Origin of the sequence: Geodermatophilus sp. YIM 151500, from assembly GCF_025716945.1 — a bacterium.
GTDB lineage: Bacteria > Actinomycetota > Actinomycetes > Mycobacteriales > Geodermatophilaceae > YIM-151500.
Genome location: NZ_JAOVZT010000006.1, coordinates 184,848 through 236,175 on the forward strand (window position 1 = coordinate 184,848; position 51,328 = coordinate 236,175).

The following is a 51,328-nucleotide window of genomic DNA, read 5'->3' on the forward strand; positions in this document are numbered from 1 at the left end:
CCCCTCCCGGGTCCCGCCCCGAGCGGGCGAGGGGTGGGGAGGAGGTGGCCCCCTCCCGGGTCCCGCCCCGAGCGGGCGAGGGGTGGGGAGGAGGGGGTCCTTCTACTCGGCGTCGAGGTCCTGGGCCACCATGCCGGCGATCCGGTCGAGGACCTCCGGGTCCTCGCTCTCGACGACCACCTCCGCGCCCTGCTTGGCGCCGAGTGTCATGATCATCAGGGGGCTGCCGGCGTCGACGGGCATGCCGCCCGGGGTCGCCAGGGTGACCGGCACGCCGGCCTTGCCGACGGCCTCGGCGATCAGTGCGGCCGGGCGGGCGTGCAGCCCGACCCGCGACCCGACGTTGACTGTCTGACTGGGCATGCGTTCCTCTTTCCTCGACGTCGTGGGGCTGGAAGGGCAGCCTTGCAGGGTCCCGCCGCGAGCGTGCGAGTGGCGGAGGGCAGGGCTGCCCTTTTCAGGTGGTCACCGGGCGAGCCGTGTGCACGCCGGTCGCGGCGTGCGCGTGCTCCAGGTCGACGGCGTCCTCGGGGACGTCCTCGGCCTTCGGCCGGCTGATGCTCTTCGCGACGGTGACCGCCAGGGCGCCCACCACCATGCCGATCGCGATGGCCAGCAGGAACAGCAGGAAGTTGCTGATCGCGAAGAAGACGAACACGCCGCCGTGCGGGGCCCGCAGCTCGATGCCGGACGCCGCCACGATGGCGCCGGTGGTCGCGCCGCCCAGCATCATCGACGGGATCACCCGCAGCGGGTCTGCCGCGGCGAACGGGATGGCGCCCTCGGAGATGAACGACAGGCCCAGCAGCCAGGCCGCCTTGCCGTTGTCCCGCTCGGCCGGGGTGTACAGCTTGGGCCGGATGACGGTGCTGAGCGCCATCGCCAGCGGGGGGACCATGCCGGCGGCCATGACCGTGGCCATGATCACCAGCGGGGCGCCGGACCCGGCGGCGAGCCCGGTGGTGGCGAAGACGTAGGCCGCCTTGTTCACCGGGCCGCCGAGGTCGAAGCACATCATCAGGCCGAGGATGATCCCGAGCAGGATCGCGGAGGTGCCGGTCAGGCCGTTGAGCCAGTTGCCGAGACCGGTGAGCGCAGCGGCCAGCGGGCGGCCGAGGACGACGGCCATGAGGCCGCTGGAGATGAGCGTGGCCAGCAGCGGGATGATCACGACCGGCTGCAGCCCCCGGACGCCGGTGGGCAGCTTCCAGCGGCTGATCCACAGCGCGGCGAAGCCGGCGATGATGCCGCCGACCAGGCCGCCGATGAAGCCGGCGCCCACGGTCACGGACACGGCGCCGACGACGAAGCCGGGGACGATGCCCGGCCGGTCGGCGATCGCGTAGGCGATGTAGCCGGCCAGCGCCGGCACCAGGAAGCCGAAGGCCGCCTGGCCGAGGACCGTGCAGACCGCGCCGAGGTAGCCCCAGAACCCGTCGTTGAGGCCCTCGATGCCCGGGGCGCTCGGCAGGTTGAAGAACGTGTTGTTGAGCGCCCAGCTGAGCGCGTAGCTCTGGCCCTCGACGTCGGGGTTGCTGTTGACGATCTGGTACCCGCCGAACAGGAAGCCCAGGGCGATGAGCAGGCCGCCCGCGGCCACGAACGGGATCATGTAGCTCACGCCGGTGAGCAGCCAGCGCCGGATCTCGGTGGCGGTGCCCGGCCGGCTCCCGGCCGCCGCGGCGGGGGCCTCTGCGGCGGCGGCGCCGCCGGGCACCCGGCGCGCGTTCGGGTCGTCCGCGGCGGCCAGCGCCTCGCGGACCATCGCGTCGGGCTCGTTGATGGCCCGCTTGGTGCCGGACTGCACCAGCGGCTTGCCGGCGAACCGGTCCCGGTCCTTGACGCCGACGTCGACGGCGAAGATGACCGCGTCGGCACCGCGGATGACGTCCGCGGACAACGGCGTGGAGCCGGAGGAGCCCTGGGTCTCCACGTGCACGTCGACCCCGGCGGCCTGACCGGCCGCGGTGAGCTTGTCGGCGGCCATGTAGGTGTGCGCGATCCCGGTCGGGCAGGCGCTGACCACGACCAGGCTCCGCTTTCGCCCGTCGGCGGCGGAGCCGGCAGCCGCCGGAGCCGTGGCGGTCGCGGACGACGTGCCCGCGGCAGCAGCCGACGAGGTGCCGCCGGCGGTGCTCGCGGACGAGGTGCCGGCCGCCGCGGTGGCCGGGGCCGGAGCGGGGGAGACGACCTCCTGCACCAGCGCCACCACCTCGTCCGCCGATGACGCCGCGCGCAGCGACGCGACGAAGTCCGGCCGGACCAGCGCGCGGGCCAGAGCGGTCAGCAGGGTCAGGTGGTCGGCGTCGCCGTGTTCCGGTGCGGCGATGAGGAAGACCAGGTCCGCCGGACCGTCGGGTGCGCCGAAGTCGACCTTCGGCGAGAGCCGGGCGAAGGCCAGCGAGGCCTGGGTGACCGCGCCGGACCGGCAGTGCGGGATGGCGATCCCGCCGGGCAGGCCGGTCGCCGCCTGGGCCTCGCGGGCCATGGCGTCGCCGTGCAGGGCGTCGGCCGTCGTGGCCCGGCCGGCGCCGGCGACCAGGCCGGCGAGCCGGTGCACGACCGCGTTCTTGTCGACGCCGAGGTCGGCGTCGAGGGCGACCAGCTCGGGGGTGATCAGTTCGGGCATGGACCTCTCCGGGAACGGCTGACAGTCGTCAGCGGGAGTCGCGGCCGGCGGCCGGGACGGGGACGGTGCTGGCGGTGCTGGTGCCGGCAACTCCGGCGGTGACCCGTACTGCTGCTCCGTCCACCTGGGCCGGGGTGGGGACGGCGGAACCGGGGAGCGACGCGCTGGCCGCTCCGTAGGCCACGGCGGTGCGCAGCCGCTCGGCCGGCGGGGCGCCGGCCAGGTCGGCCAGGACGTAGCCGGCGAGGCTGCAGTCGCCGGCGCCGACCGTGCTGCGGACGGCGATCTCCGGCGGGTGGGCCGACCACAGCTCGCCGTCGGAGGTCGACAGCACCGCACCGTCGGCGCCGAGGGTGAGCAGCACCTCGGCGACGCCCTGCTCGTGCAGCCGGCCGACGGCGGCCGCGAGCGCGGCCGGATCGCCGGTCAGCTCGGCCTCGGGCACGCCGGTCAGCTGGGCCAGCTCCTCGGCGTTCGGCTTGAGCAGGTCGGGCGCGGCGTCGGGACCGGCGGCGAGCAGGGCCAGCAGCGGCGCCTCGGAGGTGTCGACGGCCACCCGGACGGAGGTGTCGCGCAGCGAGCGCACCAGCGCGGCGTACCAGTCGACCGGGGCGCCCGGCGGCAGCGAGCCGGACAGCACGACCCAGCGGGCGTCGGTGGCGTGCCGGTGCAGCGCCTCGGTCAGGCTCGCGCGCACGGCGTCGTCCAGGAAGGCGCCGGGCTCGTTCAACTTCGTCGTCGTGCCGTCGGGTTCGGTGAGGGTGTAGTTGGTGCGGACGGCGGCACCGACCGGGACGGTGGCCAGCTCGAGGCCCAGCGCGTGCAGCAGCGTGACGATCGGGTCGGTGTCGGCGGCGGGCAGGACCGACACGACGTCGGCGCCGGCCGCGGCCACCGCGCGGGCCACGTTGACCCCCTTGCCGCCCGGCTCGGTGGAGCTCGGGCCGAGCCGAACCACGGTGCCGCGGGCGAGGGGGCCGGGCAGGACCAGCGTGCGGTCCAGGCTCGGGTTGGCGGTCAGGGTGACGACCCGGCCGGCTGGTGCGGTGCTCATGCGATCACTACCTCGATCTCCCGGGATTCCAGTTCGCCGAGCACACCGGGATCGGCGCCGGCGTCGGTGACCAGCACGTCGACGTCCTCGACGGCGGCGAAGCGGACGAGGTGCTCGCGGCCGAGCTTGCTGCTGTCGGCGAGCACGACGACCCGGTGGGCGGCGCGGGCCATGGCCCTCTTGGTGGCGGCCTCGGTCTCGTCCGGGGTGGAGAACCCGTGCCCGGGGCTGACGCCGTTCGCGCCGAGGAAGACGACGTCGAGGCGGAGGTCGTCGAGGGCGCGGATGGTCGAGTCGCCGACCGCGGTCTGGGTGATGCCCCGCACCCGGCCGCCGAGCACGTGCAGCGTGGCGCCGGGGTTGGCCGACACGCGGGCGGCGATCGGGACGGAGTTGGTGGCGACGTACAGCCGCCGGTCGGTCGGCAGGACGTCGGCGAGGGCGGCGGTGGTGCTGCCGCCGTCGAGCAGCACGCTGCCGTCCGTGCCGGGCAGCAGGTCGAGGGCGGCCACGGCGATCTTGCGCTTCTGCTCGGAGCGGGTCCCGTGGCGCTCGCTCAGCCCGGTCTCGACGGGGGTGAGGGCGCCCGCGGGTACCGCGCCGCCGTGCACGCGACGCACCTGCCCGCCCCGCTCCAGGACGTCGAGGTCGCGTCGGACGGTCTCGGTCGTGACGCCGAACTGCTCGGCCAGCGCGGCCACCGAAACGCGGCCGCGCTCGGCGACGAGCGTGGTGATCGCGTGCTGTCGCTCCTCCGCGTACATCGTCACCTCCGTCGTCGTGGTCCCAGCCACATCCGATGTCCGATCATGTGGCTTGGCATCTGTGTTGGTGTTGTTCTACGCCCGAACGGGTTGACAAGTCAACACCTTCTCGTGATGCTCATCACGAGACGTCCCGCACCGCCACCACCGCCACCACTTCGTCGCCGCCCGTCCCCCGCCCGGCTCCCCCAGGAAGGTCCGCCATGTCCGTCACCACCGGGTCCACCAGCACCGGCACCGCGCTCCCCACCGCCGCCTCCGCGCCGATGGTGCTGACCGGTACGCCCGTCGTCCCGGGCGTGGCGGTCGGACCGGTCGTGCGGCCCTCGGGCGCCGTCCGGCTGCCCGAGCCCGGCGCCGCTCCCGTCGCCGAGGCCGACCGCCCCGCCGAGAAGCAGCGCTTCGTCGCGGCCGCGGAACTGGTCGCCGGCCGGTTGGCCGAGCGCGCGGCCGGCGCCACCGGGGTGAGCGCCGAGGTGCTCTCCACGACGGCGGGCCTGGCGCGCGACCGCGGGCTGCTCTCGGCCGTGGAGCAGCGCATCGACGGCGGCACCCCCGCCGCCGTGGCCGCGGTCGAGGCGGCCCAGCAGTTCGTGGACATGTTCACCGCCCTGGGTGGGCTGATGGCCGAGCGGGCCACCGACGTCCGCGATGTCCGCGACCGCATCGTGGCCGAACTCACCGGCCAGGGCGAGCCGGGCGTGCCCCGCCCCGAGATTCCTTCCGTGCTGCTGGCCGAGGACCTGGCGCCGGCCGACACGGCCGGGCTCGACCCGACCCGCGTCATCGGGCTGGCCACCCGGCTGGGCGGCACGACCAGCCACACCGCGATCATCGCCCGGCAGCTCGGCCTGCCCTGCGTCGTGGCCGTCGGCGGGCTCGACGACGTCCCCGCCGGCGTGACCGTGCTGCTGGACGGCGAACAGGGCACCGTGACCGTCGAGCCGGACCCGGTCGAGGCGCGTGCCCGGGTGGAGGCCGCCCGGGTGGCTGCCGAGGCGCTGGCCGGTTACGCCGGTCCGGCGACGACCAAGGACGGCCATGCCGTCCAGGTGCTGGCCAACGTCCAGGACGGTGCCGGCGCGCGGGCAGCGGTGGCCGCGCACGCGGAGGGCGTCGGCCTGCTGCGCACGGAGCTGGCCTTCCTCGGGCACGGGACCGAGCCGTCGATCGAGGAGCAGGCGGCGGGCTACGCGGACGTCTTCGAGGCGTTCGCCGGCCGCAAGGTGGTGCTGCGCACCCTGGACGCCGGCTCGGACAAGCCGCTGGCCTTCGCCACCCTGCCCGACGAGGCCAACCCGGCGCTCGGGGTGCGCGGCCTGCGCATCGCCCGGAACAACCCCGGCCTGCTCGACCGGCAGCTCGACGCCGTCGCCGAGGCGGCGCGCCGGACCGCGTCGACCCCGTGGGTGATGGCGCCGATGGTCGCCACCGCGAGCGAGGCGGCGGACTTCGCCGCACGGGTGCGCGCGCGGGGCCTCGTGCCCGGCGTGATGATCGAGGTGCCGTCGGCCGCGCTGCACGCCGACCGGCTGCTGGAGCACGTCGACTTCCTGTCGATCGGCACCAACGACCTCTCGCAGTACACCCTGGCCGCCGACCGGCTCTCCGGCGACCTCGCCGACCTCACCGACCCGTGGCAGCCGGCCCTGCTGCTGCTCGTGCGCATGACCGCCGAAGCGGGCGAGCGGGCCGGCAAGCCGGTCGGGGTCTGCGGCGAGGCCGCGGCCGACCCGCTGCTGGCCTGCGTGCTGGTGGGGCTGGGCATCACCTCGCTGTCGTGCGCGGCCTCGGCCGTCGCGGGGGTCGGCTCCCGGCTGGGCACGGTCGACCTGGCCACCTGTCGGGAGGCGGCCGCGGCGGCCCTGGCCGCGGAGGACGCCCAGTCGGCGCGCGCGGCCGTGCGGGCGGTCCTGACCGGCCGCTGAGCGGCCGGGCGCAGCGTCCCCGGTCACCTCATGTGGTGACGAAGTGTAGGCGAAGTCTCAATTCCTCCTCGGATCCTTCGGACATAGATGCATGTGCGCCTGTGTTACTACAGGCGTCGGTCATTGCACACGCACCGGAGGAAGGACTCGAGATGAGCAACGTGACGGCCAGCTGGCGGCGGCGGCGGCAGCAGGCGCGGACCCGGCGGGCCCTCGCGGCGGCCCTGGCGCGCAGCAGCAGCCCGGCGATGCGCGACGAGCTCCTGACGCTCGCCAACAGCACGCCCCTCCGCTGACGGAGGACCCCCCACCCCGACGCGACCCCGGTCCATCCGGAGGACCGGGGTCGCTCGCTGGGCGGCGGCCTCCGGGCCCGACCCGACCGGAAGGGGTGTGCCAGGGGCCTCCGGCCCTGCTCTTGGCTGCGCAGAGCTGTCATGCTGTAGCCGTGCGTGCACGGTGTGGCTCCATGGGGACGGGTTCCCCCCGACGGGTCACCGGGCTCAACGGTTCCGGTGCCCGTGCCGATGCCCCTGCCGTGCGCAGGGGAGGGGCGCCGTGATCGCGGCGGAGGCGAGGGAGACGTCGGGGGCGACCACCGGCGTCCTCCTGCGGTACGTGCGCGGCCAGGGCGGTGACGAGGCGGTCGCCGCGGTGCTCGCCCGCGCCGGCGTGCCCTGGACGCCCGAGGAGCTCGACGACCAGTCCCGCTGGTGGAGCTACGACACCCGCATCCGGCTGTTCACCGCGGCGACCGAGGTGCTCGGCTCCCCCGACACGATGTTCCGGGTGGGAGCGGCTGCCCTGGAGAGCGGCCTGGCCCACTCGCTGGTCATCCTGCTGCGCGCGATGGGCAGTCCCCGCCAGGTGTTCCGGCAGCTGCCCCGCGCGGTGACCAAGTTCAGCACCACCTCGACCATGGAGATCCTCGACGTCGGTCCGACGTCGGCGGTCATCCGCTACCGGCTGCACGAGGGGTACGAGCACTCGCGGCTGGACTGCATCTACGCCCAGGGCCTGATCAGCACGGTGCCGGTCGTGTTCGGGCTCGCGCCGGCGCGCATCGAGCACGACGAGTGCGAGTCCGACGGTGCGCCCGCCTGCACCTACCGGCTGACCTGGGAGCGGCGGACCCGGCTGCCGCGCCGCCGCCGCGACCGGCCGGCCGTCGACCCCGAGCTGACGGCGCTGCGCGGCCAGCTGCAGACCCTGCAGTCCGCGGCCACCGACCTGGTGGCCAGCGACGACCTCGGCACCGTGCTCCGGCGCATCGTCGAGCGCGCCGCGCAGGCCGTGCTCGCGCCGGCGTACCTGCTGGCGGTGTCCGCGCCGGACGGCGGGCCGCCGCTGGTGCACAGCGCGGGCCTGCCGGAGGAGGAGGTGCCGCGCCTGGCAGCCACCCTGCTCGACGGCGGCGACCTGGGCCCCGGCGCCGTCGTCGTGGACGTGGCCTCGGCGCGCCGGGCGCACGGCCGGCTGGCCGCGCTGTACCGGCCCGGTGACGGCGCGATGGGTGACGAGGCGTCGATGCTGTCGGCCTACGCGGGGCACGCGGCGGCCGCGCTCGACCTGCTCATCGCCCTGGAGGAGGCCCGCCAGGAGGCCCAGCGCGCCGGCGCGCTGCTGTCGCTGGCGCACGAACTGGCGGCCGCCGTCGACGAGGCCGCGGTGTGCGCCGTCGTCTCCGACGCGCTGCCGCGCATCGTCGGCTGCCGGCGGGCCGGCATCCTGCTGTGGGACGCCTCGTCGGCGTCGCTGCGGTCGCGGGCCAACTCCGGCCTCGACGACCGGGCCGTGGCCCTGCTCGCGCGCAGCCCGATCCGCGCCGAGGACGCACCGGAACTGGTCGGCATGCTCACCGACCGGGCGCCGCGCATCCTGGAGGCCGAGACCAGCAGCCCGGTCATCCAGGGGCTGCTGCGGGCCATCGGGACCGCGGACCTGGTTGCGGTGCCGCTGCAGGCGGGCGGCGCGTTCCTCGGCGTCGCCACGGTGGGCTGGGAGGGCGGCGAGGCGCCGGCCTCGCTCGGCGGGGACGTGCTGGCCCGGCTGCTCGGCGTGGCCGACCAGGCCTCGACGGCGCTGCAGAAGGCCCGGCTGCTGGAGACGGTGCGCCACCAGGCCCTGCACGACCCGCTGACCGGTCTGCCCAACCGCGTCCTGTTCGTCGAGCGGCTCGAGCGCGCGGTGGAGCAGGCCGGACCCGACGCGCACCTGGCCGTGTTCTTCTGCGACCTGGACCTGTTCAAGGAGGTCAACGACAGCCTCGGGCACGCCGCCGGGGACGAGCTGCTGCGCCAGGTCGCCGCGCGGCTGCGGGCCGCCGTCCGTCCCGGGGACACCGTCGGCCGGCTCAGCGGCGACGAGTTCGCCATCATCCTGCCCGGCCTGGTGGAGCCGACCGACGTCGAAGGCCTCGTGCGCCGGGTCACCGGCTGCTTCGACGAGGCGTTCCGGCTGGAGGGCACCGACGTCACGGTGGGCACCAGCGTCGGTGTCGCCGTCCACGGGTCCGGTGGCGACCGGTCGGCCGAGCAGCTGCTCCGCGAGGCCGACGCGGCGATGTACCGCGACAAGCAACGCAACCGCACGCCCGCCGCACCCGCCGACCGACCGGCCGACTGACCGGGCGGGCCCTCGGGATCAGTCGCGCAGCCGCGCGCGCAACGCCCGCCGGTCGCGGGCGCCGAAGCCGTGCGCCTCCAGCCAGCCCAGCGGCCCGCCGTGCCGCTCGTCGAGGAGGGCCAGCAGGCGTGCCATGCTCGCGGCCCGCGGCGTGTGGCTGTCGACGTCGCGCCGCTCCATGTCCTCGGCGTAGGTCGGCGAGGCGGCCAGCTTGGCCACCAGCTCGTGGATCACGTCCGCGGTGAGCGCGTAGTCGGTGACGATCTCCTCCTGCGGCACGCCGGCGACCGCCAACGCCAGGGCGACGACCACCCCCGTGCGGTCCTTGCCCGCCGCGCAGTGCACGACGGTCGCCCCGTTGCCGCCGGTGGACAGCGCACGCAGGGCGGCGACCACCGCGTCGGCGCGGTCGCCGAGGTAGCCCAGGTAGGCGCGGACCGCGGGGTGCTCGTGCTCGTCGTGCGCGGCGACCTGCCGGGGGAGCACCGACTCGACCCAGTCGGCGGGAAGGTCGTCCAGCGGGTCGTCCTCCTCGACGGCGAAGACGTCGGTGCGGTGCCCCCGCTCGGGCAGCAGGGTGAAGTGCCGGTGCAGCACCTCGGGGCGTCGGCGCAGCGGCCCGCGGCCCTCCAGCAGGATCTCCGCCGTGGTGCGCAGGTCGACCACCTCCCGCACGCCGACCTCGTCGACCAGCCGCCGGACGTCGTCGTCCGTGAGGGTCTGCAGGTTGTCGCTGCGGAGGATGCGGCCCGGCACCGTGCGACCGCCGTCGGTCGTGGGCAACCCGCCGAGGTCGCGGGTGTTGGTCGTGCCGGCCAGCCGCACCCAGCGGTCGGTGCGCGTCGAAGTCACCGTCCGACGGTACGACGCCGGGATGGTGACCAGGCGACGTCGGCGTCGAGCAGCAGGGTGCAGACGGCGAGCAGCCGGGCGCGGAGGGCGGCGGCGCGCTCGCTGAACCGGCGCTGCGCCGCCACGTACTCCGCCTTGCCCTGCGGTGTCTCGATGCGCACCGGCGGGTGGCCGAGGTCGGCCAGGTCGTAGGGCGAGGCCCGCATGTCCAGCACCCGGATCTCGCCCGCCAGGTCGAGGCAGTCGGCCAGCAGCTCGCCGGGGACGGCGGGGGCGAGCTTGCCGGCCCACTTGAACAGGTCCATGCCCGCGTGCAGGCAGCCGGGCTGCTCGAGGTCGCGCTGGCTCTGCCGGGTCGGGCGCAGGGCGTTCAGCGGCGTCGCCCGCCGGCTGAAGAAGCGGTAGGCGTCGTGGTGGCTGCAGCGCACGCGGTGCGCGTCGACCACGGCGTCGGTGCCCGCCTGCCCGAGCCGCAGCGGCAGGTCGTGGCGCACCTCGCCGCGCTCGGGCCGGTAGACCATCGCCCACTCGTGGAGACCGAAGCAGCCGAAGTGCGCCGGCCGGCCGGCGGTGGCGCCCAGCAGGTCGGCGATCCGGACGACGGTCTCGCGCCGGCGGGCGAGGAAGGCGGGGACGTCGATGCCGACGGCGGGCACCGTGCGCCCGTCGGCGTCGACCGCCGCCACCTCGCCGTGGTGCGGCCAGGCGAGCCGCTCGCGGGCGCCCGGGCCGGCCAGCGCGACTCCCGCTCCGGGGTGCCAGCGGCGCAGCCGGCCCGGTGGCTCGGTGTAGTAGGTGAACAGGAAGTCGAGCACCGGGTGCGCCTGGCCGCGCCGGCGCCGGGCCAGGTGCGGCGCCACCCAGACGTCGATCCGCTCCCGGTGGGCCGCGGCCCGGGCCCGCCACTCGCCCTCGGCCAGCGCCACGGGGGAGGGGACGACGACCGCGATCACCGGCCCAGGGTAGGGCGGCGTGCGCCCGGCGCAGCGGCCGGAGCGATCAGTGGGCGGACCACCCGCCGTCCATCACCAGGGAGCTACCGGTGACCGAGGTGGCCGCCGGCGAGCACAGCCACAGCACCGCGTCGGCGACCTCCTCCGGCTCGATCAGCCGCTTGACCGCGGCCGGCGCGAGCATGATCCGCTCGACGACCTGGTCCTCGCTCATCCCGTGCGTCCGGGCCTGGTCGGCGATCTGGCCCTCCACCAGCGGCGTCCGCACGTAGGCGGGGTTGACGCAGGTCGACGTGACGCCGTGCTCGGCGCCCTCCAGGGCGATGACCTTCGACAGGCCCTCCAGGCCGTGCTTGGCGGTGACGTAGGCGGCCTTGTACGGCGAGGCGCGCAGGCCGTGCACGGAGCTGACGTGCACGATGCGGCCCCAGCCGCGCTCGTACATGTGCGGCAGGGCACCCCGGACGAGCCGGAAGGGTGCCTCCAGCATCAGCGTCAGGATGAGCGAGAAGCGGTCGACCGGGAACTCGTGCAGCGGGGCGACGTGCTGCAGGCCGGCGTTGTTGACCAGGACGTCGACGTCGAGGTCGAGCGCGTCGATGGCGTCGAGGTCGGTGAGGTCCACCGCGACGGCGGTGCCGCCGATCTTCTCGGCCACGGCCGCGGCGCCCTCGGCGTCCCGGTCCAGGACGACGACCGCCGCCCCCGCCCCCGCCAGCGCCTGCGCGCAGGCCCGTCCGATGCCCGACGCGCCGCCGGTGACCAGCGCGCGCCGTCCTGCCAGATCGATCGCCATGGCAGCACGGTAGGGGACGGCGGCCGCATGCCGCGGCCGCCCTCCACGGCTCCGGCCTGCGCCCGGGCCGGTCGTCGCGTGGTGGCCGGCGCCGAACCTCCTTACCGTGCACGGGGGCAGAGCGGCTGCCCACCACCGACCTCGACGAGGAGAACCCCCGGATGTCCGCCCCCGCTGCCTCCGGCACGCGCTTCGGCCGCGTCGTCGGCGCGAGCATCGTCGGTACCACCGTCGAGTGGTACGACTTCTTCCTCTACGGCTCGGCCGCCGCGCTCGTGTTCAACCGGCTGTTCTTCCCCGAGCAATCCGACTTCGCCGGGACGCTCGCGGCCTTCGCCACGTACGCGATCGGCTTCGCCGCCCGCCCGATCGGTGCTCTCGTCTTCGGGCACTTCGGCGACCGGGTCGGGCGCAAGAAGCTGCTGGTGATCTCGCTGCTGATGATGGGCGGCGCCACCTTCGCGATCGGCCTGCTGCCGACCTACGCCACGATCGGCGTCCTGGCGCCCGTCCTCCTGGTGCTGCTCCGGCTCGTCCAGGGCTTCGCGCTGGGCGGTGAGTGGGGCGGCGCGGTGCTCATCGTCTCCGAGCACGGCAAACCGCAGCACCGCGGTTTCTGGGCCTCCTGGCCGCAGGCGGGCGCACCCGCCGGGCAGTTGCTCGCCACCGGGGTCCTGGCGCTGCTGGCCGTCGTCCAGTCCGACGAGGCCTTCGAGGCCTGGGGCTGGCGGATCCCGTTCCTGCTGTCCGCCGTGCTCATCCTGGTCGGCCTGTGGGTGCGGCTGGCGGTGAGCGAGTCGCCGGTGTTCGTGGAGGCGCAGCGCAAGGCCGAGGCCGCGGCCGCCGAGTCCGGGGCGGCCGAGCAGGCGCCCATCCTCACCGTGCTCAAGCGGTACAAGCGCGAGGTGCTCGTCGCCATGGGCGCCCGGATCGCGGAGAACGTGTCCTTCTACATCCTCACCGCCTTCTCCACGGCCTACCTCACCCAGGCGCTGGGCTACGACAACTCCTTCGCGCTGAACGCGCTGCTCATCGCCTCGGCGGTGCACCTCGTGACGATCCCGGCCTGGGGCGCGCTGTCCGACCGCGTCGGCCGACGCCCGGTCTACCTCCTCGGCGCCGCCGGCATCGGCGTGTGGGGCTTCGTCCTGTTCGAGCTGTACGAGAGCGGTGCGTTCTGGCTCACGTTCGCGGGCATCGTGGTCGGCTTCCTGTTCCACGGCGCGATGTACGGCCCGCAGGCGGCCTTCTTCGCCGAGCTGTTCGGCACCAAGGCCCGCTACACCGGGGTCTCCATCGGCGCCCAGCTCGCCTCCGTGGTCGCGGGCGCCCCGGCCCCCCTGATCGCGCTCGCCCTGGTCGGTAGCTACTCCGACCCGAGCCCGGGCCGGGTGTCGATCTACCTGGCCGTCTGCGCGGTGATCACGATCGTCGCGGTCCTCTCCTACGGTGAGACGCGGATCCGTGACCTCGCCGCGGACGACGCCGTCGAGCCGGCCGGGCGGCGCACGACCGCCGCGAGGTAGCCGTCCGGCCTCCTCCAGGGCGCCCGCGAGCGTGCACGGGCCGCCCTGGAGGAGGACCCGACCTCAGGCGCCCTCGTTGCCGGGCCGCACCGGCAGGTCGTCCCGCTGCGCATCGGCGTCCGTGGTGAGCGGGCTCCCGCCCTCGCCCGCGCCCGCCGTCGGCCGGCGACCGGGTGCGCCGTCGGCCGGCTTCTCGTCCGGCGGCTGCTCGTAGCCGGTCGCCTCCGGCTCGGTCATCGTCTCCTCCTCGCACACCGGCCGCGCGGTGTCCCGCTCGCGCGTCGCTGCGCGGCCTCGTCGGATCGTCGGAACAGCCGTGCCCAGGTCGCCGCCCCGGCATGCCTGGAGGCGCGACGGCGGGCGGCTCGGCCCTCGGCCGGGCACGTGCCGAGGAGCGTCACCGCCGCCGTGCTCAGAACGCAGCCTCGTCGACCTCCATGAGCGCGTTGTCGGTGGTCTCGACGATCATCCGCTCGGCGGCCAGCCGCGGCAGCACCTGGGTGCAGAAGAAGCGGGCGGCCGCGAGCTTGCCCTCGTAGAAGTGCCGGTCGCGCTCGGACACCTCGCCGGCCAGCGCGGTGAGCGCCACCCCGGCCTGGCGGACCAGCAGCCACGCGGTCACCAGGTCGCCGGTGGCCAGCAGCAGCCGGGTGGTGTTCTGGCCGACCTCGTAGAGCCTGGTCACGTCTTCCCGGGCGGCGGTCAGCGCGCCGAACATCGCGGTCAGCATCCCTTGCACGTCGGACAGCGCGGCCGCCAGGAGCGCGCGCTCCTCCTTCAGCCGTCCGTTGCCGCCCTCGGCCTCGACGGTCGCCTGCACCTGCCCCGCGAGCCAGGTCAGCGCGACCCCGCCGTCCTTGACGATCTTGCGGAAGAAGAAGTCCTGGCCCTGGATGGCGGTCGTGCCCTCGTACAGGGTGTCGATCGTGGAGTCGCGGACGTACTGCTCGACCGGGTAGTCCTGCAGGTAGCCCGAGCCGCCGAGGGTCGGCAGCGACTCCGCGGCGAGCAGCCGCGTCGCCCGCTCGGAGCCGAAACCCTTGACCACCGGCAGCAGCAGGTCGTTGACCCGCGCGGCCAGCCGCGCCTCCTCGCCGTCGGCGGCGCCCTCCGCCTCGGCCGCGAGCACCCGGTCGCGGAGGGTCGCGGTGTACAGGTACAGCGCCCGCATGCCCTCGGTGTAGGCCTTCTGCAGCATCAGCGAGCGGCGGACGTCGGGGTGGTGGGTGATGGGAACCCGCGGCGCGTCCTTCGCCGTGGCGGTGAGGTCGGCGCCCTGCACCCGTTCCTTGGCGTAGGCCAGCGCCACCTGGTAGCCGGCCGACAGCGTGGCGATGGCCTTGGTGCCGACGAACATCCGCGCGTGCTCGATAACCCGGAACATCTGCGCGATGCCGTCGTGCACCTCACCCACCAGCCGGCCCGTGGCCGGCACGGGGCCGTCGCCGAAGGTGAGCTCGCAGGTGGTCGACACCTTCAGGCCCATCTTCCTCTCGACGTTCGTGACGCGGACGCCGTTGCGCTCGCCCAGCTCCCCGGTCGCGAGGTCGACGTGGAACTTCGGGACGACGAACATCGACAGCCCCTTGGTCCCCGGACCGGCACCCTCGGGCCGGGCCAGCACCAGGTGGACGATGTTGTCCGACAGGTCGTGCTCGGCCGAGCTGATGAACCGCTTGACGCCGGTGAGGTGCCACGATCCGTCGGGCTGCCGCACGGCCCTGGTACGGCCGGCGCCCACGTCGGAGCCGGCGTCGGGCTCGGTGAGCACCATCGTGGCGCCCCAGCCCTTCTCGATCATCAGCTCGGCGAGCCGCTTCTGGTCCGGGGTGCCCAGGTGCCACAGCGTGGTGGCGAAGTTGGGCCCCGAGCCGTACATGTACGCGGCCGGGTTGGCGCCGAGCACCATCTCGAAGGCGGCCCAGCGCAGGGCGTGCGGAGCGCCGAAGCCGCCGAGTTCCTCGGGCAGTTCCAGCCGGAACCACTCGCCGTCGGTCATCGCCCGCATCGACCGCTTGAACGACGCGGGCAGGGTCACGGAGGAGGTGGCCGGGTCGAACACGGGCGGGTTGCGGTCGGCGTCGGCGAACGACTCCGCCAGGGGACCCTCCGCGAGGCGGCGGACCTCGGCCAGCACGCCCCGCGCGGCATCGGCGTCCATCTGCGCGAAGGGCCCGGCGCCGAAACGGTCCCTGGTGTCGAGGAACTCGAACAGGTTGAACTCGAGATCCCGGAGGTTGGCGGTGTAGTGGCTCATCCTGCGCGTGCTCCCCGTGCTCCGGCCGGCTGCTGCTACCAGCGGGTAACAAACGGTATTACCGGCGAGTAGCCGGCGGCAAGCAGCACCGCACCGACGGGGCGGGGCCGGGTGCGGACCCCACTCCGGGGGAGGGAGTCCTCAAGGACGACGGCCCCCGTGCCGATGCGCCGGACGTGAAGCGACCGATCCTCGCCCTCGCCGTGTCCGCACTGGCCGTCCTCTCCGCCGGGTGCGGCACCCCCGCGGGGGCCGACGAGCCCGCGGCCACCCCGACCCGGGCGCCCGAGGGCCCGCGGACGACCCTCGTCGTCGGGTCGGTCAGCGACGACCCGGAGGAGGAGGCCGAGGTCTTCCAGCCCTTCGCCGACCACGTGGCCGCCCAGCTGGCCGACGCGGGTGTCACCGGCGGCGAGGTCGCGGTGGCCGCCACGACCGAGGAGATGGCCGAACTGCTCCGCACCGGCGCGGTCGACCTGTACGTCGACAGCATGTACGGCGCCACCCGGGTGGTCGCCGACGGCGCCGCGGCTCCGCTGCTGCGCCGGTGGAAGGACGGCACGCCCGAGTACCACAGCGTGGTCGTCGCCCGGGCCGACAGCGGCCTGACCTCGCTGGCGCAGCTGGCGGGCCGCACCGTCGCCTTCGAGGAGGACACCTCGACCGACGGCTGGTTCCTCCCGGCCGCCACCGTGCTGGAGCAGGGCCTGCCGATGGTGGAGCAGGAGCGCCCCGACGCCGAGCCGGTGCCGGGGACGGTCGGGTACGTCTTCTCCGGGGACGACGAGAACACCGTGTTCCAGGTGCTCCAGGGTCTCGTCGACGCCGGGGCGCTGAGCGAGGAGGACCTCGCCGAGAACGCGGGGTCGCGCGCCGGCGAGCTGGTCGTCCTCGGTCGCACGATCGCCGTCCCCCGGCACGGCGTCGTCGCGCGGGTCGACCTCGACCCGGCGGTCCGCGACGCCGTCGTCGCGGTGCTCACCGCGCTGCACGAGGACGCCGAGGGTCGCGCGGTCCTCGAGGAGTTCGACGGCACCGCCCGCTTCGACGTGCTGCCGCCCGAGGGGCTGGAGCCCATCCTGCGGCTGCTGGCGGTCCTCGATGCCGGCACGGCGTGACCCGGCGGGACCGGGGAGGCGCCGTCCGGGCGCCCTGCTCGGGCTGCGGGCCCGCTTCGCGCTGACCGTCGCCGCCGTCGTCGTCCCGTCCGGTCTCCTCACCACCCACCTGGCGGTCGAGCAACAGGTGGCGTCCCTGGAGCGGCACGCCGAGGAGAGCGTCCGCGGCATGCTGCTCCTGCTCGACTCCGGCGTGACCAACCTGGTCGCCGCCGGCGACGTCTCCGGCCTGCACGACGTCCTCGGTGACGTCCGCCGGCACGAGGGCGTCGTCGAGGTGTCCGTTCTCGACGAGGACGGCGTGCTGCTGGCCGACGGCACCCCCGGCGAGGAACGGCGGTTCACCGTCCCCGAGGTGCACGACTCGCTCCTGGAGCGCGTGGCCGGCGGCGGGGACGGGCCGGTGTTCCTGCGCGACGCCGCACACGGCGGCGCCGACCACATCGACGCCGCGCTGCCCCTGACCCTCGGCAGCCGCACGGTCGGTCTGGTCGTCGCGGAGTACTCGCTCGCCGGCGTTCGGGCCGACTCGGCCACGGCCCGGCGCACCGGCTTCGCCGTCGGTCTGCTGTTCACGGTGCTCGCGGTGGCGGCCGTGGCCCTGCTCGCCGGGCGCGTCACCCGAGCCCTCCACCGCATCACCGGGGCGGCCCGGGTGGCCGCCGACCGGCACCTGCCCGCCGTGCTGGCAGCCGTCCGCGAGGGCCGGGTCGTCACCGACGACCTGCTCCCCGAGCCGGTGCCGGCCGACGGCGGGGGACCCGAGGCGCGCCGGCTGGGCGACGCCCTCAACACCTACCGCTCGGTCGTCACCGACATGGCGCGCACGCTGGCCCGCCTGCTGCGCGAGACCGACGCCCGCTTCGCCAGCGCCTTCGACGGGTCACCCGTCGGCATGGCGATCCTCGACCCGGCCGACGGCCGTCCAGTCGCGGTCAACGCGGCCCTGGCCCGGCTGCTCGGCCGCGGCCCCGATTCGCTGCAGGCGCTGCCACTGCCCGACCTGGTGCACCCGGAGGACCGGGCGGCCTACGAGGCCCGCACGACCGCGCTGCTGGACGGCGGGACGCCGCCCGCGCCGTTCGAGCTGCGTTTCGTGCGCGGCGACGGCGAGGTCGTCTGGACGACGGCCAGCGTCGCCCTGCACCGCGACGAGGACGGCGGTGTCCAGGCGACCTTCGTGCAGCTGGTCGACGCCTCCGCGCGCAAGCGGGCGGAGAACGACCTGGTGCGCATGGCCTACCACGACGCGCTCACCGAGCTGCCCAACCGGGCGCACCTGCTCGACACCCTCGAGCGGGCGCTGGCCCACGCGCGACGCACGGGCGCGCCGATGGCCGCCCTGCTGCTCGACGTCGACCACTTCAAGGTGGTCAACGACAGCCTCGGGCACGACGCCGGCGACGTGCTGCTGCGCGAGGTGGCCGCCCGCCTGCGCCGCGGGGTCCGGGAGGGCGACACGGTGGCCCGCTTCGGCGGTGACGAGTTCGTCGTCGTCGCGGAGGTCGAGTGCGACGAGGACGGCGCCGCGCTGCTGGCCCGGCGGATCCTGGACGCGCTCGCCGTCCCGGTCGTCGTCGACGGCCGCGACGTGCACGTCTCGGCGAGCATCGGCATCGCCGTCTCGCGCGGCGAGACCGACGCCCGGGGCCTGCTGCGGGACGCCGACACCGCCGCCTACTGGGCGAAGGCGCGCGGCCGGGCCCGCTCGGAGCTGTTCGACGACGACCTCCGCCGCCGGGCCGATGCGCGGCTGGAGACCGAGCAGGAGCTGCGCCAGGCCCTCGAGCGCGACGAGCTGGTGCCGTACTACCAACCGGTCGTCTCGACGGGCACCGGGGAGCTGCTCGGCTTCGAGGCCCTGGTGCGGTGGAACCACCCGACCCGAGGGGTGCTGACCCCGGCCGCCTTCCTCGAGGTGGCGCTGGAGACCGGCCTGGTCGTGGCGATCGGCCGGCGGATGCTCGAGATCGCCTGCCGCGACCTGGCCGCGTGGGACGCCGCGGGTGCCGGCCGACCGTGGGTGTCCGTGAACATCGACGCCCAGCAGCTGCACCTGGACGGTTTCGCCGACGACGTCGAGCGCGTCCTGACCGAGACGGGCACCGCGCCCGACCGGCTGCGCCTCGAGCTGACCGAGAACGCCTTCCTCGACCTGGGCTCCGTGGAGGCGACCCGCCGGCTCCGGGCCCTCGGCGTGCGCCTCGCCGTCGACGACTTCGGCACCGGCTACTCGTCGCTGCACTACCTGCGCCGGCTGCCCGTCGACATCCTGAAGATCGACCGCTCCTTCCTCGAGGACCTCTCGGCCGATCCGCAGGCCGCCGCGGTCGTGCGCGCCATCGTCGAGCTCTCGCACACCATGGCCCTGACCGTGGTCGCGGAGGGCGTGGAGACCCCCGAGCAGCTGGCCGCGCTCGACCGCATCGGCTGCGACGCCTCCCAGGGGTACCTGATCGCCCGCCCGATGCCGGCGGCGGCGGTGACCGGTTTCCTGGACGCGGACCGGGTGGGCGGTGACGCGCTCGTCGGCGGAGCGGTCTGACCGCGGCCTCAGTCCTTCCGGCCGCGGCCCCGCAGGGCCAGCCCCGCGAGCCCGACCACGAGGCCGCCGAGGACGGCGGCGATGACCAGGGCCAGCACCAGCGGCGCGGTGACGTCGCCGAACACCAGGCTGACGGCGACGGTCTGGGTGTTGAACATGACGAAGAGCACGAGCAGGACCGTGACGAAGACCAGCAGTGCCGCTGCCAGCGTCAGGCCGACGCCCCGGCCCCGGCCGCCCTTGCGCTTTCCGACGCGCGACGCGGTCCGGCCGGCCGCCGGTGCCGACTTCGGCGGTGCGGAGGGCCCGCCGGACGGCGGTGCGGAGGGCCCGCCGGACGGCGGTGCGGAGGATCCGCCGGACGGCGGTGCGGAGGATCCGCCGGACGGACCCGCCGCGTTCGGGCCGGAGGGACGCGAACCCGGGCTGGTCATGCGCCGAGTGTCCTGCGCGGACGCACCCGTGGCGAGCCCGATGGATCTTCCGTGACCGAACGGTCACCGTTCCGTCGTCGTCGCGCCCCGCGTGGTCAGTCCGGCAGCCCGGGACCGGCCTCGTGCCCCGGCAGCCCCCTGGTCCGCTCGCGCTGCTTCATGCGCGCCTCGTAGACGTGCCGGTCACCGCCGGCCAGCTCGGTCCGGGCCCGCTCGTCGAACGACCGGAACAGCGACCAATAGCTCGCGTCGTAGTCCTCGACGACCTGGAAGGTCCACCGGTCGGCGATGACGTTGCGGCCGACCAGATCGCGATCGAGGTCGTCGGCCAGCCTGGTGTGCCCGGCCGCGCGGAACAGCTCCACCGCGTCCTGCAGGAGCAGGTCGGCCTTGCCCGAGTGCTGGTGGAACCCGTACAGCTGGCCGCGGGCCTGCTCGACGGTCTCCAGGGCTTCGGAGAGCTTGCCCAGCGCCTCCACGGTGGTGTCGTCGAGGTCCGGGCGGCTGCGGTCGGTCGTCACCGCCCCATCCTGCGGTCGACTGCGACCGGCCGCGACGCGGGCGCGACCGGCAGCGCGGGCGGGCCGGGACGCCTCGCGGCGCGCCCGCGGGTCGTCGTCCGCGGGTGTCGTCCGCGGGTGTCGTCCGCGGGTCAGACGCGGTCGAGGGCGACCTCGATGAGCCGCTCCGCCAGCGCCCGGCCGTGCGCGGCCGGGCCGTCGGGCCCGAGCAGACCGCCCGAGAGGTACATGCCGTCGAGGATCAGGTGGATCTGGGCCGCGAGGTCCTCGCCGCCGCCCGGCACCAGCTCCTCGGCCAGCCGCTCCAGCCGCAGGTGCAGCTCGAACTTGTAGTCGGCAGCGGCGTTCCGCGCAGGATGCTGGGGGTCGTCGTACTCGCTGCTCACGTTGGTGAAGGGGCAGCCGCGGAAGCCGGTGCGCGTGACGTCGCGCTCGACGGCCTCGACCACCGAGAGCAGCGCGGCGCGCGGGTCACCCTCCAGGCGCACCAGCTCCGCGTCGATGAAGGCCAGCACGGTGGCGGCCTTGCGCGCCAGGTAGGCGCCGACCAGGTCGTCCTTGCTCTTGAAGAGGCGGTAGACCGTCATCTTGCCCAGGCCGGTCTCGCGGACCAGCTCGTCCATGCCGACGCTGCGCGAGCTGCGGCTGGCGAACAGCCGCTCCGCGGTGTCGAGGACGATCGCCTGCCGCTCGGCACGGGTGCGACGGACCGGTGCCGAGGCGTCGTCGGCGGGGGCGAGGGAGTGGGCGGCGGTCACGGACGCGATGGTGCACCAGGAACGTGACGGAGCGGTTCGCGGCACGCCGTGGACGTCGCTCTGGGTGACGAGGGGCGGCCGGGCCGACCGGGGCGTCGGGGAAGTTTGGTACTCGTGATGCTACGCAGCGTGACCAGTAGCGCCTGGGCGGAGTGGATCCGTGCGCGTGACCGCGACGGATCCACTCCGCTCGGGCGCTCGCCCCCGAGGTGGGTCAGGCCCGGCGCACCCGGCGGGGGTTGGCCAGCAGCCGGGCGACCGGCGCGGCCGGGCCGTCCGGCGCCCGCGACTCGTCGACCTGACCGGTCGCGGGGTCGTCGGTCACCCGGGGTTCGTGCTGCGTGTCGTCCATGGCGGCCAGCCTGCCCGGCGACCGACGAGCAGAAACAGCCCCGATCCGGTGATGCTCGTCCGGCAGGGCGAGACCTTCGTCACGTCGCGGTGGCCCGGGGAACGTGGTGGGCGTCGACGAACGGGGTCGCCCGCCACCGCCGCCGTCGTCCTCGACCGGTCACCAGGAGGACCACGGCCCACGCGAGCACGGCGATCCCGACGACGAAGGCGCTCGGCGGCAGCGGCAGCACCGCGGACAGCACCAGGCCGAGCCACACCGACGCGAGCGCGAGCGTGACGGCGATGGCCGCCACCCGCCCCGGCCGGGCGGTCAGCCGCAGGGCCGTGGCCGCCGGGGTGACGACGAGCGCGAAGAGCAGCAGCGTGCCCACGACCTGGACGGCCATCGTGATGGTGAGCGCGAGCAGCACGACGAAGCCGACTCCCAGCGCGCGCACCGGCACGCCCCGGGCCTCGGCCACGGCCGGGTCGACCGACGCGAAGGCCAGCGGGCGCGCGATCCAGGCCAGCACCAGCACGACCAGCGCGGTGAAGACCGCGAACAGGCGCAACTGCCCCGACGAGATGGCCAGCAGGTTGCCGAACAGCACCGAGGTCGTCGCACCCGCGGTCGCGCCGGCCAGGGAGGCGAACAGCACGCCGAGCCCGGTGGCCGCGGCCAGGACCGTGCCGGTGGTGATCTCGCGGTCGGCCACCCGCGCGCCGGACAGGCCGATCAACAGGCCTCCGCCGACGCAGAAGACGGCCAGGCCCAGGGTGACCGGCAGCCCGAGCAGCAGCGCGCCCGTGGCACCGGGGAACCCGATGTGCGCCAGCGCGTGGGCGGCGAAAGCGTTCTGCCGGGTGACCACGAAGAACCCCAGCAGCCCCGCGGCCAGGGCGACGAGCGAGCCGCCGAGGAAGGCGTTGCGCATGAACGGCGCCTGCAGGATCTCCAGCCAGTCCGGCTGCACCGCGATCGCGGCCGGCCGGGTCACGAGGCACGCTCCGGCCGGTCCGCGGTCGGGGACGGCGTGCCGCGCGCGGGCAGCGCGCCGCGGGTGAACAGGTCCCCCTGCGCGGTGCGGACGACGCGCACCGGGGTGCCGTAGAGGTGGGTGAGCAGGTCCTCCTGCACGACCTCGCCGATCGGGTCGTGGTGCGGGTGGCCGTCGAGCAGGTAGAGCGCGTCGGTGAGCACCGGCAGCAGCGGGTTGAGGTCGTGCGCGACGACCATGATGGTGACGTCGCGCTCGCGGCGGAGCTCACCGAGCAGCGCGACGACCTCGTGCTGGTTGCGCAGGTCGAGGTTGGCCAGCGGCTCGTCGAGCAGCAGCAGTTCGGCGTCGTCGACGATGGCCTGGGCGATCGCGACGCGCTGCTGCTGGCCGCCGGACAGTTCCGACATCCGCCGGTCACCCAGCTCGGCGGCGCCCACCCGGCGCAGCGCGGCGTCCACCCGGGCGTGCTGCTCGCGGGTCATCCGCCGCAGCCCGAAGCGGGCGCCGGTCAGCGCCAGGCCGACGAGATCGCGGCAGCGGACGGCGTCGCCCAGCGCTGCGGTGTAGTTCTGCGGCACGTACCCGATTCGCCGGTCGCCCCGTCTCGGCGGTGCTCCGAGCACCTCGACCCGGCCGGCCGCCACCGGCAGCAGGCCCAGCACCACCTGGAACAGCGTGGTCTTGCCCGCCCCGTTCGGACCGATGACCCCGACCACCGAGCCCGACGGCACGGTCAGATCGCCCTGCGACCAGACGGTGTGGCCGGCGCGGGCGACCGCGACGCCGTCCAGCACCAGGGCCGGCGGGCGGCCGGCAGCAGCGCCCGTGGTGAGGGAGTCCGCGGCCGGCGCCGTCACGGCGTCCCGCCGAGCGCGGCGGCGAGGGCGGCGAGCTGGTCGGTCTGCCACGCGACGAAGGAACCCGCACCGTCAGGAGCCGATTCCGTCACCTCGACGACGGGGACGTCACCCTCCTCGGCGAGCGTGCGCACCTGCTCCGGCAGCGCCCCGGCCGTCTGCCCGTTCACCACGAGCACGTCGGCCCGCTGCAGCGCGTCCTGCATCGCCGCCAGGTCCGCGGGGGCGGGCTCGCCGCCCCCGGCGACGGCGTCTCGGAAGCCCTCCGGCGTGGCGTCGGCGAGGCCTACCGCCCGGGCGGTGCGGTCGAAGACGGGTTCGGTCGCGACGTAGCTGCGGCCCGCAGCGGCCCGCGTCAGCTCGTCGAGCGCCGCCCGGTACGGCTCGAGCGCCGTCGTCCAGGCCTGCGCACCGGCCGCGAAGGAATCCGTCGCACCGGGCGAGAGCTCGGTCAGGGCCGCGGCGACGGCGGTGGCGGTCTCCTCGACCAGGACCGGGTCGTTCCACAGGTGCGGGTCGGCCCCGCCGTGCTGGTGCCCGGCATGTTCGTCCGCGCCGGCTTCCCGGGCCGCGCGGGCCCCGTGCTCCTGGCCGGCCTCCTGCTCCTGGCCGGCCTCGTGCTCCTCGCCGGCCTCGTGCTCCTGGCCGGCCTCGTGCTCCTCGCCGGCCGCGCTGCCGGCGGGGGGCTCGAGGCCGGCCACCGCGGCGACGTCCACGACGGCGGGGGCCGGGTCCACGGCCGTGACGGCGTCCTCGGCCCAGCCGTCGTAGCCCGCCCCGTTGAGCACGACCAGGTCGGCGCCGCCGAACGCGGCCAGGTCACCGGTCGTCGGCTCGAACTCGTGCGGGTCGACCGATCCGGAGGTCAGCACGGTCGTGACCGACGCGCAGTCCCCGCCGACGGTCGCGACCAGGTCCGACCACTGGGCGACCGAGACGACCACGTCGACCACGTCACCGGGGCACGCGGCCGCGTCGCCGGGCGCGGTCGCGGCCCGGTTGACCGCACCACCGTCGGCGGCGCAGCCGGCGGCCCCGGTCACGAGGCCCACGGCGAGAGCGGGGACGGCGAGCCGGACGGCGGCGCGGGGCACGGCAGGAACCTCCACTAATGACAATGATTGTCAGTAGCAGTATGCCCCGCCGACGGGCTCCGCGGGCGCCCGGGTGCGTCCGGCCCGTGCCGCCGGCCCGTGCCGCCGGCCCGAGCCATCGGCCCGTGCCGCCGGCCCGTGTCCGGGTCAGCCGGGCGTGTCCGCTGCGGCGCCGCCGCCGACGTCCCCGCCCTCGGCCGGATCGTCGGGGCTCGGTGTGCGGCCGGTCTGCCCGCTCTCGTCGGGCGGGTCGCCCTCGGCGCGGTCGGGTGAGCGGGGCGGCCGTTCGGGCTCGGTCATGGCGGTCCTCCTCGGGTGGTGGGTTCGGCCACCCTGTGCCCGGCCGCTCGCTGCACGAACCGCCCCGCTCAGCGGCCGGACCTCCCCGTCGCCGCCGCGACCGGGGGCAGTCGCGCCAGGACGCCCGCCACCGCAGCGCCGTCGGGCAGCGCGCCGCGGGCACCCGGGCGGGTGGTGGACAGGGCGGCCGCGGCGACCGCGCGGCGGGCCGCCGCGGTCAGGTCGAGGCCCTCCGCGAGCCCGGCGGCCAGCGCGCCGCAGAAGCAGTCGCCGGCGCCCGTCGTGTCGACCGGGGTCACCGGCGGCGGGAGCTGGAGCACCGGTGGCCCGTCGTCCGGCACGACGAGCGCGCCGCGCGCGCCGAGGGTCACCACGGCGGCCCGGCGCGCCACCCGCCGGGCGAGGGCCGCGAGCCCGGCCGGGTCCGCGGGGCCGGGCGCGGGGAGTCCGCCGGTCGCCGCACCGGCCAGCTGCCGCAGCTCGTGCTCGTTGGGCACCAGCACGTCGACGCGTTCCAGCAGGTCGTCGGGGAGCGGTCGCGCGGGCGCCGGGGTGAGCACGACGGTGCCGCGGGCGGCGGCCGCCGCGGCGCGGACGGTGGCCAGCGGGATCTCCAGCTGCAGCAGCAGCACGGCGGCGGCGCGCACCGCGTCGACGTCGGCGTCCTCGGCGGTGACCCGGGCGTTGGCGCCGGGCACGACGACGATGAGGTTCTCGCCGCTGCCCCGCTCGACCGGGATGGTCGCGCTGCCGGTCGGCGTGCCCGCCGTGCGCCGCACCGCGCCGACGTCGACGCCGGCCGACACGAGGGCGGCGAGCTGGCGCTCCCCGGCGGCGTCGTCGCCGACCCGACCGACCATCGACACCGGGCCGGTGAGCCGGGCGGCGGCCGACGCCTGGTTGGCGCCCTTGCCGCCGGGCGCCAGGGTCACCTCCCCGCCGACCACCGTCTCGCGGCGGCCGGGCAGCCGGTCGACCGGCACGAGCACGTCCTCGTTGATGCTGCCGACGACGGCGACGGACACCCCTTGCTCCCCCCGGTCGCGGACGACGGCCCAGTCCTACCCGACGTCGTCGTCGGTGGTCCGGCGTTGCCGCAGCGGCACGGCGTACCAGGCGACGGCACCGGCGACGACGACGGCCACGCAGCCGGCGATCCCCGGCCACCGGCCCAGGACGACGTCCAGGACGAGCAGCACCGCGCTGCTGATGCTCACCATGAGCAGGGCCAGGGCGATCAGGAGAGCGCGGTCGGCGAACGCGACGAGCTGCTCCTTGCGGTGCCGCCGGAACAGCGTGCGGTGGAACGACACGGGCGCGATGAGCAGCACGGTCGCCAGGGCGGTGCTCATCAGCGTGATCGTGTAGACGGTCTTCGGAAAGGCGCCCAGCTCACCGAAACGGGTCGTGAAGGCGAGCGTCAGCAGGAACGCGAACAGGATCTGCACGCCGGTCAGGACGACGCGCAGCTCCTGGAGCAGCTCGTTGACGTTGCGGTCGAGCAGCTCGTCGGGTGTCACGCCGCGGGCCCGCGCCGACCGTTCCACGTCGGCCCGTTTCTGCGCCACCCCGGTGCGGTACCGCGCCGGGGACGACCCGACACCCCGGAGGGACCCCGCATGGCCGGCGACGACGACCCCGACACCATCCGCCGCGAGTTCGGCGAGGCGGTCAACATGACGGCCAAGGAGCTGGAGGAGTGGCTGGAGACCGAGGAGTCCCGGTCGGTCGGCCAGAAGAGCGGCGGCTCGGGGGAGTCGACGGGGCACGAGTCCGGGCGGCGGATCGTCGAGCTGCTGCGCGCCAGGAAGGACGACCTGACCGACGACGACTACGCGCACATGCGCAAGGTGCACGGCTACGTGCAGCGGCACCTGGCGCAGGAGCCGAAGAAGGAGGACGTCGAGTCCTCCAAGTGGAGGTATTCGCTCATGAACTGGGGTCACGACCCGCTGAAGGGATAGCCGGCGGTCGCCGCGACCGGGGGCGTCGTGACCCCACCGTGCGCCCGCGGAGGGATGGGCCCGCCGTGATCGCCGGCAGGCGAGGGCGGGTCCGCAACGACCCGGCCCAGTACGACGAGCTGGCCGACCACTGGTGGCGCCCGCACGGCGCCTTCGCGGCGCTGCACTGGCTGGCGGCGGCCCGGGCCGAGCACGTCCCGCCCGCCCTGGACCCCGGCGCCGTCCTGGTCGACCTGGCCTGCGGTGGCGGGCTCATGGCACCGCACGTCGCGCGGCTCGGCTACCGGCACGTCGGCGTCGACCTCGGCCTGCCGGGTCTGCGCCTGGCCCGAGGGCACGGTGTCCTGCCCGTCCGGGGCTCGGTTCTCTGCGTGCCGCTGGTCGACGGCTGCGCCGACGTGGTCGTCGCGGGGGAGATCCTCGAGCACGTGGACGACGACGTCGGGGTGCTCGCCGAGTGCGCCCGGCTGCTGCGGCCCGGAGGGACGCTGGTCCTCGACGCCCTCGCCGCGGGCCGGCTGTCGACGCTGGTCAACGTCCACCTGCTGGAGCGGTTGCCGGGCGGCCCGCCGCGCGGGCTGCACGACCCGGCCCTCTTCGTCGACCGCGCCCGGCTGCTGGCCGCGGCCGATCGTCTGGGCCTGGACCTGCGGCTGGTCGGCCTGCGGCCCTCGCTGCGGCAGGCGGTCGGCTGGCTGCTCGGCCGCCGGGAACTGGTGGCGATGAAGCCGATCCGCTGGACGGGCGTCGTCTTCGCAGGTTACGGGCGCAAGAGGTGAGCGCCGACCCGGTGCCCGCACGTACCGTCGACGCCGTGATGCCGCGACCGACCGCCCCCGGAGGCGGCTCGTGACGGCCGCCGTGCTCACCGGCGCAGGCTCGGCCTGGCCGGCGACGCTCGACCAGGACGCCGCGTGGGAGGGCTTCTTCGCCCGTCACTACGCCGGCGTGCGCTCGGCGCGGCGCATCTTCGCGAGCAGCGGCGTCCGCCGACGGCACGCGGTGGCCAATCCGGTCGACGAGGACCTCAGCGCGTGGAGCACCGGTGCGCGGATGGTCCGCTACGTCGAGGAGGCGCTGCCGCTCGGCAAGCAGGCAGTCGCCGGCGCGCTCGACGCGGCGGGCCTGCCCCCCGGTGGCGTCGGGATGTTCGCCGTCGCCACCTGCACCGGCTACGCCACCCCGGGGCTGGACATCCGCCTGGCCGCCGACCTCGGCATGCCGCCCGGCCTGCAGCGGCTGCTGATCGGCCACATGGGCTGCTACGCCGCCGTCCCCGGGCTCGCGGCGGTCGGCGACTACGTGACCGCGCGGGCGCGCCCGGCCGTGCTGCTCTGCTGCGAGCTGACCAGCCTGCACGTCCAGCCCGCGCAGGCCGACCTCGAGCAGGTCGTCGCGCACGCGCTGTTCTCCGACGCCGCGGCCGCGGTCGTGCTCGAGCCCGGAGCCGGTCGCGGCCGCCGGCTGGCGGGCGTGGTCGCCCGCACCGATGCCTCCACCGCCGACCACATGACCTGGGACGTCACCGACCTCGGGTTCCGGATGGGCCTCTCCCCGCGGGTGCCCGATGTGCTCTCCCGGTACGTCGGCGAGGTGGTCGACGAACTCCTGACGCATGCGGGGCTCCGGCCCGAGGACGTCGCGGGATGGGCGGTCCACCCGGGCGGCCCGCGGATCCTCGACGTCGTCCGCGACGAGCTGGGCCTGCCCGAGACCTCCGTGGCCGCCTCGCGCCGGGTGCTCGCCGAGCACGGCAACTGCTCGTCGGCCACCGTGCTGCTCGTGCTCGAGGAACTGTCGGGCGTGGACGGGCCGGTGGTCGCCATGGCCTTCGGCCCGGGCCTGACGCTCTACGCGGCGCTGCTGCTGCCGGCCTGACCAGCCTCCGCGCGGGGGTGCCGGTCGTCGTCCCCCCGCCCTACCCTCGTCCGCAGCATGCGCGCGGGGGAGGAGGTCGTGGTGCCCCAGACCTCCGGCGTGCGCGTCTTCCTCGTCGACGACCACGAGGTGGTCCGCCGGGGCGTCGCCGAGGTGCTCGAGGACGACCCGGGCATCACCGTCGCCGGCGAGGCCGGCACCGTGGCCGAGGCGCTGGCCCGGGTGCCCGCGGTCCGCCCCGACGTCGTCGTCGTCGACATGCGCCTGCCCGACGGCAGCGGGGCCGAGGTCTGCCGCCGCCTGATCGAGCGGCTGCCGGGACTGCGGTGCCTGGTGCTGACCAGCTTCCCCGACGAGGACGCGCTGGACGCCGCGGTTCGGGCCGGGGCCTCCGGCTACCTGCTCAAGCAGATCCGGGGGCCGGCGCTGGTGTCGGCGGTGCGCGCGGTCGCGGCGGGCGGGACGATGTTCGACGACCTGGGGCAACCCCAGCCCCGCCCCGCGTCGCCGGACGGCCAGGACCGCCTCGCGGGCCTGACCGAGCAGGAGCGCACGGTGCTGCGGCTCATCGGCGAAGGCCTGACCAACCGGCAGATCGGCGCCCGGATGGGGCTGGCCGAGAAGACCGTGAAGAACTACACCAGCCACCTGCTGGCCAAGCTGGGCTTCGAGCGGCGCACCCAGGCGGCGATCCTGGCGACCGAGCTGCGGGACCGCCCGCGCTGAGCGCCGCGGGTGCCCGCCGTCCTCGTCCGCCGTCCTCGTCCGCCGTCCGCCGTCCGCGGCCCTCGGTCCGCCGTCGTCCCCCGGTCCGCCGTCGTCCCCGTCGCCGGGCCCGGTCAGCCCCCGGCCGCCAGCGGGACGATCCAGCGGACCTCGGTGCCCGTCGAGCCGCCGTTCGCCGTGAGCCGGCCGCCGCGCCGCTCGGCGCGGTCGGCGAGGTTGACCAGCCCGCTGCGCGCGGCCTGCGTCGGAAGGCCGACCCCGTCGTCGGCGACGACCACGCGCACGTCCGCGCCGACGGTCACGGTCACCGACACCCGGCCGGCCCGGGCGTGCCGGACGACGTTGGTGACCAGCTCGCGGACGACGGCGACCAGATCGGGCAGCAGGTCGCGCGGCAACTCGTCCGCGCTGCCGCGCAGCCGGACGTCGCGGCGCAGCGGGTGGCCCTCGGTCACCTGGCGGACGATGTCGGCGAGCTGCTGCTCGAGGCTGGTCCCCGGTCGGCCGTCCTGCTCGTGGAGCTCGAAGATGGCCGCCCGGATCTCCTCCATCGTGCCGTCGAGCTCGTCGACGCTGCGGGCGAGCTGGGCGGCCTCGCCGGGGCAGCAGGGCGCCAGCGTCCGGCTGAGCCGGTCCAGCGACAGGGCCGTGGCGAAGATCCGCTGCACGACGTGGTCGTGCAGGTCGCGCGCGATGCGGTCGCGGTCGGCCTGGACCTGCAGCCGCCGCTCGCGCTGCTGGCTGTGCGCCAGCTCCAGCACGACGGCGGCCTGCGTGGCGAAGGCCCCCAGCAGGTCGAGGTCCTCCCGGTCGAACGGCTCGCGGCCGACCCGGCGCAGCGTCGCGACCAGGCCGAGCGCGGGCGCGGCGCCCAGGGGGACGACCATGGCCGGCCCGTACTTCCCGGCGAGCTCGTTGGACACCGCCGCCCGCGGGCCCTCGACGGGGGCGTTGGCGATGTCGTCGAGCAGGCGGGGGGTGCCGGCCCGCCAGGTGGCACCCATCGTGGTCCCCTGCAGCGGGACGCGGACGCCCTCCAGCTCGTCGGCGGCGTCACCGACGGCGGCCACGATCGTCAGCGAGCTCTCGTCGTCCGGGCTCGGCGCCATCACGCCGGCCACGTCGCCGCCGCTGAGCGCGGAGACGTGCGTGGACAGGGTGCGCAGGACGTCGTCGGGGTCGGCGCCGGACAGGAGGGCGGTCGCCATCTCGGTGGCCGCCTGGTCCCACCGCCGCCGGCGCTCGGTCCGCTCGGCGAGCCGGGCGTTCTCGATGGCCAGGCCGGCGACCGCGGCGAGGGCCTGGGCGACCTCGACGTCCGCGGGCGTGAACCGGCCTCCGGTGCGCTTCTCGGTGAGGTACAGGTTCCCGAAGACGGCGTCCCGGACCCGGACCGGCACGCCGAGGAAGGAGCGCATCGGCGGGTGGCCGGCGGGGAAACCGGTCGACGCGGGGTGGGTGGTCAGGTCGTCGAGACGCAGCGCGATGGGCTGCTCGACCAGCAGGCCGAGGATGCCCTTGCCCGTGGGCAGCCGACGGATGCGCTCCCCGTCGTCGTCCTCCATGCCGACGATGACGAACCGGTCGAGCCGGCGCCCGTCCGGGGTGAGCACGCCCATCGCGCCGTAGCGGGCGTCGACGTGCTCGACCGCCGCGGTGACGATGTCGTGCAGGGTCGCCTCGAGCTGGCTGCCGGACGTCGCGGCCAGGACGGCGGCCGCGGTGAGCACCGGCGCGGGCGGCGGTCGCTCGGTCTCGGCCGGTGCGGGAGCGCCGGGGTCCGGTGGCGCCGGGAGGTCGGGCGGGGGCACGGCCCGACCGTAGGTGTCCGAGGGCGGTGCGGGAAGCCGGAGGCCTCCTGCCCCCCGGACGTCATCCGGCGCGCGCAGGACGCGACGGACGGGTGTCCTCAGGCGCCGCGGGCCAGCCGCCGGGCGGGCGGGCGGGGCACGGCCTGCCGCAGCAGCGCCTTGCCGTTCGTGCCGACCAGGACGAGGTCGGCGCCCCGTCCGGCCGCGCAGAGGGCCTCGTGGAGGACCCGGTCGACCACGGCCGTGCGGCTGCGTCCGTGCACGCCGGTCTCCGCGATGGCCCGCAGCAGCTGCGCCTCCAGCCGCTCCCGCGCGGCCTCGTGCGCGCGGGAGGATGCGCGACCGCCCCCGCCGAGGGGGTCGCCGTCCGGGTCGTCGAGGACGCTGACCGCCACCACGGTCGCCTCGCGACGGGCGGCCTCGCGCAGCGCCCACACGAGGGCGCTGTGCGCGCCGGGGGAGTCGTCGACCTCGACGAGGAGCCAGGGGTGGTGCCGGCGGGGCAGCAGGGCCGGCAGCCGGAACGTGTCGACCTCGGTCGGGCGGGACGACCGGCGGGCGGGCGCGGACTCGGACGGACCATCGGAGCCGCCAGGACGACCGTCGGAGCCCTCGGAGCGACCGTCGGAGCGGCCGCCGGCGTCCTGGAGGTGTCGGGTCGGTGGGGGGCTCGCCTGCTCCGCCCCGGGCTCCGGCTCCGGTGCCGGAAGGGACGGACGGGTTTCGCTCATGTGACAGATCGTGTCGGCGCGGCGCCGGGGATGACAGGGACCTAGGGCCCGAGCCGGATCATGGAGCTCTTCGGCGGACGCATCCGTACCGCGTGCCGGGCGTGTCGCTGCCTGACGGATCGGCGCGGTCATGGAGAGTCACGGCCGTACGGGACCGGGCCGCGGACCGTGGAACGGGGCAGCGGCGAGGTGCAGGCTCGACGGATGGAGCAGCGCCTGACCATGGTGACACTCGGCGTCACCGATCTCGACTCCGCACGTCGCTTCTACCTCGACGGGCTCGGCTGGCGCCCGCTGCTCGACGCGGGCGAGGCGGTCTTCCTGCAGGTCGGACCGGGGATCCTGCTCGCGCTGTACGGCCGGGCCGACCTGGCCGCCGAGGCCGGCACGGTCGCCGGCGAGGTGCCGCCGCCTCCGTTCTCCCTCGCGCACAACGTGGGCAGCGAGGAGGAGGTCCGTCGCGTGGTCGAGCGCATGGTCGCGGCCGGGGGCGAGCTGGTGGCGCCACCCGCACGTGCGCCCTGGGGCGGCTTCACCGCGTACGTCGGCGATCCGGACGGCTTCCGCTGGGAGATCGCCCACAACCCGGGTCTGGTCGTGCGGCCCGACGGCTCCGTGCGGTTCGGCGCCGTGGAGGAGGACGGCCCGGCCGGTCCGGCCGTCGCGGACGCCCCGACGTCGGCGCCGGGCTGAACGCGGCGGATCACCCCGAGGGGTGCCGCTCCCGGCGGACGGCTCAAGCCGACGGCCGTTCGGACCGATCCCGGCGGCGTGGCCCTCCTCCGCCGTCTGCGCACCAGCAGCCTGCTGCTGCGTTTCGGCGTGCTCAGCCTGCTGCTGACCCTGGGCGTCGGTGCGCTGTTGTCCACGGTGCTGAGCCGGTCGATCACCGAACGGGCCCGCGAGCAGGCGGAGTGGACGGTCATCAGCACCGTCCGGCTGGGCCTCCAGCCGCAGTTGCACCCGTACGACCTGACGAACGGCTTCGACCCCGACCGGCTCGACCGGGTGCAGCGCGCGGTGCGGGCCGCGGAGGACAACCTGGACGAGGGCGGGGCCTTCGACGACCTGGACCCCGTGGCGCTGAAGATCTTCGACGCGGACGGTGAGGTGGTCTGGGCCGACGACCACCGCCTGATCGGCCAACGGTCGGAGTCCGACGAGCTCGCCGCCGCCCTGCGCGGCCACGTCGTGTCCGGCTTCACGACCGGCACGGACGACGCCGTCGAGGATCCGGACGGCGGGCGGCTGCTCGAGGTGTACGTGCCCATCCGGTACGAGGGGTGGCCGGAGCCCTCCGGCGTCATGGAGCTGTACCTGCCCTACGCGCCGGTCGAGGCGGCGATCGCCGAGGACGTGCGCACGCTCACCCTCGTCCTGGCCGGCAGCCTGGCCGTCTTCTACGGGGCTGTCTTCGACCTCGTCGCCCGGGCGTCCCGACGCCTGCGGCGGCAGACCGAGGCGCTGCGGATCTCGGCCGACCGCAACCGCCACCAGGCGATGCACGACGCGCTCACCGGGCTGCCCAACCGGGTGCTGCTGCGCGACCGCACCGAGCAGGCGCTGACCGCGGCCGCACGGTCGGCCGGCGAGGTCGCCGTCCTGCTGGTGGACCTCGACCGGTTCAAGGAGATCAACGACACGCTCGGGCACTCCTACGGCGACGAGCTGATCTGCCAGATCGGTCCGCGCATCCGGTCGGTGCTCCGCGAGGGCGACACCGTCGCGCGGCTGGGCGGTGACGAGTTCGCCGTCCTGCTGCCGACCGTGGACGGCGCCGCGGAGGCCCGCGTGGTCGCCGAGCGGCTGCGGGCGGCGCTGCACCGACGGTTCGCCGTGCAGGACGTCGCCCTCGACGTGGAGGCCAGCATCGGCATCGCGCTCTCCCCCTGGCACGGCACCGATCCCGAGGAACTCCTGCGCAGCGCCGACATCGCCATGTACGAGGCCAAGGAGGTCAAGGCCGGGGCCGTGCTCTTCGCCCCCGAGGTGCACGTCGCCGGCCCGTCCCGGCTCACCGTGCTCGGCGACCTCCGCGCCGCGCTCGAGTCGCGGGACGAACTGTTCCTCCACTTCCAGCCCAAGGTCACCCTCGACGGCACCCGGGTGGAGGGTGCGGAGGCGCTGCTCCGGTGGCGGCAGCCGGACCGCGGGAACGTGCCGCCGGCGGAGTTCGTGCCCGTCGCGGAAGGCACGGGCATCATCATCGACCTGACCGAGCGGGTGCTCGGCCTCGCGCTCGGCCAGCTGCGCGAGTGGTCGGACGAGGGTCTCGCCGTCCCGGTGGCCGTGAACCTGTCCGCCCGGTGCCTGCTCGACGCGTCGCTGCCCGACCGGGTGGCCCGGCTGCTGCGGGCGCACGGCGTGCCGGCCGGCCTGCTGCGCCTCGAGGTCACCGAGAGCGCGGTCATGAGCGACGTCGCCCGGTGCACGGACGTGCTCCAGCGCCTGCACGACCTGGGCGTCTCGCTCTCGATCGACGACTTCGGCACCGGCTACAGCTCGATGGTGCACCTGCGCCGGCTGCCGGTCGACGAGCTCAAGGTCGACCGCTCGTTCGTGCTCGGGATGACCACCAGCTCGGCCGACGCCGTCCTGGTGCGCACCGCGGTCGACCTCGGGCACAACCTGGGGCTGACCGTCGTCGCCGAGGGCGTCGAGGACGAGGAGCACGTGGCGGCGCTGCGTGCGCTCGGCTGCGACCTGGCGCAGGGCTACCACTTCGCCCGGCCGATGGCGGCGGAGGCGCTCACCGCCCTGCTGCGGGAGGCGCGGGCCGGCACGGGGCGCGCGCTGCCGGTATCCGCCGCCGGTCCGGTCGCGGTGTAGCGGTCCGGGGCCTCCTCCCGCCGGCCCCGGGAGGAGAACCGCCGGCCGGAGGGCGGCGCGGGCGGCGGTCGCGGCGATCAGCGGATCAGCGGACGAGCCCGCCGGCGGGGTCCGGCTGCGGCTCGTCCCGCCGTGCGGCCGCGGCCTCGACCGAGGCCGTGCCCTGCCGGACGCGGACCGCCAGCACGGCCCCCGTCCCGACCAGGAGGACGCCGGCGACCGGACCGATCGGGGTGCCGGGCGGCGCCACGATGCCGGTGAGGACGCCGACCAGGTGGCCCAGCACCAGCCAGCGGGGCACGCTGCGGGCGACGAGCAGCGCCGCGCCGAGGAGCAGGCTGCTCACGACGGCCGCCAGGAACCCGACGGGGATGAGGGCGAACTCCGGCGTCGCGACGAAGGCGTCGGCGAGGGCCACGGCGGCGTCGTCGTCGATCGGCGCGGTGGCGGCCAGCCGCAGGACGCTCGCCTCCGCGATGAACGAGACGGCCAGCGCGAGCGCGGCGACGACCGACACCGCGACCCCGGCCGTCGCCAGCCGCTGGATCCGCCCGCCGACCAGGGAGCGCAACCCCACGGCCGCGGGGACGAGCAGCAGCGCGCCCACGGCGGCCGAGAGGTGGACGGCGGACCAGGTACCGGGGGACTCGGCCGTTCCGTGGAGCAGACCGTGCCCGGAGAGCTCCACGGGCGGGTGCAGCAGCGTGTTGACCGCGATGAGCACGGGCTGGGCCACCACGGCGATCGCGAGCACGAGCGAGCCTCGGGACGGGACGGGATCGGACACGGCCTACCTCCTCGGGAGGTCGTCGGGGGACGGCCACACCGTCGCGGCCGACGTGTCCCGGGGGGAAGGGCGCAGGTGTCCCGATGCGACCGGGGCGAGCGGTCCCGCTCAGCCGGCCCCGAGCCCCGCATCGCGGGCCCGGGCGACGGCCTCGCCGCGGTCGGTCACGTGAAGCTTGCCGAAGACGTTGGACACGTGGTTGCGCACCGTCTTCTCCGACAGGGACAACCGCTGCGCGATCGCCGGGTTGGTCAGCCCGTGAGCAACCAGGTCGAGGACCTCCCGCTCGCGGTCGGTCAGCCCCGGGAAGGGCGCGGGAGGTCGGGTGCTCCCACCGGCGAACCAGGCGAGCACCCGGGCCGCGATGCCGGCGCTGAAGACGACCTCACCGTGGGCCACCGTCTCCAGGGCGCGGGCGATCTCCCGCCGGTCGGCGCCCTTGAGCAGGTAGCCCCTGGCCCCGGCGCGCATCGCGGCGAACACCGGCTCCTCGCCCTCGAGCATCGTCAGCACCAGCACCGCCGTCTCCGGGGCCCGGGCAACGATCGCGCGGGTCGCCTCGATGCCGTTGAGGCCGGGCAGGTTGAGGTCCATGACGACGACGTCCGGTGCCAGCTCGACCGCCCGCTCGACCGCCGCGGCGCCGTCACCGGCCTCGCCGACGACCTCGACCCCCGTCAGGGATGCCAGCGCGGTGACCAGGCCGTCCCGGTAGAGGGGGTGGTCGTCGACGACGAGCACGCGCACCGTCACGGCGCCTCCAGCGGCAGGACGACCTCCACGCGCGTGCCCGGGCCGGGCTCCCGGCGGGCCACCACGCAGCTTCCGCCGAGCTCCGCGGCGCGTGCCCGCATCGAGGCCAGCCCGACCCCGGGCACCGATGCGGCGGGGATGCCGGTGCCGTCGTCGTCCACCCGGACACGCAACGTGCCGGCGGTGCGCCGCACCTGGACCTCGATCCGGGACGGCGCGGCGTGCCGGGCCGCGTTGGCCACCGCCTCGGTGACGATCCGGTAGGCGGCCACTTCCGCGGCGGCGGGCAGCTCGCCGATGTCGGCGGCGGACACCTCGACGGTGGTGCCGGGTGCGGCGAACCGGGAGCCGAACTCGCGGAGGGCACCGCCGAGGCCCAGGTCGTCCAGCGCAAGCGGGCGCAGCCCGCTGACCACGCCCCGCACCTCGCCGACGGCGGTCTTGAGGCCGGGCACGACGCGGTCGAGCACCGCGACAGCGGCGGCCGGGTCCGCGTCGACGAGGTCGCGGGCGGTCTCGGCCTGCAGCGCCAGCGCGGCCAGTGACGGGCCGAGCCCGTCGTGCAGCTCCCGGTGCAGCCGCCGCCGCTCCTCCTCGCGGGCGGTGACCACCTGCTCGCGCGAGTGGTCGAGGTCGCGGGTCAGCAGCACGGTGCGCACGGCGACGGCGGCCTGCCGGGCCAGCCCGGTCAGCAGCCGCCGCTCCTGCCGGCGCATCCCGCCGGGGCGGACGCCGACCACCAGGCGGCCGACGTCGGTGCCGCCATAGGTGAGCGGCACGGTCTCGATCGGTCCCTGCCGCCGGCCGTGCGCGACGACCTCGCCGTCGGCGAGCTCCACGGCGACGAAGGGCAGCCGCAGCGCGGTGGCCACCGAGGCCACCAGCTCCGGCAGCACCTCGTCGGTGACCGCGTCGGCGTCGCGGGTGGCCTCCAGTCGCGCACCGAGCCGGCCGAGCAGCGCGTAGGGCTCCTCCCGGTCGCCGTGCACCAGCCGGTTCACCCCGACCCGCAGCCGCCGCAGCAGCGGCTCGGCCAGCAGCGCGACCACCGCGGTGACCACGATCGGCGCGCCCGTGGTGGGCCCGAGCAGCCAGCCCAGCAGGCCGACGACGGCGACGTAGGCGGCGAGCACGCACGCGGTCAGCGCGCCGTAGACCAGTGACCGGCTGATCGCCACGTCGGCGTCCCACAGGCCGTGCCGCAGCGCCGCCACGAGGCAGGCGGCCGGCAGCGGGACCATCGCCAGCGCGGTGACCAGCGGCCCGGCCGCGAAGCCGGCGGCGTACAGCAGCACGGTGGCGACCCCGCCCAGCAGCAGCCACTCGAGCTGTTCGCGCTCCTCGCCGGCGGACGCCCGCCAGCGGCTGAACAGGGCGGCGAAGGCGGCGGCTACGGCGCCGACGGCCAGCAGCGCCACCGGGACGGCGACCCAGCCGGCGACCACCCAGTCGGCGCCGAACGGGTTGCGCGCTCCGGCTGCGACCAGGTCCGGCGGGGCCCAGTCGTCATAGGGGGTGAGCGCCCAGGACGCCGCCGTGGTGACGACCGCGGTCAGCGACAGGGCGAGCGCCGGGCGCCAGCGCGGCGACGGCAGCCGGCCGTCGGGCAGCAGCAGCGGCAGCAGCGTGCCGAGGGCGACCAGCGACGCCGACCACAGCCAGACCGACGCCCACAGCGCCACTGCGGGGAGGGCGCCGGCCTCTCCCCGGGCGAAGGCGCCGACGCCGTACTCCGTGGTCAGCAGCGCGAGCGCCTGGGTGGCGCCGATGCCGAGCAGCAGCCACCCGGTGATCGACCGCGGGCGGGCACGCGCGAGCCAGGCCCCGGTCGTGCTGTAGGCCAGCGCCGCGGTGCCCTGCATGAGCCACCAGTCGGTGACCCCGGCGGTGATCGGCCCCGGACGGTCGGTCAGGTGCAGCACGCCGCCGGCCAGGGCGGCCAGCACCGCGGCGCCGCCGAGGGCGATCGGCACGGACCCGGAGACCCTGGGCCGGGGCGCCGCCCACCGCAGGCGCACCGCCGACGGAACGATCACCGGCCCATGGTGGAGTAGCGCGGCTCCGGCGTCACGGGACATCGCAGCGGAGCGGGTGAAGGGAATCGAACCCTCACTGTCAGCTTGGGAAGCTGATGTTCTGCCATTGAACTACACCCGCGGGTGCCCGACAGACTACCCGGCCCGCGCCGACGCCTCGACACGGGCCGGGCGGCGTCGTCAGATCGCGACGCCGGTGCAGGAGGCCGAGCAGTCCAGCGACCAGATGCCACCGAGGGCGGCGAACCGGGACGAGCGGACCAGACGCTCACCGGCGGGGCCGCTCCGCACGACGGGGCCGGCGTCCGTGCCGGGCGCCGAGCCGTCGCCGGGCTCCTGGCCCGTGTCGGGCTCCGAGCCGTCGTCGGGATCGGTCCCGTCGTCCGTGCCGGGGTCCGTGCCGCCGGTGCCCGGACCGGTGCCGCCCGGGCCGGGATCGGTCCCGTCGGCGGGGTCGCCGCCGTCCGTGCCTGGGCCTGCTCCGCCGGGTCCGTCACCCGGGGCGGGAGCGTCCTCGGCGTACGTCAGCGCCCGGCTGAGCACGGTCGCCCGCCGGTCGGCCGACCAGATCGCGACGTCGTAGGCGCCGGCCACGCGTGCGGGAGCCCGGAAGACCAGCTTCGTCGTCGACGCGCTGACCACCTCGGCGGTCGCGCTGGACCCGACGAGCACCGTCGGCTCCGCCGGCAACGCCCGGCCGGTCACGGTGACCAGCGTGCCGCCCGCGGTCGAGACGCGCGTCGGGCTCAGCGACGTGACCCGCCACTCGCCGACCTCGGGGTAGGTGCGCGTGCCGCCGTCGGCCGGCGTCCCCGGCGTCACGGGCGAGCCACCGGTGCCGGGCGGCGGGGTGGTGCCGCCGGTACCGTCCGGCGTGTCCGGTCCGGACGGCGGCTCGCCGCCGTCCTCCCCGCCGGGCCCGGTGCCGTCGCCGGTGCCGGCATCCCCGCCGGTGCCGGGAGCGCCGACCGGACCGGATCCGCCGCCCGCGCCGGGGCCGACCGGCCCGTCCGCGTCCTCGCCGTGGCCGCTGTCGTCGCCGCCGGTGCCCGGAGACGTGTCGAGGTCCCGCGGTCCTCCGGTGCCGCCGGGGGGCGTCGGCAGGGGGGATGTGCCCGGATCGGGCGCGGTCGTCCCGCCGCCCGGCGGTGTGCCGGGCACGGTGCCCGTCCCCGTCCCGGGCGGGGTGCCCGGTGACGTGCCGGGGGAGGTGTCCGGTGACGTGCCACCCGGCGCGGACGGCGGCTCGGCCGCCGCACCCACCAGCAGCGGCGCGGCGTACGTGCGACCGACCGGCTCGCCGTCACGGTGGAGCTGCACGGTCAGCACGTACCGGCCGTCACCCAGCTGCACGGTCGGCGACAGGCGCAGGCCCTCGACGCCGCTCCGGCTGCCCAGGGGGAACACCGCGTCACCGGCGTCGTCCGTCGCGACGGTGACGCCGTCCAGCGTGACGTCCTTGCCGGACAGCGCCCAGATCTCCCCGGCGGTCTCCATGCCGAGGCCCAGGGCGACCGAGTACGCGCCTTCGCCGTCCGGGCCGCTCGCGCCGATCACCGGCGACACCTCCCCGGCCGGCGCGGTCATCGACGAGAACGCGTAGCGCACCTGGGAGGCGCTGGCACCGGCCAGTGCCGCCACGGAGAGCCGGCCGCCGGTGACCGACCGGCCCGCGAACGCGGGCACGGGATCGACGTCGGCCAACAGCGCCTGCTTGATCTCCTGGGCACCCGCCGCCGGCAGCGCCGACCGGTGGAGGGCGACGGCGGCCGCGACGAGCGGGGCCGAGAAGGACGTGCCGTCCAGGAGCCCGTATCCACCGGTGTCCGTCGTGACGAAGACCTGGGTGCCCGGCGCGAACAGGTCGACCGACGTCGCGCCGTAGGCGGAGAAGGAGCTCACCGTGTCGGCGGCGGTCGAGGCGCCGACGGTGACGACGTTCGCGTCGGTGAGGCTGGCCGGGTAGGAGACCTGCGTGTCGCGGTTGGCGGAGTCGTTGCCGGCCGCGGCCACGACGAGCACGTCGTGCGCCGCCGCGTAGGCCACCGCCGAGCGCAGCGCTCCCAGCGCGGTGCCGGTCACCGCGCCGCCCCACGAGGCGTTGATGACGTCGGCGCCGTGGTCGACGGCGTAGCGGATGGCCTCCGCGCCGAGGAAGACGTCCATGGTGCGGCCGCCACCCACCACCAGCGGCATGATCGTCGTGTCCGGCGCGAGGCCGGCCAGCCCGTGGCCGTTGCCCGCTCGGGCGCCCACGACACCGGAGACGGCCGCGCCGTGCAGGCCCATGCCGCCGTTGTCGACGTCGGGCGAGTGCGCGTAGAAGTTCCAGCCGTGGCAGTCGCCGGCCTTGCCGTTGCCGTCGGTGTCGACGCTGCCGCAGGGCTCGTCCGGATTGGTCCACAGCGAGCCGGCCAGGTCGGGGTGGTCGGAGTCGAAGCCGCTGTCGATGACCGCGACCACCGTCCCCGCCCCCGTGGCGGCGTCCCACGCTTCCGGTGCGTCCACGTCGGCGTCGGCGACGGCCGGCTGCCCGTAGGCGTTGCTGCCGGTGTTGTCCAGGTGCCAGCCGTAGCCCGCGAAGTAGGGGTCGGTCACCGCGCCGAGCAGCGGCAGGGAGACGGACGGCTCGACACCGGCCACGCCGGGCACCGAGGCGAGGTCGCCCGCGGACAGGTCGTCGGTGGCCACCAGCACGCGGCCGTCGCTGAGCGCCTGGGCGCTGACGACGCCGTCCACCGTCTCGAGGGCTGCCGGCAGGTCGCTGCCGGCAGCCGTCACGACATAGCGGGTCAGGCCGTCGCCCTCGCCCAGGTCGGTGATCACCGGGACGGCGGGGCCGGCCAACGCCGCCCAAGCCGCCGCCCCGGCGTACCCCGCGACCGCTGCCGCCGTCAGCAGCACAGCCTGTGCGCGCTTGCCCCTCATGCCCGTCCTCCGGACGCGACCGCCCCGGCCCCTCCGGTGCGGGCCCGCGGTCCGGCGGGCAGGCGTCGTCCCAGCGGAGAGCGGCAGGTCGGGGACGGGACCTGAGCCGTCCGGCCGTCCGCTCACCCGTGAGGAGGAGGGACGCCGCTTCCCTACACTCCGGCGCATGCTGCTGAGCGACCGCGACATCACGGCCGCGATCGCCGAGGGCCGCCTCGGCATCGAGCCCTACGACGCGGCCCTGGTGCAGCCCTCGAGCATCGACGTCCGGCTCGACCGGTTCTTCCGGGTGTTCAACAACGCGCGGTACACCCACATCGACCCGGCGGTGCAGCAGGACGACCTCACCACGCTCGTGGAGCCCGACGGTGACGACCCGTTCGTGCTGCACCCCGGTGAGTTCGTGCTGGGGTCGACGTTGGAGGTCGTCACCGTCCCCGACGACCTCGCCGCCCGCCTCGAGGGCAAATCGAGTCTAGGCCGTCTCGGATTGCTGACGCACTCGACGGCGGGCTTCGTCGACCCGGGGTTCTCCGGGCACATCACCCTCGAGCTGTCGAACGTGGCGAACCTGCCGATCACGCTGTGGCCCGGCATGAAGATCGGCCAGCTGTGCCTGTTCCGGCTGACCACGCCCGCGGAGCACCCCTACGGTTCGGCGGTCTACGGCTCGCGGTACCAGGACCAGCGCGGGCCGACGCCGTCCCGCTCGTTCCGCAACTTCACCCGCGCGGAGACCCGCCGGCCGGTGTGACGGACCCGTCCGGTCGGGCGGACGACGCGGCGACGGTGCGCGTCACGGGGCGGCGGCGGTGGTCGGCGGGATGGTCGGCGGGATGGTCGGCGGGATGGTCCGGGGGAGCGTGCGGGGCATCCGGTGCCACACGCTGCGCTGCACGGCCAGCGTGCCGGTGGCCGCCACGACGATGCCCACGAGGTTGATGCCCAACTGGGTCGCGGCCCGCACGAACTCGCCGCCCCCGCCCAGGGCGAGCGACAGCGCCATGTCGGCGGCGGCGGGCACCGTGGTCACCGAGATGAAGACGCCGACCAGCGCCCCGCTCTTGGCCGACGTCAGGGAGAGCACGCCGGCCACCCCGGCCAGGATGGCCACCACGAGCGACCACCGGTCCGGCGACGTGATGAAGCCGGTCTCGGGGCGCTCCACGGTGAGCAGGCCGCGGTCGATCCAGCCGAGGGCCCGGGCCAGCAGCGCGGCGAGGGTGGTGAGCAGGATCGCCAACCCGAAGCCAGCCAGGAGCGACACCGCGGCACGGCGGGTCATCGCGCGCCGGCCGGAGACGACGCCGACGGCGAGGGCGGCGAGCGGTGCGAACTCCGGGCCGAGCACCATCGCACCGATGGTGAGGATCGCCGAGTCGTTCACGATCGCGATCGCGGCCAGCAGCGTCGCGATGGACAGGAACGCCAGGTAGGCCACCGACAGCGTCGACTCGCCCGCCGTCGTCCGCACCACCTGCTCCCAGACGACGGCGTCCGCACCCTCCCCGGGCGCCTCCTCCTCGGCCCGCTCGGCCGCGCGGGAGACCGCCGCGTCGACGGCCGAGATCGACAGGCCGCCGTCCCGGTCGACGTGCAGCCGCCGCAGGTCGGCCACGAGGCCGTCGGCGGACTCCCGGGCGACGTCGGCGAGCAGCAGGTCGCCCTCCGGGGCCAGCGACGCCCCGGGCAGGACGGCGACGTGCGCGGTGCCGGGGCACCGCTCGAACAGCTCGCGGACCTCGACGGCGCGGTCGGATGGCACGGTCACCCGCAGGTGGAGCAGCACGGGGGCTGTTCCTACCGGACGTCGGCCGGGGCCGAGAGGGCGCGGCGCTCGCTCAGCTCGTCGTGCCGCGGTCGACCGGGCCGCCGTGGCCGGTGACACCCGGCTCGGTCAGCGCCGACCGAGCAGAGGGGTCGTCGGCGCCCGGGGTGCCGACCTCGGCGCCGTGCTCGGTGCCCGGGGTGCCGACCGGGGCCAGCGACCGCAGCAGGATCTGGCTGACGTCGAGCACCTCGACGTGCTCGCCGGCCTCACCGTTCTGCTTCTTGGTGGTCAGCGCGTCGGACAGCATCGTGATGCAGAACGGGCAGGCGGTGGAGATGACGTCGGGGTCCAGCGCCAGCGCCTCGTCGGTGCGCTCGACGTTGATCCGCTTGCCGATCTTCTCCTCCATCCACATGCGCGCGCCGCCGGCGCCGCAGCAGAAGCCGCGGTCCTTGCAGCGGTGCATCTCCTGCGTCCGGAGGCCGTCGACGGCGCCGAGGATCTCCCGCGGCGGGGTGTACACCTTGTTGTGCCGGCCCAGGAAGCACGGGTCGTGGTAGGTCACCTTGCGGTCGACGGGCGTGACGGGGGTGAGCCGCCCCTCCTCGACCAGCCTGCCGAGGAGCTGGGTGTGGTGCACGACGTCGTAGTCGCCGCCGAGCTGCGGGTACTCGCGGCCCAGCGAGTTGAAGCAGTGCGGGCAGGTGGCCACGATCGTGCGGCGGCCGGGCTCCCGCCCCTCGAAGACGCCGTCCAGCGTGGCCACGTTCTCGGCGGCGAGCATCTGGAAGACGAACTCGTTGCCCATGCGGCGGGCCGGGTCACCGGAGCAGGTCTCGCCCGAGCCGAGGACGGCGAACTCGACGCCGGCGGTGTGCAGCAGCTCGGCGACGGCCTTGGTCACCTTCTTGGCGCGGTCGTCGATGGCGCCGGCGCAGCCGACCCAGAACAGGTACTCGACGTCGTCGTCCAGCGGCCCGTCGGCCCGCCGCACCTCGAAGTCGAGGTCCTTCGTCCACTCGTCGCGGGTCCCCGGGCTGACGCCCCACGGGTTGCCGCGGTTCTCCAGATTCCGCAGCATCACCCCGGCCTCGCTCGGGAAGCTGGACTCGATCAGCGTCTGGTAGCGGCGCATGTCCATGATGTGGTCGACGTGCTCGATGTCGACCGGGCACTGTTCCACGCAGGCGCCGCAGCTCGTGCACGACCACAGGACGTCGGGATCGATGACCCCGCCCTCCTCGAGCGTGCCCACCAGGGGGCGGTGCGCCTGCGCGTCGTTGGTGCCCGGGATGCGCGCGTACCCGCTGGTCCAGGCCTGCTCGTCGCTGGGCCGCAGGACGTCGAAGTCGGGGGCGGTCTCGCTCGCCGTCCGCTCGCCGAGCAGGTACGGGGCCTTCGCGTACAGGTGGTCCCGCAGGTCCATGATCACCATCTTGGGGCTGAGCGGCTTGCCCGTGTTCCACGCCGGGCACTGGCTCTGGCACCGCCCGCACTCGGTGCAGGTGGTGAAGTCGAGCATCCCCTTCCAGGTGAAGTCCTCGACCTTGCCCCGCCCGAAGGTCGCGTCCTCGTCGGGGTCCTCGAAGTCGATCGGCTCCCCGCCGCTGGTCATCGGCTGCAGCGGGCCGAGGGCGACGGCGCCGTCCGCCTCGCGCTTGAAGTAGATGTTGAAGAAGGCGCTGAAGCGGTGCCAGGCCACGCCCATGTTGAGCAGCCGGGCGATCACCATCAGCCAGACCAGCGAGACGACGACCTTGACGAACGCCAGGACGCTCACCAGGTCGGGGGCGTCCGGGAAGACGCCGGCGAGCGCGCTCGACACCGGGTGGCCCCAGGCGGGCGTCTCGTCGAGGCCGGAGGCGATCTTCGCGGCGTGGATGCCCAGGATGCACAGACCGATGACCAGGACGACGGCCTCGACGAAGTAGCCGCGCCCCTGGTTCGAGCCCGCGAACCGGCTGGCCCGGCCCTGGCGGCGCGGGTGGTCCTTCTGGCGCCGGTAGATCAGGTAGAGGATGCCGAGCACCGTGGCCGTGCCGATCAGGTCCACGAAGAGCGTCCACAGGAAGAAGTCCCCGATCAGCGGAACGTGGAAGCCCGGGTCCCACACCTCGCCGAAGGCCTGGACGAGGGTCAGGAACAGCCCGTAGAAGCCGACCATCACGAACCAGTGCGCGACGCCGATGGTCGACCACTTGAGCATCCGGGTGTGCCCCAGCGATTCGACGAGCAGCGTCTTCAGGCGCGTCTTGACCGGGCCGAATCGCGTGCCGTCGGGCTGGCCGGTGCGGATGATGCGGACCATCGCCCGGACGGCGCGGTAGGCGTACACCACCGCGACGACCAGGAACAGCAGGCTGACCGTGCCCAGGACGGTCTGCAACGGGTCCATGGCTCTCCCTCTCCCCGCGTCGACTCCACGGCCGTCGACCGGGGGACCGACGAGCGGTCCGGCGGGTCTCGCCGACCGACCTCTCCCGCACGATAGCTCCCGCCGGATGTCGTTACTCACGGGTAACCACCCGTCCGCGGCGCCGGGTGGTCGCCGTCCGCGGCTGGCGGGGATCACGCGTCCGCGGCGCAGGGTGGTCGCCGTGCGCGGCTGGCGGCAGCCCACCCGTCCGCGGCGCCGGGTGGTCGCCGTCCGCGGCTGGCGGCAGCCCACCCGGACCGCCTCACCCGGGACCGCGGACCCGACCACCGCGCGTGGTGCCCGACCTCACCCTGCAGCGTGAGGTCGGGCACCACGGGGAGTGGTCGGTCACGCCGACCGGCGACGACCCGCCGTCCGGCGTGTGGCCGTGAAGCGCCGGTCCGCGGGAGGCGGACGTGACAGGGCCCGGCGCAGGTGCGCCTCGGCGCGCGGCCAACCGCGACCCACGTGCGCCCTGGTGAGGCGGACGACGCCGATGTCGAGCGCGCGGAGCTCGTCCTCGCGCCGCTTCTCGTCCCACAGCACCCGACCGGCGTCCCGCCACGGATCGGTGTACTTGACCAGACTCCTCGTACCAGGCGTCGACGACCGCGACCACCTTCCCCTCGGCGCGGATCTCCACCTGCAGCTCGTCCGGCGCGAGTTCCGCGCCGACCAGCCGCAGCCGCCCGAGCGTCTCGAGCGGCGACTCCGCCCGGCCGTCGGCGAGGTCGACGGCCCGTCTCGCCTGGGTCGCCCCACGCCACGACTGCTGGGACGTCGCCACCTGTCGCAGTCCGGCCGACGTCGTCGCCCCCGCCAGCAGGGCCGCATCCATCGCGACGACGGCGTCCTCGAGCGGCCACTCGCGTGCGCAGTCGACCAACGTCCTCGCCGCCGACGTGAGGCGGTACGGCCCGCGCTCCCACACGTGCTCCGGTGGGAGCGGCGCGCAGGCCATGCGGTAACCGGGTCGCGACCGCCACTGCGCGGGGTCGGTCAACCGGACGGTCCGGTCGAGACCCGTCCAGACCGGCCAGCCGTGCAGCCGGGCGGCCGACCCGTGGCTGATCACCGCGGTCGGCCGGTCGAGCGAGAGCTGGACGGCCAGGCACGCCGTCGCGTGGGACCGGCCTGCCGGCGTCGCGGCGAGCTCGGCGGTCGTGAAGACGCCGCGCCGCAGCCGCACCCAGGTCCCGGCCGAACAGAGGGCGCGGATCTCGTCGTGCCCGTGGCCCGCACGGCGGGCGTCGGCGGAGGTGAACAGGCCGGCCTGCCGTTCGGCGGCCGCACGCAGCAGCGGGTGCACGGTGGCAAGTGTGTCGGCCGCGCGCCGCGGGTCCGCGTGGTCGCCGGCCGCTGTGGACGACGTGGTCCTCCGTACGGACCTCGCCTGCCGGTGCCCGACCTCGCGCTGCAGGGTGAGGCCGGGCACCGCGACGTGCGGACGGCGGACGGCGTACGGCGGACGGCGATGGTCAAGAACATCGTGCGGACGGCGCACGCGTGCGGACGGCGGACCACGGACGGCAGACGCGATCCGCGAACGCATGCCGTTCGGCACCTCGGGAACACCCGCGCCGGACGTGCCGTTATCCTCGGCAGGAAAGTTGAGTGCACCCGGCGCAAGGCGGGTATCGCTCGGCTCGCTCCAGAAGCCAGCACCACCCCCGGCACACGAGAAGCACGGAAGAGAGGCCCCTCCATGGTTCGAGCGGTCGGTATCGACCTCGGCACCACCAACTCCGTCGTCACCGTCCTCGAGGGCGGTGAGCCGACGGTCATCGCGAACTCCGAGGGATCGCGCACCACGCCGTCGGTCGTCGCGTTCGCCAAGAACGGCGAGGTCCTCGTCGGCCAGTCGGCCAAGAACCAGGCGGTCACCAATGTCGACCGCACCATCCGCAGCGTGAAGCGCGAGATGGGCACGAGCTGGAAGTCCGCCGAGATCGACGGCAAGCAGTACACCCCGCAGGAGATCAGCGCCCGCGTGCTGCAGAAGCTCAAGCGGGACGCCGAGACCTACCTCGGCGAGCCGGTCACCGACGCGGTCATCACCGTTCCGGCCTACTTCGAGGACGCGCAGCGCCAGGCCACGAAGGAGGCCGGCGAGATCGCGGGCCTGAACGTCCTGCGCATCGTCAACGAGCCCACCGCGGCCGCGCTGGCCTACGGCCTGGACAAGGGCGAGACCGAGCAGACGATCCTCGTCTTCGACCTCGGCGGCGGCACCTTCGACGTCTCCCTGCTGGAGATCGGCGAGGGCGTCATCGAGGTCAAGGCCACCGCCGGTGACAACCATCTCGGCGGCGACGACTGGGACGAGCGGATCGTCAAGCACCTGGTGCAGACGTTCAACGCGTCCAACGGCATCGACCTGTCCAAGGACAAGCTGGCCATGCAGCGGCTCCGCGAGGCCGCCGAGAAGGCCAAGATCGAGCTGTCCGGCGCGCAGTCGACCAACATCAACCTGCCCTACATCACCGCCGGCGCCGAGGGTCCGCTGCACCTGGACGTCACGATCAGCCGCGCCGAGTTCCAGCGGATGACGCAGGATCTGCTCGAGCGGACGCGGGCGCCGTTCAACCAGGTCATCCGCGACGCCGGCATCAAGGTCGGCGACATCCACCACGTCGTCCTCGTCGGTGGCTCGACCCGCATGCCCGCGGTCACCGACCTGGTCCGCGAGCTGACCGCCGGCAAGGAGCCCAACAAGGGCGTCAACCCCGACGAGGTCGTCGCCGTCGGTGCCGCCCTGCAGGCCGGCGTCCTCAGGGGCGAGGTCAAGGACGTCCTGCTGCTCGACGTCACCCCGCTGTCCCTGGGCATCGAGACCAAGGGCGGGATCATGACCAAGCTCATCGAGCGCAACACCACGATCCCGACCAAGCGCTCGGAGATCTTCACGACGGCCGACGACAACCAGCCGTCCGTGCAGATCCAGGTGTTCCAGGGCGAGCGCGAGATGGCGGCCTACAACAAGAAGCTCGGCATGTTCGAGCTGACCGGCCTGCCCCCGGCACCGCGCGGCGTGCCGCAGATCGAGGTCTCCTTCGACATCGACGCCAACGGCATCGTCCACGTCACCGCGAAGGACCTGGGCACGGGCAAGGAGCAGTCGATGACCATCACCGGCGGCTCGGCCCTCCCCAAGGACGACATCGAGCGGATGATGAAGGACGCCGAGGCCCACGCCGAGGAGGACCGGAAGCGCCGCGAGGAGGCCGAGACCCGCAATCTGGCCGAGTCGCTGCAGTACCAGACCGAGAAGTTCCTGGCCGAGAACGGCGAGCGGATCCCGGCCGACAAGAAGGAAGAGCTCGGCGAGGCGCTGACCGAGCTGCGTTCGGCGCTCGGCGGCTCCGACATCGCCGCGATCAAGGCCGCGCAGGAGAAGGTCGCCCGGGTCTCCCAGGAGGTCGGCGGCGCGCTGTACGCGCAGCAGTCCGAGGCCACGGCCGGTGGCGCGACCGGCGCCGCAGGTGAGCCGACCGGCTCGACCGGTCCGACCGGTGACGGCCGGCCGGGTGCCACCAGCACGGACGACGACGTCGTCGACGCCGAGATCGTCGACGAGGACGCCGACCGCCGATGAGCGAGCCGCAGGAGGATGCGCCGCGGGTCGTCATCCGCGACAAGCGCCGCATCGACCCGATCAGCGGCGAGGTGCGGGCGCCGGCCGGCGGGCAGCCGGCCGGCGCCCGGCCCGGTCCGTCGGCCGGGGCTCCTCCCGCCGCGAACGCCCGAGAGGACCAGATGAGCGAGCAGGACACCACCCTGGCCGAGCAGCAGCCCGCGGGCGCCGAGGCCGACGGCGACCTCGTCCGGCAGTTGGCGGAACGCACCGAGGACCTCCAGCGGGTCACCGCCGAGTACGCCAACTACCGGCGCCGCGTCGACCGCGACCGGTCCCTGGTGGCCGACCAGGCCGCCGAGCGGTTCGCCGTCCAGCTGTTCCCGATCGCCGACGACATCGAGCGGGCGCGTGACCACGGCGACCTGACCGGCGCCTTCAAGGTGGTGGCCGACCGCGTGCTCGGCCTGCTCGACGGGTTGGGCGTGGAGCCCTTCGGCGTGGCGGGCGACCCGTTCGACCCGGCGATGCACGAGGCGGTCATCCACGACACGTCGACCGAGGTCGACGTCCCCACCGCGACGACGGTGCTGCGGCAGGGTTTCCGCCGCGGCGAGCGGGTGCTGCGGACGGCGATGGTCGCCGTCAGCGACCCGGCGTCGCCGGCGGCCGCGCCGGGCGGGCAGGTACCGGCCGGGCAGCCCGGCGAGCCGCCCGCCGAGCCCTCCGCCGAGCCCGCCGCCGCCCAGCAGCCGGACACCGTGCAGCCCGAGGGACCGGCCGCGCCGCCGGCCGGCGGCGCGGCGGGTGAGCGGCCGTCCGGCTGAGCGCGCCCGGCACCTGCACCGCGGGTGGGCGGCTCCGGCCGCCCGCCCGCACCGTCATGAGGAAGGGGGCGCCGGGTGAGCACCCGGGACTTCATCGAGAAGGACTACTACGCCGCACTCGGCGTTCCCAAGGACGCCGACGCCGCGGCGATCAAGAAGGCCTACCGCAAGCTGGCGCGTGACCTGCACCCGGACAAGAACCCGGGCAACGCGGACGCGGAGACCCGCTTCAAGGAGGTCTCCGAGGCCTACGACGTGCTGTCCGACGCCAAGCGCCGAGCCGAGTACGACGAGGCGCGCCGGCTGTTCGGCGCCGGGGCCCGCGGCGGGTTCCCCGGTGGCTTCCCGGGTGGCGGGGCCGGTGGCTTCCCCGGTGGGAGCCAGCCCTTCGACCTCGGGGACCTGTTCGGCGGCGCGGGCACGGCCGCCGGGGGTCGGGGGACCGGCGGGCTCGGCGACCTGCTCGGCGGGCTGTTCGGCGGCGGGGGAGCGGCCACCGCGCGGGGCCGCGGGACCGCGGCCGGCCCGGCCCGCGGTCAGGACGTCGAGACCGAGGCGACGCTCTCCTTCGAGGAGGCGGTGCTCGGGGTGACCGTGCCGCTGCGCATGCAGAGCCCGGGCACCTGCCCGACCTGCGCCGGCAGCGGTGCCCGCCCCGGTACCAGCCCGCACACCTGCCCGGTGTGTGCCGGCGCGGGCGTCACCAGCCGCAGCCAGGGCGCGTTCGCGTTCTCCGAACCGTGCCGCAACTGCCGCGGCACGGGCCGGGTCGTCGACGACCCCTGCCCGACCTGCACCGGCAGCGGCATCACGACCCAGACGCGCACCATCACCGTCCGCATCCCCGCCGGCGTGAAGGACGGACAGCGCATCCGGCTCCCCGGCAAGGGTGCGCCCGGCCGCCGCGGCGGTCCGGCGGGCGACCTGTTCGTCGTCGTGCACGTCAGCGAGCACCCGCTGTTCGGGCGGAAGGGCGACGACCTCACGCTCACCGTGCCCATCACGTTCGTCGAGGCCACCCTCGGGACGACGCTGACCGTGCCCACCCTCGAGGGCAGCGTGTCGCTCAAGGTCCCGGCCGGGACGGCGAGCGGACGCACGCTGCGGGTCCGCGGCCGTGGCGTCCCCGGCAAGGGCCGCGCCGGCGACCTGCTGGTGACCGTGGAGGTCGCGGTGCCGGTCCGGTTGACACCCGACCAGCGGGCGCTGCTGGAGAAGCTCGCCGTCGAGATGGACGAGGACCCCCGTCCGCAGATCACCGCAGCCGTGCGCGAGGGAGGTGCCCGGTGAGTGACCTTCGCGAGACGGCGCGCGCGCTCGCTGAGGACGCGCCGGTCTTCGTCATCTCCGTCGCCGCGCAGCTGGCCGGCATGCACGCGCAGACGTTGCGCCAGTACGACCGGCTGGGTCTGGTCAGCCCGGGCCGGACGCCGGGCGGTGGCCGGCGGTACAGCCCGCGGGACGTCGCCCTGCTGCGCGAGGTGCAGCGGCTCTCCCAGGAGGACGGCGTCAACCTCGCCGGTATCAAGCGGATCATCGAACTCGAGTCGCAGGTCGAGGCGCTGCAGGCCCGGGTGCGCGAGCTGCTCGCGGAGCTGGAGGCCGCCGAGAGCCGGCGGATCGCCGCCGAGACGGCGATGCAGGCGACGGTCCAGGCCGGGTACGGCCGGGGCGATCTCGTGCCGATGACCCCGCGCACCAGCGCCCTCGTCATCTGGCGCCCGGAGCGCGGACGGTAGCTGCACGACCGACGACGCCGGTCCTCCCGATCACGCCACGGCCCCCGCAGGGCAAGGCGCTCTGCGGGGTCGGGCGCGGGGACGGGCCCGGAGGGTTCTCCCCGGGTGCGGCGGAAGGGCTCGACGCACCCGGGGGACGGCACGTGGCCGCGGTGCCCTCGCCGGGCGAGGCGCTCTGCGGGGTCGGGCGCGGGGACGGGCCCGGAGGGTTCT

45 protein-coding genes and 1 tRNA gene are annotated in these 51,328 nt (G+C 75.2%); 17 read left to right on the forward strand and 29 right to left on the reverse strand.

The window, feature by feature from the left end; translation table 11 throughout:
* Positions 1-102 precede the first annotated feature (102 nt).
* From OF117_RS12480 to OF117_RS12495, 4 genes are all read right to left on the reverse strand, one after another.
* Positions 103-363, reverse strand: coding sequence for an HPr family phosphocarrier protein (locus OF117_RS12480; protein WP_263553166.1), 261 nt, complete (start codon positions 361-363; stop codon positions 103-105).
* A gap of 94 nt (positions 364-457) precedes the next feature.
* Complete coding sequence (locus tag OF117_RS12485) at positions 458-2,629, reverse strand: fructose-specific PTS transporter subunit EIIC (RefSeq protein ID WP_263553167.1); 2,172 nt, start codon at positions 2,627-2,629, stop codon at positions 458-460.
* Between the two features lie 28 nt (positions 2,630-2,657).
* Complete coding sequence (locus tag OF117_RS12490; RefSeq protein WP_263553168.1) at positions 2,658-3,683, reverse strand: 1-phosphofructokinase family hexose kinase; 1,026 nt, start codon at positions 3,681-3,683, stop codon at positions 2,658-2,660.
* Positions 3,680-4,447 carry a DeoR/GlpR family DNA-binding transcription regulator gene (locus tag OF117_RS12495; RefSeq protein WP_263553169.1) on the reverse strand — a complete coding sequence of 256 codons (768 nt, stop codon included), beginning with the start codon at positions 4,445-4,447 and terminating at the stop codon, positions 3,680-3,682. Before OF117_RS12495 ends, OF117_RS12490 begins: the two co-directional genes overlap by 4 nt.
* A 203-nt stretch (positions 4,448-4,650) precedes the next feature.
* Between OF117_RS12495 and OF117_RS12500 the strand changes: the two genes are divergently transcribed.
* From OF117_RS12500 to OF117_RS12510, 3 genes are all read left to right on the forward strand, one after another.
* The gene (locus OF117_RS12500; RefSeq protein ID WP_263553170.1) at positions 4,651-6,375 is read left to right on the forward strand and encodes a phosphoenolpyruvate--protein phosphotransferase; all 1,725 of its coding nucleotides are present in this window, start codon (positions 4,651-4,653) and stop codon (positions 6,373-6,375) included.
* A gap of 152 nt (positions 6,376-6,527) precedes the next feature.
* Complete coding sequence (locus OF117_RS12505; protein ID WP_263553171.1) at positions 6,528-6,671, forward strand: hypothetical protein; 144 nt, start codon at positions 6,528-6,530, stop codon at positions 6,669-6,671.
* Positions 6,672-6,933: 262 nt separating this feature from the next.
* The gene (locus tag OF117_RS12510; protein ID WP_263553172.1) at positions 6,934-9,000 is read left to right on the forward strand and encodes a sensor domain-containing diguanylate cyclase; all 2,067 of its coding nucleotides are present in this window, start codon (positions 6,934-6,936) and stop codon (positions 8,998-9,000) included.
* An 18-nt stretch (positions 9,001-9,018) separates the two neighbouring features.
* On the opposite strand, the gene OF117_RS12515 is transcribed toward OF117_RS12510, so the two are convergent.
* The 3 genes from OF117_RS12515 to OF117_RS12525 are packed head-to-tail and all read right to left on the reverse strand — an operon-like array spanning position 9,019 to position 11,601.
* Positions 9,019-9,852, reverse strand: a complete 834-nt coding sequence (locus OF117_RS12515; protein WP_263553173.1) for a tyrosine-protein phosphatase — start codon at positions 9,850-9,852, stop codon at positions 9,019-9,021.
* Positions 9,849-10,805 carry a 3-methyladenine DNA glycosylase gene (locus OF117_RS12520; RefSeq protein WP_263553174.1) on the reverse strand — a complete coding sequence of 319 codons (957 nt, stop codon included), beginning with the start codon at positions 10,803-10,805 and terminating at the stop codon, positions 9,849-9,851. The genes OF117_RS12515 and OF117_RS12520 overlap by 4 nt, the downstream gene beginning before the upstream one ends.
* Before the next feature lie 46 nt (positions 10,806-10,851).
* Complete coding sequence (locus tag OF117_RS12525) at positions 10,852-11,601, reverse strand: 3-hydroxybutyrate dehydrogenase (protein WP_263553175.1); 750 nt, start codon at positions 11,599-11,601, stop codon at positions 10,852-10,854.
* 161 nt (positions 11,602-11,762) lie between these two features.
* Between OF117_RS12525 and OF117_RS12530 the strand changes: the two genes are divergently transcribed.
* Positions 11,763-13,127 carry an MFS transporter gene (locus OF117_RS12530; RefSeq protein ID WP_263553176.1) on the forward strand — a complete coding sequence of 455 codons (1,365 nt, stop codon included), beginning with the start codon at positions 11,763-11,765 and terminating at the stop codon, positions 13,125-13,127.
* Positions 13,128-13,190: 63 nt separating this feature from the next.
* Here the strand turns inward: OF117_RS12530 and OF117_RS12535 are convergent, their stop codons facing one another.
* Together OF117_RS12535 and OF117_RS12540 are read right to left on the reverse strand one after the other, a co-directional pair.
* Positions 13,191-13,364, reverse strand: coding sequence for a hypothetical protein (locus OF117_RS12535; RefSeq protein ID WP_263553177.1), 174 nt, complete (start codon positions 13,362-13,364; stop codon positions 13,191-13,193).
* A 175-nt stretch (positions 13,365-13,539) separates the two neighbouring features.
* Positions 13,540-15,384: an acyl-CoA dehydrogenase gene (locus tag OF117_RS12540; RefSeq protein WP_263553178.1), complete on the reverse strand. Its 1,845-nt coding sequence runs from the start codon at positions 15,382-15,384 to the stop codon at positions 13,540-13,542.
* Positions 15,385-15,560: 176 nt separating this feature from the next.
* Between OF117_RS12540 and OF117_RS12545 the strand changes: the two genes are divergently transcribed.
* On the forward strand, positions 15,561-16,502 hold the full coding sequence (locus tag OF117_RS12545; RefSeq protein ID WP_263553179.1) for a phosphate/phosphite/phosphonate ABC transporter substrate-binding protein: 942 nt from the start codon (positions 15,561-15,563) through the stop codon (positions 16,500-16,502).
* On the forward strand, positions 16,486-19,047 hold the full coding sequence (locus OF117_RS12550) for a putative bifunctional diguanylate cyclase/phosphodiesterase (protein WP_263553180.1): 2,562 nt from the start codon (positions 16,486-16,488) through the stop codon (positions 19,045-19,047). Before OF117_RS12545 ends, OF117_RS12550 begins: the two co-directional genes overlap by 17 nt.
* Positions 19,048-19,055: 8 nt before the next feature.
* On the opposite strand, the gene OF117_RS12555 is transcribed toward OF117_RS12550, so the two are convergent.
* The 10 genes from OF117_RS12555 to OF117_RS12600 all read right to left on the reverse strand — a co-directional run bounded on the left by OF117_RS12555 (position 19,056) and on the right by OF117_RS12600 (position 25,913).
* The gene (locus tag OF117_RS12555) at positions 19,056-19,217 is read right to left on the reverse strand and encodes a LapA family protein (RefSeq protein WP_263553181.1); all 162 of its coding nucleotides are present in this window, start codon (positions 19,215-19,217) and stop codon (positions 19,056-19,058) included.
* A 359-nt stretch (positions 19,218-19,576) separates the two neighbouring features.
* Positions 19,577-20,002 carry a hypothetical protein gene (locus tag OF117_RS12560; protein WP_263553182.1) on the reverse strand — a complete coding sequence of 142 codons (426 nt, stop codon included), beginning with the start codon at positions 20,000-20,002 and terminating at the stop codon, positions 19,577-19,579.
* Positions 20,003-20,133: 131 nt separating this feature from the next.
* The gene (locus OF117_RS12565) at positions 20,134-20,760 is read right to left on the reverse strand and encodes a TetR/AcrR family transcriptional regulator (protein WP_263553183.1); all 627 of its coding nucleotides are present in this window, start codon (positions 20,758-20,760) and stop codon (positions 20,134-20,136) included.
* Between the two features lie 214 nt (positions 20,761-20,974).
* A complete protein-coding gene (locus tag OF117_RS12570) occupies positions 20,975-21,112 on the reverse strand; it encodes a hypothetical protein (RefSeq protein WP_263553184.1) in 138 nt (45 codons plus the stop codon).
* Positions 21,113-21,191: 79 nt separating this feature from the next.
* Positions 21,192-22,091 carry a metal ABC transporter permease gene (locus tag OF117_RS12575; RefSeq protein WP_263553185.1) on the reverse strand — a complete coding sequence of 300 codons (900 nt, stop codon included), beginning with the start codon at positions 22,089-22,091 and terminating at the stop codon, positions 21,192-21,194.
* Positions 22,088-22,951 (reverse strand): metal ABC transporter ATP-binding protein, encoded by an 864-nt coding sequence (locus OF117_RS12580; protein ID WP_263553186.1) that lies wholly within the window; start codon positions 22,949-22,951, stop codon positions 22,088-22,090. The genes OF117_RS12575 and OF117_RS12580 overlap by 4 nt, the downstream gene beginning before the upstream one ends.
* On the reverse strand, positions 22,948-24,045 hold the full coding sequence (locus OF117_RS12585) for a metal ABC transporter solute-binding protein, Zn/Mn family (protein WP_263553187.1): 1,098 nt from the start codon (positions 24,043-24,045) through the stop codon (positions 22,948-22,950). Before OF117_RS12585 ends, OF117_RS12580 begins: the two co-directional genes overlap by 4 nt.
* A gap of 147 nt (positions 24,046-24,192) precedes the next feature.
* Positions 24,193-24,345: a hypothetical protein gene (locus OF117_RS12590; protein WP_263553188.1), complete on the reverse strand. Its 153-nt coding sequence runs from the start codon at positions 24,343-24,345 to the stop codon at positions 24,193-24,195.
* Positions 24,346-24,413: 68 nt separating this feature from the next.
* Complete coding sequence (locus tag OF117_RS12595) at positions 24,414-25,370, reverse strand: ribokinase (RefSeq protein WP_263553189.1); 957 nt, start codon at positions 25,368-25,370, stop codon at positions 24,414-24,416.
* Positions 25,371-25,406: 36 nt separating this feature from the next.
* Positions 25,407-25,913, reverse strand: coding sequence for a DUF6328 family protein (locus tag OF117_RS12600; protein ID WP_263553190.1), 507 nt, complete (start codon positions 25,911-25,913; stop codon positions 25,407-25,409).
* Between the two features lie 51 nt (positions 25,914-25,964).
* On the opposite strand from OF117_RS12600, the gene OF117_RS12605 reads away from it, so the two are divergent.
* From OF117_RS12605 to OF117_RS12620, 4 genes are all read left to right on the forward strand, one after another.
* On the forward strand, positions 25,965-26,309 hold the full coding sequence (locus tag OF117_RS12605; protein WP_263553191.1) for a DUF3140 domain-containing protein: 345 nt from the start codon (positions 25,965-25,967) through the stop codon (positions 26,307-26,309).
* Positions 26,310-26,374: 65 nt separating this feature from the next.
* Positions 26,375-27,088, forward strand: a complete 714-nt coding sequence (locus OF117_RS12610; RefSeq protein ID WP_263553192.1) for a methyltransferase domain-containing protein — start codon at positions 26,375-26,377, stop codon at positions 27,086-27,088.
* Positions 27,089-27,158: 70 nt separating this feature from the next.
* A complete protein-coding gene (locus OF117_RS12615; RefSeq protein ID WP_263553193.1) occupies positions 27,159-28,187 on the forward strand; it encodes a type III polyketide synthase in 1,029 nt (342 codons plus the stop codon).
* A gap of 57 nt (positions 28,188-28,244) precedes the next feature.
* The gene (locus OF117_RS12620; protein ID WP_263553194.1) at positions 28,245-28,913 is read left to right on the forward strand and encodes a response regulator; all 669 of its coding nucleotides are present in this window, start codon (positions 28,245-28,247) and stop codon (positions 28,911-28,913) included.
* Between the two features lie 113 nt (positions 28,914-29,026).
* Here the strand turns inward: OF117_RS12620 and OF117_RS12625 are convergent, their stop codons facing one another.
* Positions 29,027-30,724, reverse strand: a complete 1,698-nt coding sequence (locus OF117_RS12625; RefSeq protein WP_263553195.1) for a GAF domain-containing protein — start codon at positions 30,722-30,724, stop codon at positions 29,027-29,029.
* A 98-nt stretch (positions 30,725-30,822) separates the two neighbouring features.
* The gene (locus tag OF117_RS12630) at positions 30,823-31,455 is read right to left on the reverse strand and encodes a universal stress protein (RefSeq protein WP_263553196.1); all 633 of its coding nucleotides are present in this window, start codon (positions 31,453-31,455) and stop codon (positions 30,823-30,825) included.
* 204 nt (positions 31,456-31,659) lie between these two features.
* On the opposite strand from OF117_RS12630, the gene OF117_RS12635 reads away from it, so the two are divergent.
* Positions 31,660-32,148, forward strand: a complete 489-nt coding sequence (locus tag OF117_RS12635) for a VOC family protein (RefSeq protein WP_263553197.1) — start codon at positions 31,660-31,662, stop codon at positions 32,146-32,148.
* A 78-nt stretch (positions 32,149-32,226) separates the two neighbouring features.
* Positions 32,227-34,284, forward strand: coding sequence for a putative bifunctional diguanylate cyclase/phosphodiesterase (locus OF117_RS12640; RefSeq protein WP_263553198.1), 2,058 nt, complete (start codon positions 32,227-32,229; stop codon positions 34,282-34,284).
* A gap of 85 nt (positions 34,285-34,369) precedes the next feature.
* Here OF117_RS12640 and OF117_RS12645 read toward each other — a convergent pair whose 3' ends face one another.
* The 5 genes from OF117_RS12645 to OF117_RS12665 form a co-directional block, all read right to left on the reverse strand.
* The gene (locus OF117_RS12645) at positions 34,370-35,071 is read right to left on the reverse strand and encodes a hypothetical protein (protein WP_263553199.1); all 702 of its coding nucleotides are present in this window, start codon (positions 35,069-35,071) and stop codon (positions 34,370-34,372) included.
* 108 nt (positions 35,072-35,179) lie between these two features.
* Positions 35,180-35,824 (reverse strand): response regulator, encoded by a 645-nt coding sequence (locus tag OF117_RS12650; RefSeq protein WP_263553200.1) that lies wholly within the window; start codon positions 35,822-35,824, stop codon positions 35,180-35,182.
* A complete protein-coding gene (locus OF117_RS12655) occupies positions 35,821-37,860 on the reverse strand; it encodes a sensor histidine kinase (RefSeq protein ID WP_263553201.1) in 2,040 nt (679 codons plus the stop codon). The genes OF117_RS12650 and OF117_RS12655 overlap by 4 nt, the downstream gene beginning before the upstream one ends.
* Positions 37,861-37,910: 50 nt before the next feature.
* Positions 37,911-37,981: transfer RNA gene (locus OF117_RS12660), tRNA-Gly, on the reverse strand.
* Positions 37,982-38,040: 59 nt separating this feature from the next.
* Positions 38,041-40,788: a S8 family serine peptidase gene (locus OF117_RS12665; protein WP_263553202.1), complete on the reverse strand. Its 2,748-nt coding sequence runs from the start codon at positions 40,786-40,788 to the stop codon at positions 38,041-38,043.
* 166 nt (positions 40,789-40,954) lie between these two features.
* Here OF117_RS12665 and dcd point away from each other — a divergent pair, with 166 nt between their 5' ends.
* The gene (gene dcd / locus OF117_RS12670) at positions 40,955-41,542 is read left to right on the forward strand and encodes a dCTP deaminase (RefSeq protein WP_263553203.1); all 588 of its coding nucleotides are present in this window, start codon (positions 40,955-40,957) and stop codon (positions 41,540-41,542) included.
* A gap of 42 nt (positions 41,543-41,584) precedes the next feature.
* On the opposite strand, the gene OF117_RS12675 is transcribed toward dcd, so the two are convergent.
* The 3 genes from OF117_RS12675 to OF117_RS22260 form a co-directional block, all read right to left on the reverse strand.
* Positions 41,585-42,577, reverse strand: coding sequence for a DUF389 domain-containing protein (locus OF117_RS12675; RefSeq protein WP_263553204.1), 993 nt, complete (start codon positions 42,575-42,577; stop codon positions 41,585-41,587).
* A gap of 52 nt (positions 42,578-42,629) precedes the next feature.
* Entirely contained in the window at positions 42,630-44,954 is a 2,325-nt protein-coding gene (locus OF117_RS12680) for a (Fe-S)-binding protein (protein WP_263553205.1), read from the reverse strand.
* Positions 44,955-45,237: 283 nt separating this feature from the next.
* Complete coding sequence (locus tag OF117_RS22260; RefSeq protein WP_411969450.1) at positions 45,238-46,527, reverse strand: type IV toxin-antitoxin system AbiEi family antitoxin domain-containing protein; 1,290 nt, start codon at positions 46,525-46,527, stop codon at positions 45,238-45,240.
* Between the two features lie 153 nt (positions 46,528-46,680).
* Here OF117_RS22260 and dnaK point away from each other — a divergent pair, with 153 nt between their 5' ends.
* From dnaK to OF117_RS12700, 4 genes are all read left to right on the forward strand, one after another.
* The gene (gene dnaK / locus OF117_RS12685; RefSeq protein ID WP_263553206.1) at positions 46,681-48,570 is read left to right on the forward strand and encodes a molecular chaperone DnaK; all 1,890 of its coding nucleotides are present in this window, start codon (positions 46,681-46,683) and stop codon (positions 48,568-48,570) included.
* On the forward strand, positions 48,567-49,376 hold the full coding sequence (gene grpE, locus OF117_RS12690) for a nucleotide exchange factor GrpE (RefSeq protein ID WP_263553207.1): 810 nt from the start codon (positions 48,567-48,569) through the stop codon (positions 49,374-49,376). Before dnaK ends, grpE begins: the two co-directional genes overlap by 4 nt.
* Positions 49,377-49,451: 75 nt before the next feature.
* Positions 49,452-50,666 carry a molecular chaperone DnaJ gene (gene dnaJ / locus OF117_RS12695; RefSeq protein WP_263553208.1) on the forward strand — a complete coding sequence of 405 codons (1,215 nt, stop codon included), beginning with the start codon at positions 49,452-49,454 and terminating at the stop codon, positions 50,664-50,666.
* Positions 50,663-51,115 carry a heat shock protein transcriptional repressor HspR gene (locus OF117_RS12700; protein ID WP_263553209.1) on the forward strand — a complete coding sequence of 151 codons (453 nt, stop codon included), beginning with the start codon at positions 50,663-50,665 and terminating at the stop codon, positions 51,113-51,115. The genes dnaJ and OF117_RS12700 overlap by 4 nt, the downstream gene beginning before the upstream one ends.
* Positions 51,116-51,328 lie beyond the last annotated feature (213 nt).

Excerpts from the sequence above, each read along its gene's own strand:
- OF117_RS12480 (WP_263553166.1), bottom strand. The coding sequence starts at position 363 with ATGCCCAGTCAGACAGTCAACGTCGGGTCGCGGGTCGGGCTGCACGCC.
- OF117_RS12485 (WP_263553167.1), bottom strand. The coding sequence starts at position 2,629 with ATGCCCGAACTGATCACCCCCGAGCTGGTCGCCCTCGACGCCGACCTC.
- OF117_RS12490 (WP_263553168.1), bottom strand. The coding sequence starts at position 3,683 with ATGAGCACCGCACCAGCCGGCCGGGTCGTCACCCTGACCGCCAACCCG.
- OF117_RS12495 (WP_263553169.1), bottom strand. The coding sequence starts at position 4,447 with ATGTACGCGGAGGAGCGACAGCACGCGATCACCACGCTCGTCGCCGAG.
- OF117_RS12500 (WP_263553170.1), top strand. The coding sequence starts at position 4,651 with ATGTCCGTCACCACCGGGTCCACCAGCACCGGCACCGCGCTCCCCACC.
- OF117_RS12505 (WP_263553171.1), top strand. The coding sequence starts at position 6,528 with ATGAGCAACGTGACGGCCAGCTGGCGGCGGCGGCGGCAGCAGGCGCGG.
- OF117_RS12525 (WP_263553175.1), bottom strand. The coding sequence starts at position 11,601 with ATGGCGATCGATCTGGCAGGACGGCGCGCGCTGGTCACCGGCGGCGCG.
- OF117_RS12530 (WP_263553176.1), top strand. The coding sequence starts at position 11,763 with ATGTCCGCCCCCGCTGCCTCCGGCACGCGCTTCGGCCGCGTCGTCGGC.
- OF117_RS12535 (WP_263553177.1), bottom strand. The coding sequence starts at position 13,364 with ATGACCGAGCCGGAGGCGACCGGCTACGAGCAGCCGCCGGACGAGAAG.
- OF117_RS12540 (WP_263553178.1), bottom strand. The coding sequence starts at position 15,384 with ATGAGCCACTACACCGCCAACCTCCGGGATCTCGAGTTCAACCTGTTC.
- OF117_RS12550 (WP_263553180.1), top strand. The coding sequence starts at position 16,486 with ATGCCGGCACGGCGTGACCCGGCGGGACCGGGGAGGCGCCGTCCGGGC.
- OF117_RS12570 (WP_263553184.1), bottom strand. The coding sequence starts at position 21,112 with ATGGACGACACGCAGCACGAACCCCGGGTGACCGACGACCCCGCGACC.
- OF117_RS12590 (WP_263553188.1), bottom strand. The coding sequence starts at position 24,345 with ATGACCGAGCCCGAACGGCCGCCCCGCTCACCCGACCGCGCCGAGGGC.
- OF117_RS12605 (WP_263553191.1), top strand. The coding sequence starts at position 25,965 with ATGGCCGGCGACGACGACCCCGACACCATCCGCCGCGAGTTCGGCGAG.
- OF117_RS12620 (WP_263553194.1), top strand. The coding sequence starts at position 28,245 with ATGCGCGCGGGGGAGGAGGTCGTGGTGCCCCAGACCTCCGGCGTGCGC.
- OF117_RS12630 (WP_263553196.1), bottom strand. The coding sequence starts at position 31,455 with ATGAGCGAAACCCGTCCGTCCCTTCCGGCACCGGAGCCGGAGCCCGGG.
- OF117_RS12635 (WP_263553197.1), top strand. The coding sequence starts at position 31,660 with ATGGAGCAGCGCCTGACCATGGTGACACTCGGCGTCACCGATCTCGAC.
- OF117_RS12665 (WP_263553202.1), bottom strand. The coding sequence starts at position 40,788 with ATGAGGGGCAAGCGCGCACAGGCTGTGCTGCTGACGGCGGCAGCGGTC.
- dcd (WP_263553203.1), top strand. The coding sequence starts at position 40,955 with ATGCTGCTGAGCGACCGCGACATCACGGCCGCGATCGCCGAGGGCCGC.
- OF117_RS12680 (WP_263553205.1), bottom strand. The coding sequence starts at position 44,954 with ATGGACCCGTTGCAGACCGTCCTGGGCACGGTCAGCCTGCTGTTCCTG.
- OF117_RS22260 (WP_411969450.1), bottom strand. The coding sequence starts at position 46,527 with ATGCGTTCGCGGATCGCGTCTGCCGTCCGTGGTCCGCCGTCCGCACGC.
- dnaK (WP_263553206.1), top strand. The coding sequence starts at position 46,681 with ATGGTTCGAGCGGTCGGTATCGACCTCGGCACCACCAACTCCGTCGTC.
- grpE (WP_263553207.1), top strand. The coding sequence starts at position 48,567 with ATGAGCGAGCCGCAGGAGGATGCGCCGCGGGTCGTCATCCGCGACAAG.